Source organism: Metabacillus idriensis, assembly GCF_009674765.1.
Classification (GTDB): domain Bacteria; phylum Bacillota; class Bacilli; order Bacillales; family Bacillaceae; genus Bacillus_P; species Bacillus_P idriensis.
Map to the genome: position 1 here is coordinate 57,672 of NZ_WKKF01000008.1, position 57,671 is coordinate 115,342.

Annotated in this window: 61 protein-coding genes and 1 pseudogene (2 of these 62 cut by a window edge); 10 read left to right on the forward strand and 52 right to left on the reverse strand. The window is 38.5% G+C overall.

Features of this window, described 5'->3' with window-relative positions:
* The 3 genes from GJU41_RS19070 to GJU41_RS19080 all read right to left on the reverse strand — a co-directional run.
* Window positions 1–60: the start of a DUF4288 domain-containing protein gene (locus GJU41_RS19070; RefSeq protein ID WP_154319262.1), read on the reverse strand. The gene continues 891 nt to the left of window position 1, outside the view; only the first 60 of its 951 coding nucleotides appear in the window; the start codon lies at window positions 58–60; the stop codon falls past the left edge of the window.
* A gap of 182 nt (window positions 61–242) precedes the next feature.
* Window positions 243–884, reverse strand: a complete 642-nt coding sequence (locus GJU41_RS19075) for a DUF3885 domain-containing protein (RefSeq protein WP_224771450.1) — start codon at window positions 882–884, stop codon at window positions 243–245.
* Between the two features lie 104 nt (window positions 885–988).
* Window positions 989–1,561 (reverse strand): hypothetical protein, encoded by a 573-nt coding sequence (locus tag GJU41_RS19080; RefSeq protein ID WP_170292841.1) that lies wholly within the window; start codon window positions 1,559–1,561, stop codon window positions 989–991.
* A gap of 223 nt (window positions 1,562–1,784) precedes the next feature.
* Between GJU41_RS19080 and GJU41_RS19085 the strand changes: the two genes are divergently transcribed.
* A complete protein-coding gene (locus tag GJU41_RS19085) occupies window positions 1,785–2,300 on the forward strand; it encodes a hypothetical protein (RefSeq protein ID WP_170292842.1) in 516 nt (171 codons plus the stop codon).
* A gap of 93 nt (window positions 2,301–2,393) precedes the next feature.
* Here GJU41_RS19085 and GJU41_RS19090 read toward each other — a convergent pair whose 3' ends face one another.
* The 11 genes from GJU41_RS19090 to GJU41_RS19140 form a co-directional block, all read right to left on the reverse strand.
* Window positions 2,394–2,687 (reverse strand): hypothetical protein, encoded by a 294-nt coding sequence (locus tag GJU41_RS19090; protein ID WP_133313712.1) that lies wholly within the window; start codon window positions 2,685–2,687, stop codon window positions 2,394–2,396.
* Window positions 2,688–2,784: 97 nt separating this feature from the next.
* The gene (locus GJU41_RS19095; RefSeq protein ID WP_154319283.1) at window positions 2,785–3,345 is read right to left on the reverse strand and encodes a uridine kinase family protein; all 561 of its coding nucleotides are present in this window, start codon (window positions 3,343–3,345) and stop codon (window positions 2,785–2,787) included.
* 228 nt (window positions 3,346–3,573) lie between these two features.
* On the reverse strand, window positions 3,574–3,831 hold the full coding sequence (locus tag GJU41_RS19100; protein WP_154319265.1) for a hypothetical protein: 258 nt from the start codon (window positions 3,829–3,831) through the stop codon (window positions 3,574–3,576).
* 154 nt (window positions 3,832–3,985) lie between these two features.
* Window positions 3,986–4,396, reverse strand: a complete 411-nt coding sequence (locus GJU41_RS19105; RefSeq protein WP_154319266.1) for a tetratricopeptide repeat protein — start codon at window positions 4,394–4,396, stop codon at window positions 3,986–3,988.
* Between the two features lie 106 nt (window positions 4,397–4,502).
* On the reverse strand, window positions 4,503–4,871 hold the full coding sequence (locus tag GJU41_RS19110; protein ID WP_154319267.1) for a hypothetical protein: 369 nt from the start codon (window positions 4,869–4,871) through the stop codon (window positions 4,503–4,505).
* A gap of 105 nt (window positions 4,872–4,976) precedes the next feature.
* Window positions 4,977–5,510, reverse strand: coding sequence for a hypothetical protein (locus GJU41_RS19115; RefSeq protein ID WP_224771449.1), 534 nt, complete (start codon window positions 5,508–5,510; stop codon window positions 4,977–4,979).
* Window positions 5,511–5,535: 25 nt separating this feature from the next.
* The gene (locus GJU41_RS19120) at window positions 5,536–5,958 is read right to left on the reverse strand and encodes a hypothetical protein (RefSeq protein ID WP_154319268.1); all 423 of its coding nucleotides are present in this window, start codon (window positions 5,956–5,958) and stop codon (window positions 5,536–5,538) included.
* A 138-nt stretch (window positions 5,959–6,096) separates the two neighbouring features.
* Complete coding sequence (locus GJU41_RS19125) at window positions 6,097–6,621, reverse strand: SMI1/KNR4 family protein (protein ID WP_154319269.1); 525 nt, start codon at window positions 6,619–6,621, stop codon at window positions 6,097–6,099.
* Window positions 6,622–7,055: 434 nt separating this feature from the next.
* Complete coding sequence (locus GJU41_RS19130) at window positions 7,056–8,132, reverse strand: DNA alkylation repair protein (protein WP_070875647.1); 1,077 nt, start codon at window positions 8,130–8,132, stop codon at window positions 7,056–7,058.
* A 323-nt stretch (window positions 8,133–8,455) separates the two neighbouring features.
* Window positions 8,456–10,174, reverse strand: coding sequence for an assimilatory sulfite reductase (NADPH) hemoprotein subunit (gene cysI, locus GJU41_RS19135; protein ID WP_070875648.1), 1,719 nt, complete (start codon window positions 10,172–10,174; stop codon window positions 8,456–8,458).
* A gap of 26 nt (window positions 10,175–10,200) precedes the next feature.
* A complete protein-coding gene (locus GJU41_RS19140) occupies window positions 10,201–12,015 on the reverse strand; it encodes an assimilatory sulfite reductase (NADPH) flavoprotein subunit (protein WP_070875649.1) in 1,815 nt (604 codons plus the stop codon).
* 258 nt (window positions 12,016–12,273) lie between these two features.
* Here GJU41_RS19140 and GJU41_RS19145 point away from each other — a divergent pair, with 258 nt between their 5' ends.
* Window positions 12,274–13,179, forward strand: a complete 906-nt coding sequence (locus GJU41_RS19145; protein WP_070875650.1) for a LysR family transcriptional regulator — start codon at window positions 12,274–12,276, stop codon at window positions 13,177–13,179.
* Between the two features lie 234 nt (window positions 13,180–13,413).
* On the opposite strand, the gene GJU41_RS19150 is transcribed toward GJU41_RS19145, so the two are convergent.
* From GJU41_RS19150 to GJU41_RS19160, 3 genes are all read right to left on the reverse strand, one after another.
* Window positions 13,414–13,761: a hypothetical protein gene (locus GJU41_RS19150; RefSeq protein ID WP_070875651.1), complete on the reverse strand. Its 348-nt coding sequence runs from the start codon at window positions 13,759–13,761 to the stop codon at window positions 13,414–13,416.
* Between the two features lie 143 nt (window positions 13,762–13,904).
* Window positions 13,905–14,201 (reverse strand): hypothetical protein, encoded by a 297-nt coding sequence (locus tag GJU41_RS19155; protein WP_070875652.1) that lies wholly within the window; start codon window positions 14,199–14,201, stop codon window positions 13,905–13,907.
* A gap of 28 nt (window positions 14,202–14,229) precedes the next feature.
* Window positions 14,230–15,099, reverse strand: a complete 870-nt coding sequence (locus GJU41_RS19160) for a cation diffusion facilitator family transporter (protein WP_070875653.1) — start codon at window positions 15,097–15,099, stop codon at window positions 14,230–14,232.
* A gap of 320 nt (window positions 15,100–15,419) precedes the next feature.
* Here GJU41_RS19160 and GJU41_RS19165 point away from each other — a divergent pair, with 320 nt between their 5' ends.
* Window positions 15,420–16,604, forward strand: coding sequence for a M14 family zinc carboxypeptidase (locus GJU41_RS19165; RefSeq protein WP_070875654.1), 1,185 nt, complete (start codon window positions 15,420–15,422; stop codon window positions 16,602–16,604).
* A gap of 218 nt (window positions 16,605–16,822) precedes the next feature.
* Here the strand turns inward: GJU41_RS19165 and bioB are convergent, their stop codons facing one another.
* Window positions 16,823–17,821, reverse strand: a complete 999-nt coding sequence (gene bioB / locus GJU41_RS19170; protein ID WP_070875655.1) for a biotin synthase BioB — start codon at window positions 17,819–17,821, stop codon at window positions 16,823–16,825.
* A gap of 271 nt (window positions 17,822–18,092) precedes the next feature.
* Between bioB and GJU41_RS19175 the strand changes: the two genes are divergently transcribed.
* Window positions 18,093–18,365 carry a hypothetical protein gene (locus tag GJU41_RS19175; RefSeq protein ID WP_070875656.1) on the forward strand — a complete coding sequence of 91 codons (273 nt, stop codon included), beginning with the start codon at window positions 18,093–18,095 and terminating at the stop codon, window positions 18,363–18,365.
* Between the two features lie 160 nt (window positions 18,366–18,525).
* Here the strand turns inward: GJU41_RS19175 and GJU41_RS19180 are convergent, their stop codons facing one another.
* The 10 genes from GJU41_RS19180 to GJU41_RS19225 all read right to left on the reverse strand — a co-directional run bounded on the left by GJU41_RS19180 (window position 18,526) and on the right by GJU41_RS19225 (window position 24,290).
* Window positions 18,526–19,410 (reverse strand): peptidylprolyl isomerase, encoded by an 885-nt coding sequence (locus tag GJU41_RS19180; protein WP_224771217.1) that lies wholly within the window; start codon window positions 19,408–19,410, stop codon window positions 18,526–18,528.
* A 150-nt stretch (window positions 19,411–19,560) separates the two neighbouring features.
* Entirely contained in the window at window positions 19,561–20,595 is a 1,035-nt protein-coding gene (locus GJU41_RS19185; protein ID WP_083328129.1) for a DnaD domain-containing protein, read from the reverse strand.
* Window positions 20,596–20,830: 235 nt separating this feature from the next.
* Complete coding sequence (locus GJU41_RS19190; RefSeq protein WP_070875658.1) at window positions 20,831–21,151, reverse strand: hypothetical protein; 321 nt, start codon at window positions 21,149–21,151, stop codon at window positions 20,831–20,833.
* A gap of 200 nt (window positions 21,152–21,351) precedes the next feature.
* A complete protein-coding gene (locus tag GJU41_RS19195; protein WP_224771218.1) occupies window positions 21,352–21,672 on the reverse strand; it encodes a hypothetical protein in 321 nt (106 codons plus the stop codon).
* 339 nt (window positions 21,673–22,011) lie between these two features.
* Window positions 22,012–22,548: a DinB family protein gene (locus GJU41_RS19200; RefSeq protein WP_070875147.1), complete on the reverse strand. Its 537-nt coding sequence runs from the start codon at window positions 22,546–22,548 to the stop codon at window positions 22,012–22,014.
* A gap of 146 nt (window positions 22,549–22,694) precedes the next feature.
* A complete protein-coding gene (locus GJU41_RS24750; protein ID WP_083328093.1) occupies window positions 22,695–22,838 on the reverse strand; it encodes an ATP-binding cassette domain-containing protein in 144 nt (47 codons plus the stop codon).
* A gap of 24 nt (window positions 22,839–22,862) precedes the next feature.
* Complete coding sequence (locus GJU41_RS19210; protein WP_070875146.1) at window positions 22,863–23,216, reverse strand: DUF2178 domain-containing protein; 354 nt, start codon at window positions 23,214–23,216, stop codon at window positions 22,863–22,865.
* Window positions 23,206–23,451 (reverse strand): helix-turn-helix transcriptional regulator, encoded by a 246-nt coding sequence (locus GJU41_RS19215; RefSeq protein WP_070875145.1) that lies wholly within the window; start codon window positions 23,449–23,451, stop codon window positions 23,206–23,208. Before GJU41_RS19215 ends, GJU41_RS19210 begins: the two co-directional genes overlap by 11 nt.
* A 175-nt stretch (window positions 23,452–23,626) precedes the next feature.
* Entirely contained in the window at window positions 23,627–23,872 is a 246-nt protein-coding gene (locus GJU41_RS19220) for a DUF4304 domain-containing protein (protein ID WP_070875144.1), read from the reverse strand.
* 34 nt (window positions 23,873–23,906) lie between these two features.
* The gene (locus tag GJU41_RS19225) at window positions 23,907–24,290 is read right to left on the reverse strand and encodes a hypothetical protein (protein ID WP_070875143.1); all 384 of its coding nucleotides are present in this window, start codon (window positions 24,288–24,290) and stop codon (window positions 23,907–23,909) included.
* Between the two features lie 258 nt (window positions 24,291–24,548).
* Here GJU41_RS19225 and GJU41_RS19230 point away from each other — a divergent pair, with 258 nt between their 5' ends.
* From GJU41_RS19230 to GJU41_RS19240, 3 genes are all read left to right on the forward strand, one after another.
* Window positions 24,549–25,925 carry a sigma-54 interaction domain-containing protein gene (locus GJU41_RS19230; protein ID WP_070875142.1) on the forward strand — a complete coding sequence of 459 codons (1,377 nt, stop codon included), beginning with the start codon at window positions 24,549–24,551 and terminating at the stop codon, window positions 25,923–25,925.
* A gap of 85 nt (window positions 25,926–26,010) precedes the next feature.
* Window positions 26,011–27,342: an aspartate aminotransferase family protein gene (locus GJU41_RS19235; protein ID WP_139149049.1), complete on the forward strand. Its 1,332-nt coding sequence runs from the start codon at window positions 26,011–26,013 to the stop codon at window positions 27,340–27,342.
* A gap of 38 nt (window positions 27,343–27,380) precedes the next feature.
* On the forward strand, window positions 27,381–28,796 hold the full coding sequence (locus tag GJU41_RS19240; protein WP_070875140.1) for a sodium:solute symporter family protein: 1,416 nt from the start codon (window positions 27,381–27,383) through the stop codon (window positions 28,794–28,796).
* A 57-nt stretch (window positions 28,797–28,853) separates the two neighbouring features.
* Here the strand turns inward: GJU41_RS19240 and GJU41_RS19245 are convergent, their stop codons facing one another.
* The 10 genes from GJU41_RS19245 to GJU41_RS19290 all read right to left on the reverse strand — a co-directional run bounded on the left by GJU41_RS19245 (window position 28,854) and on the right by GJU41_RS19290 (window position 39,709).
* Window positions 28,854–29,498: an ABC transporter permease gene (locus GJU41_RS19245; protein ID WP_070875139.1), complete on the reverse strand. Its 645-nt coding sequence runs from the start codon at window positions 29,496–29,498 to the stop codon at window positions 28,854–28,856.
* Window positions 29,495–30,409, reverse strand: coding sequence for a glycine betaine ABC transporter substrate-binding protein (locus tag GJU41_RS19250; RefSeq protein WP_154319271.1), 915 nt, complete (start codon window positions 30,407–30,409; stop codon window positions 29,495–29,497). Before GJU41_RS19250 ends, GJU41_RS19245 begins: the two co-directional genes overlap by 4 nt.
* A 27-nt stretch (window positions 30,410–30,436) precedes the next feature.
* A complete protein-coding gene (locus GJU41_RS19255) occupies window positions 30,437–31,084 on the reverse strand; it encodes an ABC transporter permease (protein ID WP_070875137.1) in 648 nt (215 codons plus the stop codon).
* On the reverse strand, window positions 31,085–32,245 hold the full coding sequence (locus tag GJU41_RS19260) for an ABC transporter ATP-binding protein (RefSeq protein WP_070875136.1): 1,161 nt from the start codon (window positions 32,243–32,245) through the stop codon (window positions 31,085–31,087).
* Between the two features lie 387 nt (window positions 32,246–32,632).
* Window positions 32,633–33,952: a branched-chain amino acid transport system II carrier protein gene (gene brnQ, locus GJU41_RS19265; protein WP_070875135.1), complete on the reverse strand. Its 1,320-nt coding sequence runs from the start codon at window positions 33,950–33,952 to the stop codon at window positions 32,633–32,635.
* Between the two features lie 436 nt (window positions 33,953–34,388).
* Window positions 34,389–35,057: a DUF4352 domain-containing protein gene (locus GJU41_RS19270; protein WP_154319272.1), complete on the reverse strand. Its 669-nt coding sequence runs from the start codon at window positions 35,055–35,057 to the stop codon at window positions 34,389–34,391.
* A gap of 92 nt (window positions 35,058–35,149) precedes the next feature.
* Entirely contained in the window at window positions 35,150–36,550 is a 1,401-nt protein-coding gene (locus GJU41_RS19275) for an alkaline phosphatase (protein ID WP_070875133.1), read from the reverse strand.
* 171 nt (window positions 36,551–36,721) lie between these two features.
* Window positions 36,722–37,915: an MFS transporter gene (locus GJU41_RS19280; RefSeq protein WP_070875132.1), complete on the reverse strand. Its 1,194-nt coding sequence runs from the start codon at window positions 37,913–37,915 to the stop codon at window positions 36,722–36,724.
* A 4-nt stretch (window positions 37,916–37,919) separates the two neighbouring features.
* On the reverse strand, window positions 37,920–38,966 hold the full coding sequence (locus GJU41_RS19285; protein ID WP_083328091.1) for an ArsR/SmtB family transcription factor: 1,047 nt from the start codon (window positions 38,964–38,966) through the stop codon (window positions 37,920–37,922).
* 197 nt (window positions 38,967–39,163) lie between these two features.
* Window positions 39,164–39,709 (reverse strand): GNAT family N-acetyltransferase, encoded by a 546-nt coding sequence (locus GJU41_RS19290; protein WP_070875130.1) that lies wholly within the window; start codon window positions 39,707–39,709, stop codon window positions 39,164–39,166.
* Between the two features lie 346 nt (window positions 39,710–40,055).
* On the opposite strand from GJU41_RS19290, the gene GJU41_RS19295 reads away from it, so the two are divergent.
* A complete protein-coding gene (locus GJU41_RS19295; RefSeq protein ID WP_154319273.1) occupies window positions 40,056–40,400 on the forward strand; it encodes a cyclic-phosphate processing receiver domain-containing protein in 345 nt (114 codons plus the stop codon).
* 69 nt (window positions 40,401–40,469) lie between these two features.
* On the opposite strand, the gene GJU41_RS19300 is transcribed toward GJU41_RS19295, so the two are convergent.
* The 14 genes and pseudogenes from GJU41_RS19300 to GJU41_RS19355 all read right to left on the reverse strand — a co-directional run bounded on the left by GJU41_RS19300 (window position 40,470) and on the right by GJU41_RS19355 (window position 54,975).
* Complete coding sequence (locus tag GJU41_RS19300; protein ID WP_070875128.1) at window positions 40,470–41,882, reverse strand: YcdB/YcdC domain-containing protein; 1,413 nt, start codon at window positions 41,880–41,882, stop codon at window positions 40,470–40,472.
* A 170-nt stretch (window positions 41,883–42,052) separates the two neighbouring features.
* A complete protein-coding gene (locus tag GJU41_RS19305; RefSeq protein WP_070875127.1) occupies window positions 42,053–43,021 on the reverse strand; it encodes a cell wall-binding repeat-containing protein in 969 nt (322 codons plus the stop codon).
* 872 nt (window positions 43,022–43,893) lie between these two features.
* A pseudogene (locus GJU41_RS25085) lies at window positions 43,894–44,181 on the reverse strand (IS1595 family transposase); the annotation flags it as partial.
* Entirely contained in the window at window positions 44,133–44,303 is a 171-nt protein-coding gene (locus tag GJU41_RS19310; protein ID WP_154319274.1) for a hypothetical protein, read from the reverse strand. The gene GJU41_RS19310 and the pseudogene GJU41_RS25085, both read right to left, overlap by 49 nt.
* Before the next feature lie 146 nt (window positions 44,304–44,449).
* Window positions 44,450–44,581, reverse strand: coding sequence for a hypothetical protein (locus tag GJU41_RS25285; protein WP_263596929.1), 132 nt, complete (start codon window positions 44,579–44,581; stop codon window positions 44,450–44,452).
* A gap of 199 nt (window positions 44,582–44,780) precedes the next feature.
* Window positions 44,781–45,305 carry a GNAT family N-acetyltransferase gene (locus tag GJU41_RS19315; RefSeq protein ID WP_154319275.1) on the reverse strand — a complete coding sequence of 175 codons (525 nt, stop codon included), beginning with the start codon at window positions 45,303–45,305 and terminating at the stop codon, window positions 44,781–44,783.
* A 7-nt stretch (window positions 45,306–45,312) separates the two neighbouring features.
* The gene (locus GJU41_RS19320) at window positions 45,313–46,389 is read right to left on the reverse strand and encodes a serine hydrolase domain-containing protein (RefSeq protein ID WP_070875124.1); all 1,077 of its coding nucleotides are present in this window, start codon (window positions 46,387–46,389) and stop codon (window positions 45,313–45,315) included.
* A gap of 212 nt (window positions 46,390–46,601) precedes the next feature.
* A complete protein-coding gene (locus GJU41_RS19325; protein WP_154319276.1) occupies window positions 46,602–48,356 on the reverse strand; it encodes a M3 family metallopeptidase in 1,755 nt (584 codons plus the stop codon).
* Window positions 48,357–48,628: 272 nt separating this feature from the next.
* The gene (locus GJU41_RS19330) at window positions 48,629–50,014 is read right to left on the reverse strand and encodes a sensor histidine kinase (protein ID WP_070875122.1); all 1,386 of its coding nucleotides are present in this window, start codon (window positions 50,012–50,014) and stop codon (window positions 48,629–48,631) included.
* Window positions 50,011–50,685, reverse strand: coding sequence for a response regulator transcription factor (locus GJU41_RS19335; protein WP_070875121.1), 675 nt, complete (start codon window positions 50,683–50,685; stop codon window positions 50,011–50,013). Before GJU41_RS19335 ends, GJU41_RS19330 begins: the two co-directional genes overlap by 4 nt.
* A 68-nt stretch (window positions 50,686–50,753) precedes the next feature.
* On the reverse strand, window positions 50,754–51,431 hold the full coding sequence (locus GJU41_RS19340; protein WP_070875120.1) for an ABC transporter ATP-binding protein: 678 nt from the start codon (window positions 51,429–51,431) through the stop codon (window positions 50,754–50,756).
* A gap of 1 nt (window position 51,432) precedes the next feature.
* Entirely contained in the window at window positions 51,433–52,470 is a 1,038-nt protein-coding gene (locus GJU41_RS19345; protein ID WP_070875119.1) for an FtsX-like permease family protein, read from the reverse strand.
* A gap of 1,357 nt (window positions 52,471–53,827) precedes the next feature.
* Window positions 53,828–54,175, reverse strand: coding sequence for a hypothetical protein (locus GJU41_RS19350; protein WP_154319277.1), 348 nt, complete (start codon window positions 54,173–54,175; stop codon window positions 53,828–53,830).
* A gap of 458 nt (window positions 54,176–54,633) precedes the next feature.
* Complete coding sequence (locus tag GJU41_RS19355) at window positions 54,634–54,975, reverse strand: DUF3243 family protein (RefSeq protein ID WP_070874432.1); 342 nt, start codon at window positions 54,973–54,975, stop codon at window positions 54,634–54,636.
* 186 nt (window positions 54,976–55,161) lie between these two features.
* On the opposite strand from GJU41_RS19355, the gene GJU41_RS19360 reads away from it, so the two are divergent.
* Window positions 55,162–56,226 (forward strand): GerAB/ArcD/ProY family transporter, encoded by a 1,065-nt coding sequence (locus tag GJU41_RS19360; protein ID WP_170292843.1) that lies wholly within the window; start codon window positions 55,162–55,164, stop codon window positions 56,224–56,226.
* A gap of 9 nt (window positions 56,227–56,235) precedes the next feature.
* On the forward strand, window positions 56,236–57,671 hold the 5' portion of the coding sequence (locus tag GJU41_RS19365; RefSeq protein ID WP_070874430.1) for a spore germination protein. The gene runs 43 nt beyond the window's last position; only the first 1,436 of its 1,479 coding nucleotides appear in the window; it begins with the start codon at window positions 56,236–56,238; its stop codon lies beyond the right edge, outside the window.

The window sequence follows — 57,671 nt, forward strand, 5'->3', positions numbered from 1 at the left end:
GATTTCTGTTTTCTCGGTTTCTTCAGATTCTAATAGTCTTCTTAGTAAATCTAAATCCATTTCTAATCCCCCTTTTAGATCAAATTTTATAAATGTTATGATTCCATAAAACAGGAGTAATCCCTTCTTGAATCAACGCCTCTAATTATTGTGCTTATTCAAAAATCCTGCCCACTACCTCAATAAGAAAAGGCGTTCCGCTTTGCTGCAATCGCCCCCGATTGCCGAAGATGGATAAAGCGCTATTGAAACACCTTATCTATTTCATCCCTGTCATAATCTAGTATCCAGTCATTGAAATTGTTATAAATATCTCGTATCGTTTTAGGTGAAGCAGCAAGCAAATCACAACCTCTGTCATCATAAATATGAAATATTGTTTTTCTTTTGATATTAAAAAAATAAATGCGATGATAAATATTTGGTTGTATTCCTAAATCTTGATTACACATTGCTTTTAAAAGTGGAATGTATTTTATATCAGATGTTTTACTTTTAAGCGTAAATCTATGTGTTTTATATTTTTCATCTTCGTTGTCTTCTGGGAAAATATAAGGTATCACTGCGTGATTTAACCTATATAAGGTCGTTTTTTCGTATACATAGGGAGAAAAAAGCCTCCTATTATTTTTATAGGATTTTCTATTTCCGAAAACATTTACATCCATTACAACAAAAATTTCCTCATCAGGTTTATGTACTGATTCAAATAAAGTTAGAGCCCTATTATAAACTCCTTTTAAATATCGACTGTTTTTGTCATCATATTCTCTATTCCACTCAACACCCAATTCGAATCGTATTGCAATTTCCCAGTTATAAAATAAAGGTGGTCTAAGAGATAAGTTAGAAAAGTTCTCTTTTTTATAATCATTAATAAACACATCCGCACCTCGTCTGATATATATTATGAATTTCCATTTCACAATACAGCCCAATTCCTCAATAAGAATAGGCGACCCACTTTTTAGCAATCGCCCCCGTTATCTTAAGAAGGATTATGGATTTCTTGTAACAATAATTCTAGATCATATTTCAAGTTACTTCTAGTTTCTATATCAAATTCTCCTTGTACTTCTTGTATAGGATATTTTTGTTTATGGATTATATAATGTTTTAGTTTTAAAAAAGTGGTTAAAGGAAAATCAAAATCATACCACTCTTCTCTGTAACCAATTATTCCGTGTCTTTTTATTAGTGCATCTATTTCTTTTAACACAATCATAATAAAATCATCATAGGGGTATTCCGTTTTTATTAGTGTATTAGTTTTGTCTTTACTAAATTCATCTTCGTAATACACGGCTTTTATGTTCAGTATATTATTTTCTTTTAATTCGAAATACCAAATAACTCCTTCTGGTTCACCCTCCCATTCACACTCAGTTTCTTTTCTTATCTCATCTTTCGGTACACAAAAAGAGTTTAAAAGCAGTAGTGACCTTAGAAAATCATATAAACAATCTGTTAAATAACTTGCTGTAAATTCTAATTTCTGTCCGTTAACTTCAACAATACAAGTAGCCCATCCAATTCCACTAAGATAATATTTAAACTTCACTTCCATCTCACCTGCTTCGATAGTTATCACTACATTTATGTTATCTCTATTTCTTGTTCAACTAAATTGCCGATTTCCTCAATAAGAAAGTGCGATCACTATGCTGCAATTGCCCCCGATTGTTGAATAATGCAATTCAGCATACATATTCGATTTAAGCAAATAATATCCTTAATACTTCAACTAAGAATAGTAAAAGGAAGTGGTTATTATTAGGATCGTCGTGCTAGTCTGCCTTTTATTTATTGGACCTCTAATTAAGTCGGCAAATGCAAGCGATAGTTTTGATAGGACCTCGAGTGATTATTTTCAGATTGGTTACGGATACATCTATGAAGAACTTCAAATCAGTAGTGAGCACTTCGAAAAGAAAATTGTACTACCCAACAGGTTACCGCCAATAACATTTACTCATAGTTTTGGACGGTTTTCTGATTTAGATGGAAACATCAATGACCAGTTTGAAGTTGTTTATGTAAATGAAGATAAACCTAAACATACTTACAGTTTATCAATTAGGCCGGTTAGAAATGGTATTAAGTTCGAAAATAAACACATAACACAAATCGTTAAATTGAGGGACGGCAGCAATGCTATATTTTCAAAAAGGGTAAGAGGTTTTAATCTAATGGTGGTTGAAAAGTTTGGCTTCCAATACATTTTGAGCATTCCAGATGAAGTGAATATAGACACAAAAGAAGTATTAGCTGAAATCGCCAACTCAATAGCTGACCATTAACATCATATGGGGGTGAGAATCTTCGTCTCTCGCCCCCTTTAACGGAATAAATATAATATGGCCTCATTCCTAAAACTTTAACTAACATATCCGTTAATTAAACAATCCTTGCTCTTTCCATTTGTCGAAATACTTTTGATAACCCATTTCCTCCGCTGTCATAGTGCATTGCGTATTTTCTAATTTAAAAGTATGAGATCCTGACAAGGCTTCATAACTTGGATTACCTTCCACATCCCCAAAGAGTGTTTCAAATGTATTCACGTCCACTGAGTGTGTTATTCCATTCTCGTCAGTTTCAAGATGAATAAAATCAGCCTCTCCCTGTTCTGTCTGTCCCTTAAACATCAAACCTGCTTTATTCAAAGACACATATAATTGATTCATACTCAATCTCACTCTCTTTTTTCATTACCTTTTTTTCTTTAACCCTAAATTATAGACGCTTTGTTAAGCAAACGCCCCCGATTGCTTAATAAAAAGTTCACTTAGTCCCACTGAATACAATATCTGCTCTTTGGAATGGTTTTTGCTCTTCCAGATAAATATCTTCTGAAATCATCCAATTATCTTCCCACAATTCACGAGCGTCTTCTCCGTCTCTTTTGATACCTCTTGATAGCCTTATTTCTCTAGGGCAATCAATCCATATCTTTATATCATATTTATTTTCTAGTTCTTGCCGGATGGTATATATCCCTTCAACTACGACAATACCACCTACAGGCACAGTATGGCATTCTGCTAAGGAATCAGTTTCCCAATCGTATCGTTGATATTGTCCTTCTCTCCCTTGACTTATTGGTTCCAGTACCTGTTTTAAAAGACGTTCCCAATCGAAGTCTGCACCGACTGGCTTTTGTGTAGGATGTTTTTTTATAATTTGTGATGAGGGAAAGTAAAAATCATCATTATGTACAATTGTTATATTAGGGAGTACTTCTTTCATTTTATCAGCAAATGTACTTTTCCCTGAGCCGCCGCAACCATCTATCCCAATCACCAAAGTTGATTGCTTTTTAGATATCTCACTGATGGCTTCCATAAACTCTTTAATTGAGTTGAATTTTCCTCTTACCAATTCCATATCACTCATAATTTAAATACCCCACGTTCATTCAGAAATTTGATAATGACATTCAAAGGATTCAACAAAAAAGGCCTTAACCCACCTTGGATTAACACATACAACTAGTTAATTAGAAGGACCAAAGCAAATTACTTTGCTGTAATAGCCCCCTATAATCGAAGAGAGTGGTTCATTTTAGTTCAGTTAGATAAGAGCTTGTTCCAGTACAAAAATTATTAAGCCACAAATTACCGATACTCCCACGAAAGACCCAAAGAAAAATACCAGTGAGACTGTTCTTCCAAACTCTACTTCGTTTGGAAGTTCATTAACTCTCTCCCACGCACTATCTATATCTGGGACATATCTTTTAGTCTTTATATATCCCATTACAAACGTGATTAGAAAATAAATCAAATGAACAATTACAGAACCTATAATTGCTTGCATTATTGTACTCAACCATTTACACCACCATTGTAGAATTATATTTAGTCAAAGCTGACTTCTTATAAAATCATAAACTTATCCTATTCAGTTATTCCATTTAGTTACCCATTGCTTCAAAATAAGGCGATCCGCTTTGCTGCAATCGCCCCCTTTAATTGAATTAAGTTTAATGGTTTTCCTTTTTTTGAAGTGCTGCCAGCTTTTTATAATTCTTATCATAATTCTGGCGTTGTAGCAGATTTTCCAGCCAATATTGTGCCTTTTGCTGTTCTCCATTTTTGATAAACGTCTGGATTATCTTTTTAAAATTAACACTATATTTAAAGTTTTCGTTTTTCACTAATTCCAATGCTTTATTATAACAATCCGATGCCTTTTGATATTCTTTTGAAGAGGAATATAACAGTCCGAGATAAATTAGACCACTTGATATTTCTTCCTTACTAAAATTTTGCTCAGTGGCAAGTCTCATCACTTTTATAGCTTTCCTTTTTAAAAACAAAATTTCATATGTACCAGCTTTATATACATAATCCTCATACTTTTTAAGCGGTTTTATCAGTGAGAAGATTCCCATAACTAATCCTCCAAGGGGGAAGTTTTCTAAAGCTAACCTGCTCAGTTTGTGAAAAAGCGACTGCTCTTGTTGGACAATCGCCCCCGATTGCTTAATAAAATTCTATTTAAAAATGTTCTTTGAAGATCAGTTTGAAATATGGCTTAAAGTCAATTTCTATCATTTGTTGGGAATCCTCATTTAGAACTGTTAACAATACACTTGAGTGTTCTTTTTGGTCTGCTGTAATTTCAAACTTAGATACACGTTTGAGTTCCAATAACGATAAGAATCTTCTTGATTCTCGGTAAGTCACCTGAATTTTTACTTCTCCATACGATGGAGAAATAGTAACAATAAAGTCTTCTTCACCGTTCGAAAACTGGTATTTCGCTGTATTGTAATAAAATTGGATATCATTTGAGTTATTATCAAATAACGTAGGTTCACATTCAAATAAAGAAAGGAACTCGCTCTCATCTGGAAATATAGCCATTTTCTTAAGCACCTTTCAAATTTCTTATTCATCAACCCTATCCAAGTCTTCAATATAAAAATGATCACACTTTGCTGCAATCGCCCTAGATTGTTGAGTATGTGGTTAATCCCAATAATTGAATATAACTTCCCCAATTCTTTCGGGCTTCCAAAAAGCAACTTGTTCTAACTCAGCACTATTTAAATCATTATCATTTTGTAGAATCTTTTCAGAATTCTGCTTTATAACTAAAGGCTTATGTAGTTCGTTGACACTCAAAACTTTATAAAACGAACTAAACTCTCTTGAAAGATCAGGTACATCGATGAATTTTATGTTTTCAAATTCAACAACCGACGCAAATGCTAGATAAGGATAATATTCATTTAGTAAGATATGAAATTGTTTATTATAAACCTTGACGTCTACGTTATAAAAGTTTGTTGGATATTCTGGTTCATAAAAACTCAAAACTTTACCGCCAAAACGAGTTGTGTTAGAAAAACACACCTGTCTAAATTGTTTTCCGTCAACTTTAGGAGGGCGATTGTTTTTTGAACTATAAAAACCAGTTATACCATTAGGGAGTTTCATTTCATCACCGTTTTTTTTTTGACATTTATAAAAATAATCTTGAGTAAACGAACAAACGATCACTTATGCTCCAATCGCCCTAGATGTCTTAATTTTCTATTCGAATAATGCATTTTTCGTAAATATCTATTGCCTCAAGTTGTAGATTATTTAAGTTAATTTTCAACTTCTCCTCAGGCTCTTCATTTTCTTCACCCAACCAACAAATATAAATCTCACAATAATCACCTTGTGGAAGCAAATTTTTTAGTAGGTGGCATAAATAGAGAAAAGTCTTTTTGGATTTTTCGTAGTTATGTGGCGAATGAACCTTTTGATATTCGTTCATTTGCCAAATAGGGTGACCTTTTTCAGCAATTTCATAAATATAGGGCGTAGTAAAATGCTTCTGTTTAACTACATTACGATTTTCTTCTTCTGAGAAAACATAATCAATTTCAACTTCAGCCTCTGTATAGTATTCGTTAAGTATTACGGTAAAATTCAAACCAATATAGGTTGCCATACTCATATCATAAACTCCTTGTGATAGGCTGTGACTCTAATTTAATATCTTATTGTTCTAACCTTCTTCTTCAAGTAGACTGCCCAATTCCTCAATGAAAAAGGTGATTACACTGTGCAGCAATCGCCCCCGTTCGTACAAAATTCACTTTTTCTTTCTCCCGTAACTTGGTTTAAATTTTTCAGGGTCTAAAATAGATCCCCGAGATAGTCTTCTTAAAAAAGCATCAAAATCATTTGCTATTTTTATTTGTTTCCATTTCTCATTATCTGATAAGTAATCCTCATAAAAGTATACTACTGAAGGATTTTCAGTGTTTTCCTCATAGTTTAAAGCAATCCAACTATGATAATCGCCCCATAAAATTATTATAGTTTCAGGTAGACCAACCTCGTTTATCCAATACTTAGAAGCAAGGATACCTACACCATTTTGTTTGCCTTCAAAATCAATTCCGTATATTTCAGGAATTATAAATCTTTCCTTATCGTTCTCCTCAAGAAAAATGTATGGATATTTTAAAATACCACCGTTATGTTCTTTTAGTAATTCTTTATATGATAGAGGAAGTTTAACACCTAATTTTTCCTCAGCAACTCTAATTTTTAAATCCGATATAGGTTTTTCACCTTCATCCCAAAATTCACCTTCACCCTTATAGAACTCCAATTTATCACCTCATTCATATAGATCTTTAACTTATGTGTTATTAAACTATACTGCCATTTAGTTTAAGTACATTTCTTCACAATTTCACACCGATTTCACATAATTATCCTGTTTTGTTTGGAAGTCTTATTCCATTAAACTGCCCGATTGCTGAATAACTGTTATTACCATTTTTATCACAAATACATTGTTGAACAGGTTATTTCACAAGATAAAACACACCAATCATGCTGCTAATTGGCGTGTTAAACACTGTGTTAATTAATATGCTGTTTTAATGTTTTGCACCTATGAACAGAACCCATTACAAAAAGCCAGCCTTTATCAAATCAAAGGCTGGCTCCTATAATCTCTAAAACATTATTAAATTAATTACTTCATTTATTGCCAGAAATCGTTCTTGTTTTTGCAGGCAACGAACTTATTTATCGATATTATCTAACCATAAAATCTTTCTCCGTTTTTACCACACCATTTACGATAATCGACAACGTATGTATTCCTTCATAATGCTTTCTTGTTGTTAAGTCCTTAAAATGATGAGTTTTTGAGATTATGTGGTTTTCTCCCTGCTTCATAATTGTTGATTTCAGCATAAAAACCTTTCTGTTACGCTGCCCTCTGGATTTCACATAATCAATCGCGTATTCTACTCTCACAGGAATCGTGCTTTCTGATGAAAGTTCAAATGTCATTTGAATGCTGTCTCCTATCTGGATTGTATCTGGATGAAGAGTTAGCCGGTCAATTGTTATGGGGCTGTCATCGGCATATCCAAATAAGGCAAGGGCTTGTCTGTTTCCTTTTTTCAGTAATGAGCGGCAGGCATGTTTGATGATCCAATCCGTCTTTTTATCCTTTCCGCTCCATTCTTTCGCAATTCTTAATACAATGTCAGCGTGGGTATAAGATATATCATTTAAATGATTGGCAACACTTTTGCGGACATATAACGAATCATCATTTTTCAGGTTTTCTAAAATCGGCAATGTTTGCTGCGGATTATCTTTTATTGACGGTACCGCTGTTCCCCAGGGAAGTCTTGGTCTGCTCCCTTCGCTCGCAAGTCTTCTTATATGCTCATTTGAATGAGTGGACCACGTCAGCATTTGGGCAAGCATTCGCTTTGGATCTTTTAGCAAAAACGGGCGGACTGCAAATTCTGATGTAGAGAATTCAGTGAAGTACGCTAACGCATGCATGGATTTCTCCCAATTCTGCAAACCATATTGTTCAACGTAATCCGGGAAAATGATTCCTCCAAGGCCGCTAAACTGCGGTGCAATTTTATATAATATCTTGAGAGCTTCCTCATAGTCATCAGGCAGGGAATGTTTCAAACCCCCTGTAATCTTTCTCATCCGCTGCTTTAACGTTAAATCCTCCCAGCCATCTTCAAAAAAAAGGGCCCGGAATTGTTCGGAAACAAATAAAGGGTATTCTTGTTCTATAGCAGAAATTAACCTTTCAATAAAAGCTTCATTATAAATATTTTTAAGTGCTTCAGCCATCGTTTCAACCTTCTTTTATAGGGAGTATTATCTAAACCAACTATACACGAACGTACATTCGTTTTCAATCATTCTTAGTTATTTCTTGTTCCTTACGAAGTGAAAAACATCCGTGTATTGAATGATTTTCTCTCCGGTAAGTATATGGATTTCATTTTTCCCCGGTTTTTGAAGCACCATTCCGACCGTTTGAAGACCTATATTTCAATGAATCCCATTTTATAGGGCATCATTCCGATCGCATGAATACTCGAGTTTAGTTACCCCAGACCGATCAGAGGGTTTTCATTCCCATAATAAAAAGACAGGAAGACCTGTCTTTATCAATCATGAAAATTAGTTCCATCTGTTACAGCTTTTACTACTCCTGCACGAACGACAAAGTCTCCGAAGTGCTCTTTTTCAGTCCGTTCTTTTGCATAGCGTGACAGAAGGACGCGAAGTTCACTTAATATCTCTTCTTCCCCGATGTTTTCACGGTACATCTTGCTCAGGCGGCTGCCGTCAAAAGCAGCCCCTAAATACATATTGTATTTTCCTGGCGCTTTGCCGATAAAACCAATTTCTCCAAGGGCATGGCGCGCACAGCCGTTCGGACAGCCGGTCATGCGAATCGTGATTTCTTCGTTTCTGAGGCCGTTTTCATCGACAATTGCTTCAATTTTATCGATCAGCACCGGCAAATAGCGTTCTGCTTCAGCCATTGCAAGACCGCATGTCGGCAGGGCTACACACGCAAGCGAGCTTCTGCGCAGGGCAGAGTAATGCTTTCCGTCAGTGAGACCATATCGATCAATCAAATCGCTGATCTTTTTCTTTTGATGGCTTGAAACATTGGAGATGATTAAGTTTTGATTGGCCGTCAGGCGAATATCACCTTTATGCACTTTTGCGATCTCACGAAGACCCGTCATCAGCTGGTACCCATCAAAATCTGCTACACGTCCGCCTTCTACAAAAAGAGTAAAGTGCCACTTGCCATCCATACCTTTTTCCCAGCCATATCTGTCACCGTTATTGTCAAAATGATAGCTCTTAGCTTCTTCAAGATTCCATCCCAGGCGGTTTTCAAGTTCTGCTTTCACCGCATCCAGCCCCAGGCGGTCAACTGTATACTTGAAACGGGCATTTTTGCGCACAGAACGATTTCCATAATCACGCTGAATGGTAATGATTTTTTCAGCAACATCGACGATTTGATGAGGAGAGCAGAATCCAATCACTTTTGCAAGCTGCGGATACGTTGCTTTGTCACCGTGGGACATTCCCATTCCCCCGCCGATTGCTACATTGAAACCTGTGAGCTTTCCTTCTTCAACGATCGCAATGAAGCCAAGATCCTGTGAAAAGACATCGATGTCATTTGAAGGCGGAACTGCAATCCCGATTTTAAATTTCCGCGGCAAGTACAGCGCGCCATACATCGGCTCAACTTCTTCTGTGTCAGGGGTTCCTGCTACTTTTTCTTCATCAAGCCAAATTTCGTGATACGCTCTCGTGCGCGGAAGCAGATCATCACTCAATTTTCTTGACCATTCATACACCTCAGAATGGATGTGAGATTGATAAGGAATCGAATTGCACATCACGTTCCGATTTACATCGCCGCAGGCAGCAATGGTATCGAGCATCGAAGCATGAATCTCCTGAATCGTCTGCTTCATATTCCATTTTAATATGCCATGCATCTGAAAGGTCTGGCGTGTAGTCAGCTTTAACGTGCCATTTCCGTATTTTTGGGCAAGATCGTCCATGACAAGCCATTGTTCAGGTTTTGCCACACCGCCCGCCATGCGGACGCGGAGCATGAATTGATAAGCAGGCTCAAGCTTCTGTTTTTGACGCTCATTTCGAAGATCACGGTCATCCTGCAAATAACTGCCGTGATGCTTCATCAGCCGGTTATCGTCATCAGGAATTCCGGCACTGATCCGGTCCTGCATGACCTCCTTCAGTGTACCGCGCAAATAATTGCTTCTTTCCTTAATATCTTCTACATCACTTGGCGGGCCATCCGGCGCTGTTAATAGTTTGTTCACCATGCTGAAATACCCCTTTCCATCTAAACTCAGTATACATCACGCTGATAGCGTTTTTGCTGCTGCATATCTGCAAGATACTCTTCTGCTTTTTCACGGCTCATGCCGCCTTCATTTTCAATAATCTCAAGTAGAGTGTTATGGACATCATGGGCCATGTTTTTTTCATCGCCGCATATATAAACAACCGCTCCCTCTTGGATCCATTTAAACAATTCTTTGCTCTGTTCAAGCATACGGTGCTGCACATAAACTTTTTCATTCGTGTCGCGGGAAAACGCAACATCCATTCTTGTCAGTACTTCGTTTTCAAGCCATTTTTGCCATTCTGTCTGGTAAAGGAAGTCTGTTACGAAATGCTGATCACCGAAGAACAGCCACGATTTTCCTTCTGCCCCTGTTTCTTCTCTTTCCTGAATGAAAGAACGGAAAGGCGCTATCCCGGTTCCAGGTCCAACCATAATGATCGGTGTATCCGGATTTTGAGGGAGCTTAAAATTTTGGTTCCGCTGTATGTAAACCGGAAGGGTATCTCCTGGCTGAAGCCGCTCTGCACATAAAATCGAGCAGACGCCGCTTCGCTTGCGCCCATGCGTTTCATAGCGGACTGCGCCAATTGTCAAATGGACTTCATCAGGATTTGCCGATAAGCTGCTTGCAATCGAATAAAGACGTGCCGGCATTTTTCTTAGAATTGAAACAAATTCTTCTGCAGATACATTCCATGGCCCAAAATCTCTGACTAAATCCAGCAGATCGCGTCCTTCAATGTATTCTTTTAATTTTTCTTTTTGTTCAGGCAATGTCAGCCCCTGTAATTCCGTATTGGAAGAAAACTTGGCTGCCTGCTCAAGCAGAGGTTTTGTTAAAACCGTGATTTCATAATGGGATATAAGTGCTTGTTTAAGCGGAAGGACATCTCCATTTTTATTAACGGTTATCTCTTGATTCGCATCCCAGTTCATCTCCTGAATCAGCAGGTCTGCCAGTGCTGGATCGTTTTCAGGGTATACGCCAAGACTGTCGCCTGGCTCAAACGAGAGCCCGGATTCTTCAAGGGACAGCTCTAGGTGGTGAGTTTCTTTATTTGAACCGCGGCCATTTAAATTAAGATTCTCAAGCACTTCTGCACGAAACGGGTTAGTTCTGGAATAAACGGATTCTGTAACCTGTAAAGATGATGTCTGTACAGATGATTCCTGACTTCCTCCCTGCTCAGTCTTTAAGCTGCCAAGAACTCCCTGAAGCCATTCTGCTGCTTGATCATCATAATCAAGATCACAGTCTGAGCGCGGATGAATCCGCGTGCCTCCAAGATCTTCAAGCTTCTGATCAAAGTCTTTGCCTGTCTGGCAGAAAAACTCATACGAGCTGTCACCAAGAGACAGAACGGAAAAGCTTAGGTCATCAAGCTTCGGCGCGCGTCTGCCATGAAGAAATTCATGAAACGAGAGCGCATTATCCGGCGGTGTGCCTTCTCCATGTGTACTTACTACGATAAGCAGGTTTTTAACCTTCTTTAGTTGATTCGGTTTAAAATCATTCATCGACGATATCGTCACTTTCAAACCATGTTCTGAAAGGGTTTTGCCTGCATTCTCAGCAAGAGCTTGAGCATTGCCTGTTTGGGATCCGTATAAAATGGTCACCTCTTTAGAGACGGCTGACTCACTGCTTTGTGCTGATGATTGAGTCTCGGGTGCTGTCTGAAGTTCCTGAGACTGGACTGCTGTCAAATACCCTGTCAGCCAGATCTTCTGTGTTTCTGACAGCGTTGGCAGAAGACGGTTAAGGAGCTCTGCCTGCTCCTGACTGAACGGACTGTTCGTTACCTGAAGTTGCACCGTTTCCCACCTCACAAAGAAATTTAACACTATTTCTACATCATTTTTAAGTAAACATCCAGTTTTTTTTAGAAAGAATGAATCATTTCGATTATCCCTATATATTAAGTTGGTTTTTAGGGTAAAATGATACATAACGATTTACCTTTTTCTCCAATTAAAAAATACTATTTCTACTTTACCCGAAAACAGAAAATTAGTAAAATACATTTAATTTATTGTTATCATTAAGATTACTAATCATAAGGTGGGCTTCTTTTGTATTATGACGCGTTAAAAACATTTGTTACCCTTGCAGAAATCAAGAATTTTACAAAGACGGCCGAAAATCTCCGCATGTCGCAGCCGAGCGTTAGCTTGCATATTAAAAATCTCGAAAAAGAATTTCAAACAACGTTATTTTTGCGCTCGCCAAAATTCCTGCAGATTACTCCGACAGGCGAGATTCTATATGATCGCGCAAAACGGATGATTACCCTCTACGAACAAACAAGACAGGATATTCTCGAGCATCAGAATTCAATAAAAGGAGAACTGAAAATTGGCGCGAGTTTTACCATCGGCGAGTATATCTTGCCTTCTTTACTCCTTGACCTTCAAACTGAATACCCGGAGCTCGAACTGCAGGTTCTCATTGGAAACACAGAAGAAATCATACAATCTGTCCGGATGCACCAAGTAGATATCGGCCTGATAGAAGGACAGACAAATGAAAAAGAGCTCTCTGTCCATCCGTTTATGCAGGATGAGCTATTTATTGTTTCCTCCAAAAATCATGAGCTCGCTTCAAAAGAAGAGGTAACATTCTCAGATCTTCAAAATCAGCCTTGGGTCACAAGAGAGGTAGGTTCAGGCACACGCGAATTCCTCAACCATGTGATCCGGACTAACGGATTAAAAGTAAAATCGCTTCTCACAATAAGCAGCAATCAAGGAATTAAGGAAACTCTCATCAATGGCATGGGTCTCTCTTTTCTATCCCAAAGTGTCATTGAAAGAGACGTACAAAATCAAAACCTTTCTATTATAAAAATGAAAAACCAGAGCTTCACACGAACATTGTCATATATTTATTCACCTGTTATTGAAGATAAAAAAATTGTTAAAACCTTTATAAGTGCCCTGCAGGAAAAATGGCCAAATGAAAAGCAAAAAAGGAATTAAATATGGGCATGTAGTGCAGTTATTGAAAAAAACTCAGTTCTTCGCGTATTTATGATTGTGTTGGGTGTCTTAATTGGTATAATAACCGCTGGTTTTATTGAAAGGGAGTTTCCACTAAGTTCTCTTTGTCTTGGCTGTTACTTATTTTAGAAAACAAAAGAATAAACAATCCCTTTAAATGAAATATGGCTTCTCTTTTTATTGGCACGTCCAAAAGAGAAGCATGTTTCATTTTTAATTAAGCAGGACAATCTCACTGGCATCTACTGTTCTGCTCTCCTTGCTCTTGCTTATTTTTTTCCGGTCGGCCAAAACAACTTTAATATCCAATCCTGTCGTGAAATGGCGAGCCTTCAGCTTTTTGCCATGATTGTCGGTAAAAACCGTTTGATCTGTCAGCTTAACTGTACATGGGTAGCCTGCTGTTTCCGAGTTCTTTTCATCCTTCAGCACCTCTTTAGAGCAATCCACTTCAAAATACCCCTTTTTAATATCACTGATTCGCCCTTCAAAAGATTTCGTTCCGGAGCAACTAACTAAGAAGATACTGATGGATGTCATAAGAAGAATCATTTTTCTCAATATGAAGCCCCCTTTGTTCAATCTATTTAGTTGTATAGTTCTCGTTTTTACAGGTCATTTCCTCTTGAATTCCATATTATTATCGAATTCATGTAAACAGACACTTCTCCACAATGAAAGAAGTGTCTGTTCTATTTCTATATTTAATTAGTCTCTTTTTTCTTAACAAATAAAGCTGTGATCAAACTCAATACAGAACTGAGCATCAAAGTAAGTGTGATATAAATCGTTAATAAAACAGTTTCTAAGTCCCGATCACTGCCGTTCATCCATTCAAGAATATATGGTGCAAGAAACACAGCAGCAGCAAAGATGGCGAGCGTAACTGGAGGAATCAGCCTTCTTGTGTAAGACATTTTCATTGTCCAGAATATGGATGCTGCGATGACGATAATCGGTACGCCAATACGGATCAAATTTGTAAGCAGTATGGAATCCAAAGGTTCTCCCTCCTTATCATATAAAAATTCAATTCGGTTCAACATGAACATGTACATTGTACACGTCATGCTTGTTCATTAAAATGTTTTCAACTTTTGTTGAAATATCATGTGCATCCCTAATATCCAAATTGGAATTGACAAGGATGACAATGTCTACGACTGTATTGTTTCCATAGTTTCTTGCTTTAATTTCTTTTACGCCTTTTACCCCGTACAGCGAGAGAGTCGTTTCTTTAAACGCCTGAATTTCCTGCTCATCAAATCCGTCCGTTAAATGATGAGAGGCTTCTCTGAAAATATCCCAGGCTGTTTTACAGATCAGAAATCCTACAACTACAGCAGCAAGTGGATCAAGCCAAGGAAGGGAAAATTGCGATCCAATAATGCCGACTGCGATTCCAATACTGACCCATGCGTCTGAAAGGTTATCTTTTGCAGCGGCAATAACTGCCTGACTTTTGATTTTCTCACCGAGTTTTTTATTATAGCGGTATACGAAATACATAATGACTGCACAGAAAACCCCTGTCCAAGCTGAAATGAGATCAGGAGATTCCTGTTTTCCTTCAAAAACAGACATGGCCGCACCATATAGAACTTGAAGCCCTACTGCCATCATAATGAATGAGGCAAGGAGAGAAGCCACTGTTTCCGCTTTCCAATGCCCATATGGATGGTCTTGATCTGCCGGCTTTTGAGATAGTCTTAAACCTATTAATACGGCTATCGAAGCAACGATGTCGGTCGCATTATTTAATCCATCAGCCTTTAAGGCTTCTGAATCGGCTGTATATCCAATCATGAGTTTTAAAGCAGATAAACACAGGTATGCGATGATGCTTATGATGGCGCCGCGCTCTCCCAGTTTTAAATCCGCATATTTTTGTTGTTCCATCCAAAAATCCTCCACTTTTTCATTCCTTGAACATCTTACCAAGTAAGGACTGAGTGGGTCTACAGCAACCTTTTTTCACAATTCAACAATAGTAATGGCAGTGAAAAAAAGTTTACTCAAGCTAAAAATTCTTCCTTCAGAAAACCTTTTATTTCGTGAGGCGAAAGAACTTCTGTTTACTAGGAAAATAGAATGGCAGAGATAACAAACTAAAGAATCATGTAGACCTAATGCGTCATTTTTGTCACATTACAAAGGATTGACAGTTTTTTGCAGAAAATTCTGATTGTAGTACAACTAATAAGAATGAGGTGACTGGATTGAAAAAGAGTGCATTAACGAAGATTTTAGGTACCGCTGTTTTAGCTTCAGTTCTTGTCTTCCCGCAGGCAGGAAACATAGAAGCCGCCAAACCATCTGCAGGCGAAACACTTTCAACACAGGGTTTTATTGATTATGCGGAGCTTAAGCAAAGGCTGACTCAAATTGAGCAGAGCAGCAGCGGAAGAGTTTCAGTAGATGTGGCAGGCCATACAAATCAGGGTCGTGAAATCTACACGGCCAGAGTCGGTGAAGGAGACAAGGTATTGCTCGTTCAAAGTGAAATTCATGGAAATGAAAAGACAGGAACCGTTGCATTATTGAATATTCTCCAAAACATCGGTTCAAGCAATTCGGCTGAAGCTAAGAAAATCCGCGAAGAGCTGACAATCGTCGCCATTCCTATGATGAATGCGGATGCGTCTGAATTAGACAGAAGAGGAAATGATTTAAGCTGGTCAGAGGTAGTGGAAAGATACCCGCAATTAAGTTCAGCCACGCCTTCATGGAACTATTATACAAGACTCCTTCAAGGTGATGACTATGCGTCTAACCCTGGTTTTGATGTTAACCGTGATTTTCACCCTGACTTAAACTACGTGCCAAATGCAGCTGATTTCCCTGGCGCTTCCAACAAACCGGGCTGGTACATAACACCTGAAGCTCAAACAGTTAGAGACGTGTATAAAGATCTGCAGGCAGAGTTCGGTAAAGTTGAAGTATTCATGGATCTTCATCATCAAGGCTTTCCATATGTAGGCGACACAGGAGAAATCGCAACAATGTCTATCTCTGCTCAGTTTGTTCCAGATCCAAGCTCGGCTGAAGGAGCAAAATATGCTCAATTTGCAAATGACTACAACTATGATTTCTCTAGACAGCTGAATGTTGCCGCCTATGATGCCCTTCAGGCCAAGGGAGATTCTGTCTTCACCAATATCTCCCTGTACCAGCAAGGTCTTGATCTGCCAGGAACAGCTTTAGGCTCATTTGCTTTAAATGGAAGCGGAACTGTCCTATTTGAAGTAAAAGGACAAACACAAAACTTTGGGCAAAAACAAAAAGGCATGCTTGTTAAAACAGTGGAAACTGGTTTAATGGGTATTATTGGCGGTTTAAGTGATGAATCTGTTTATACGCTTGATCCTGAAAAGTATGAAGCGATTCCAGAATCAACTTATTAAACTGTTTGATATAGCGAATTCGTGGGGTTTCGGAATTAATTCGTGGGGTTTCGGAATTAATTCGTGGGGTTTCGGAATTAATTCGTGGGGTTTCGGAATTAATTGGAGGGGTTTCAAAATTAATTGGTGCTCTTTCCGTTTTCATTTGAGGCCTTTCAATAATTCACCGTAATTGTGAACAAAAAATGGTCCCTCCACAATTTGGAAGGGACCATTTTTTATACAGTCAGCGCTTCATTTTCTTCAAAATCAAACTCTACTTCAAATCCTAAATCCTTCAGCATTTCATGGTCACTAGTACTTTCCTGGCCTTTAGTCGTTAAATAATCTCCCACGAAAATCGAGTTCGCAGCATAGAGCCCAAGCGGCTGCAGAGATCGAAGGTTCACTTCACGTCCCCCTGAAATGCGGATTTCTTTTGTCGGATTAATAAAACGGAAGAGCGCAAGTACCTTCAGGCAATAACGCGGATCAAGGTCGTCTGTCCCCTCAAGCGGTGTGCCGTCAATCGCATGAAGGAAGTTAACAGGTATCGAGTCTGCATCTAATGCTTTTAAGCTGTATGCCATATTGACGACATCTTTTTTCGTTTCTCTCATGCCGATTATGACACCTGAACATGGTGAGATTCCTGAAGCCTTGACGGCTTCGATCGTATCAACGCGGTTATCATATGTATGAGATGTAGTGATCGATTCATGATGTTCTTTTGATGTATTGATATTGTGATTGTAGCGGTCGACCCCCGCTTCTTTTAACCGTGTGGCCTGATTTGGCTTTAATAGACCCAGGCAAGCACATACTTTAAGTCCATATTGGTCTTTTATGTCTTTTACAGCAGATACAACTGTATCCAGTTCTTTTTCAGATGGTCCCCTTCCGCTTGCTACGATGCAGTAAGTGCCAACCTTCAAATTATAAGCTCTCTCTGCACCTGCAAGAATGCTTTCTCTGTCCATCATGCGATACTTTTCTATCGGCGCCTTTGAAATACTCGACTGTGAACAGTACCCGCAATTTTCCGGACACAGACCTGACTTCGTATTGATGATCATGTTAAGCTTTACTTTTTTCCCGTAATAATGCTTGCGGATCGTAAACGCACCTTGAAGCAAACTTAATAGTTCATCATCATCAGAGTTTAAGATACTCAGTGCTTCTTCTTCAGTTAATTCTTTCCCTTTTACTACTTCGTTTGCAAGTGTTAGCCAGTCCATGGTAATCCCTCCATCATTTCCTTCTCTTTTATGGTAAAGAATGTGGGGGATTTATGTCAACTTATTTTTATTATAGTTAACTTAAACATTGAAAAGGTTTTCTTTTTGTTCAAATCTCTATTCTAATCTGTTCTTATTTATTTGTTAAAATTAGATAATAATAGGATTATTTAGGAGGTTTATGCATGTTTAAACAGCATTTGAATACACCCTTCAAAAAAACTCTGGCCTTTTTTATATTTATCTGGCTTTACTTGGATGGATGATTTTTATGGCGGTTCATTTTACCTCAGTAAAAGATAACAAAGATTCCACTCTTCAATTCACAGAAGAACTGAAAAAATATGAAGAGAAAGAAAAACTTAAAGAAAAGAAGACTCTTCTATTTGAAGTCTCAAATGAAACGGCAATCCTTGCAGTAACAGCTGGTTCTATAGCAGACATTGTCATCGTCTTATTATGGGCTCGAAGGGAAAACTTAAAGAACGAAACAAATGGCATAACCGCTGAAAAATCAAGGTGGAGAGACAAGAAATGGTTTTGAAATATTGTTGCGATGGGAGTTGTGCAGCCCAAAAACAATCGCATGGTTGTAAATTGGAAAAATATGATTTTAATGGTGATTATCATCCATATTCTGGTTATTTTTCTTGTTCGAACAATTAATGCTTAACAAAGAAAAAAGGGGAATGCCCCCTCTTTTCTTAGCTTTCCAGTGTATTTTTGATATCGTATTCCTCTTTTTTCTCCTGAAGCCAGGCTGTATACGCCGTTTGCATCTTTTGATCAAACAATGTTTCTTTTATCTCTTCTTTCTTATCCTCAAACGCTGCATCTGCGGCAGCTTTCTTATCTGCAAATTTGATTATGTGATAGCCAAATTCTGTTTTTACAGGATCGCTGATTTCTCCTTCTTTCATCGCGAATGTAACTTCTTCAAATTCAGCAACCATTTCACCCTTTGCAAAGTAGCCCAAGTCACCGCCGTCTTCACTGTTGGACGTATCTGTTGAATACTCTTTTGCGAGCTCTGTAAAGTCTGCACCGCCATCAAGCTTTTCTTTCACTTCTTTTGCCTTTGCCTCGTCTTCTACTAAAATATGACTTGCTTTTACTTGCTCCGGCTCTGCAAAACTTTCTTTATTTTCATCAAAATAGGTCTTCATTTCGTCCTCTGAAATCTTAATTTCAGACTCAAGAAGCTTTTCAATTTTCAAATTTGTTTCCAGATCTTTTTTTACATCTTCAACTGTACTGCCGCTTGTCTCAAGCTGCTGTATAAAAGCTTCTTCTCCTCCGTAGGACGCTATTACCGTCTTGTATTCTTCTTCTACGGCATCGTTTGAAATCGTAATGTCTTGTTTATCTGACTCCTGCTCAATAATTTTTTCTGTAATTAAGTAATCGACAAGCTGGGTTCCGCCCTGATCGATTAAGAGACTATAAAGCTCGTCCTTGCTGATTTTTTCACCATTCACACTTGCGACTGCCTCCTCAGTGGCATAGGGAATGCCCCATCCGATTCCAACACCTAAAAACCCAGTCATTAGAAAAGCGTAAGTTAGCCTATTCTTCAAAACATTCTTCATGAACAAATCTCCTTTTAACCTGAAATTTCTCTTTTGCTGAACATAAATCCAATGATATCGTCCAAATATGAATAAACTATGAACAAATCAAGAAGAAGCTATTAAATCAGGCTGGTTTTTCACTTTTTTTAGAACAAAGCGGTTTGTCTTCTAAAGAAATAGTTTGTACGGTACATCCTCTTCTTCTCTGTTTATGTATCGTTCAATTCGGTCCCTAAGAGTCTGCACACTCTCTTTTTTGTCATCCTCCGGCTGTTCAATTTTAGGTTGCTGCAGCTGTTCTTTGAGCCAGTCTGGAACAGGTTCTTTCCGGATAATTTTCGGATGATTTCTTGTCGTGCCAGCTCTTTGTTGCTGTCTTACGTCATCGTGTGTTTTTATGTTCTTCAGCTTCCAGTCTGACAAAACTTTCACTGCATATCTCCAGCTGGTCGCATTATAGGCTTTAGCTGTCTTTAACGCCTCGATGATCATGCTGTCATCAAAATCGCTTTGCCACTTCAGCAAACTTTGAGCAATTTCCGGTTTGCATTCTCCAAATCCACTCTGCTCGAAGAATTCAATGATCTTATTCTCTTTTTCTTTTAAAATCTTTAAATTCTCTTTAAAGAAAGAGGTGCTCATTTTGTTTTTTTCTTGTGCTCTTTTTGTCTCGATCAGCTGCTCATTTTGTTCACTGGAGATGCTCATTTTGTCTTCTTGTGATCTTTTTGCTTCGACCAGCTGTTCATTTTGTTCACTGCAGGTGCTCATTTTGTCTTCTTGTGCTCTTTTTTCAGGCACCTGCTCATTTTGATCGCTGGAGCTGCTCGTTTTGTTTTCTTGTCCTCTTTTAGTTTCAATCAGCTGCTCATTTTGTTCCATAATCAATTTGTTCAGTTCTTCATATTGAATGGTATATTGCTTTGCCTTTGCTCCGCACCCATTTCCGCTTACATTCAGCAGCCTAAGATTTTCGAGTTTTTGAAGTGTTCGTCTGATTGTAATCAGCGATAAAAAAGGAAATTCTTTTTGCAGCTCTTCATATGTTTTGGTAATCCAGGCTGTACCATCGATTTTCTCCTCTGATCTGAGCAGCCAAAAATGAAACTGCTGCAGCAGGATACTTTCTTTTAACCCAATTTGACAGGCTAAACTTGGCTGTATCATCATAACCTGATCACTTACTAGTAAAGTTGAACTCATACTGTCACCTCAAATGAAAAATTCTGCCTATTTCTTTATACATCTGAGAACCGTTTAAGTAGCATAAAGCTTTGAAAACAATAAAAGGCTCAGAGTTTGTACTCCGAGCCAAAAATAATAAAAATGGTTACTCCGCAATTTTTCATAGCATTTTTTATTAATTGCCCAAGTTATGTATATTTAAGGAGCAATCCCACTTTGCTGCAACTGATCGTTGAATAAAGAAGGAATTACATCAGAGTGGTCCTCCTCCAGTGAGCAAGCCAATCATTTTATTAATGTGATAAAATCGACTCTTTTTCTTGATGTCTTCAGATAAAGGAATCATTTTATAGTGAAAAATGTTTCCCAACGATTGTTCATGGTAACGGTATTCTCCCATTTGGTTAAAATGCGTTCCAGTGGATAGAACAAAAGATCGATTTTCTTTAATGATAGAAATTTTAGCAGAAGAATAATTGATTGTGTTTCCTATTCCTTCAATTTCCTCGATGACTCCTACTGCATCCCCAGCTTGTAAGGCATTTAACCATTCTAAATAAGGTACTTTCTCCATTTCCCTTTTGCTCCTTGGCATTTTTATTTAATAGAATGACTGCAATAAAAAGTATTAATAATAATACGTTATAAATACCTATTAGTTTCAAATCCATAAAATTTTTTTAACAAAAGGGACGATTAAATGCCCACGTTAATGATAAACAGTGCATTAAATAACGGCCCCAAATTAATCTAGTATTAGTCTTAAGACTCTAGTTAATGTGTCGTTGAATAAGCAGCAAGATAAAAAATCATAAATATACTAAAACTACTTAGAAAGATTAGACTTAAATAAAACACAATTCTCCAAAATCGCCCTAGGAAGTATATATTCACTAAAAAATAATAGATAATAGCACTTCCAAAAATAAATAATAAAAATCCTTTATATTCATTCGAAGGAATTGGATTTGATACGCTTGTTAAAGCTGAACCTCCAAAAATGAATGCACCAATTACATTTAATAACTTTCTCAAACTCATTACTTTTTTGGTTACTATTTCAACATTTCGAGACGTTTGAATTTTAGTTTCCAATAATATCCCCTCACTCCTTAGTTTGTTTAATAAATACCTTTTTCAAGAATCCTGTTCTCTAATTCAATGAGAAGATGCGTCACTTTGTTAAGCAATCGACCCCCAATGTGGGAATTCTGCGTAAAAAAGGTTGAACATTATCGTTTAAACAATACTCAATTCTCTGTCTGAATTTTCGCCGAGTGACCATTTTAAAAGCTTCATTTTCTATAGGATGCTGCCCATAATATTAAAACAATTCAACAAGAAGGAGCGTTAACCCTTCTTCGGTTAACGCCCCTTCTATGGATTAACGGGCGCAATCCAATACTTCAGAATTGCGCCAGCGGAATATACAAATTATTCCCGCTCCTTTGGCCAAGAGCCTTGTTGTTTGCGAATTAATACAATTTGCCCTGTATGATATACGTTGTGCAAAATTTGACGAGCCAGACCCCCAACATGTTCCTCGTCCAGCTGGCGGTCATTAAGTTGCGCCAGTGACTTTCGCAAATTCCCACCAATTAGGCGTGTTTCTGCCATGACAGCCTTCCATTTTTCAGAATCTGCCGGGTCACCGATATCTCCAAATGTATTCACTGCCAAGATCGCCTTCCATTTAGAATCTGCTGGTTCCCCGATATCTCCAAATGAAGTCTTATGATTAGATGCCTTTTTTCTAGGCGTTGTGTCATTGATTTGTCTAACAAGCAGGGCGTTGTAATAATTAAGATGATTCACAGTTTGCCAGATTGTATTCCCTCCTCCAGGGGGCTGCCAGCTTGCATCTGTGGAATTTAAACCCTCAAGAGCAGATTCTAAAGGTAAAAACCAGGTCTCAGTATCCCAACTAAAGTCAAATTCCATGCGAAAAATATCCATCAGTTCCAGGTTCATTTGCTTTCTCCCCTCACCTCAAGTTATTAATATCCAGATATTACGAATAGCTAAACCTTTGTCTTATTACTGAATAGCTTTGGTTCCTCTATCAAGTATCCTGCCTGATGATTGTCTGCAACTGATCCATCATATGTTTGAATGGTCTAGGTTATAATCTTCATCAGGGTACTTTTGCCAGCGCCGTTTCTTCCAATCAGACCAACGATTTCTTCTTGGTTGAAATCTAAAGAGAGATCTTTTAAAACTTCAGAGCCACTATATATCTTAGTAATTGAGTTTACAAGCATTTCACAATCCTCCCGTTAAGTTCTTTAGTTAATAAAATCTTTTTTATATCGGACAGCCAGATAGATTCCTGAAGCAAGGAATGCAAGAGAATATTTGTATAAGAAGAAAATTTGCCACATATATTCTTTCGGGAAAATGATGTCGCACAAAATTAATGCCCATAAAATTATGAGGGCACTTTTTAAAAATATGTGCATTGTTCTTTCGTCAGCTTTACCCATTTTTCTTTGAAATACATAGGTTAGAATCCCTCCGACTAAAAGCAATACAAAACCGCTTCCAATGAGGATATTCCAATTTGCCGGAGAGTGTTCAGCCCAGGACCTTAAAGAATGAAAAATTGAGTCATGGACATCTGAGATAAAATTAATTTTCATTTTGATCATTTCCTTTCACATAAGTAAAAATATCGTTTACATCAACTTTAAAAAATTCCGCAATCCGAAAAGCTAACAGCAGAGTCGGAACATAATTTCCTTTTTCCATTACGAAGATGGTTTGTTTGGAAACCCCGACTTTCTCTGCTAATTCTTGCTGAGACATTCTGGCAAGTACACGATATTCATAAACCTTATTTGATATTGAATCACCAAAATCTTTCTTCACGACCATCACCTCTTGAATCAAATTATAAACTTTTTTTCACAAAAAGCAAAGTAAACTTATATAAAGTTATAAAATAACTTTATTTTCGCTTGGAATAATTTGATTTAACAAGAGCCAGAATGCAGAAAGAACCTGACGAAATTCATGATTCCGTCAGGTTCACATATCGATCTGGTGTAATTTATGGTTTTTGGTGGTGCATTTTATGATATTCAGTGGTGCAAAATCCTTCTTCCTCCCTTGAAGTTGCTCCTAGCCTAAATCTTTTATCCATATTATGAGCGGTAATCTTATTTGATGGTATCTCCTCTCCCCAAGATGAAATAATTCCCTGACTAGGACAAGATGCTAATTCAACAACAAAAGAGCCACCCCACTTATTAAACTGAAATGTAATTAAGTCTATATTTGCTTCATTACATTGCAAATTGAATATTCTCCTCCAATAAGAACCCGTTAACTTAATTTACTCGGGTGAAAAAAAATCGAATGACTTTCCTGATCACCAAAATGAATAAGAATATAGCAAATAGGTTGATCAACAGCCCCAAGATTCCTCCAAAAAAACCTAAATGGCCAAGCATACTTCCCAGAAACAGCCCGGCAATCCCTCCATACAGCAATCCTCTCATGATTCCTCCCCTGGCAGGATTGGTCCTGCGGTTCCTAAAGTTCGAACGGGGAGCATCAGGCTGATTGTAATTGCTGTTAGGATTATAGCGGCGTTTTCCTCCCTTAAAAGATTTTGCGCTAACATAAGATGTATTCTTCTCCATCACGCTGTCTCCAACTGGTGTAAACACAAGAGATATCATTAAAACTAATGCAGTCAGACATTTAACCATTTTCCCGAGTCTCCTTCAATTTTGATCAAGTATATTGTTTCCTTTTAAACTCAATCAATTCGGTTAAGAAAATCCACTATAGAGAGCAGCAAAATATAAATCACAAAATGAAAATCAAACTTAATAGGACTTTTTATTCGTTCATACCTTTTGTCGTATTCAATCCTGCGGAATCCTGCTATAATTATTCAAAAATGAATAAATATTCAGATATGAATAATTTTTCTTATATTCATTCAATGAAAGGATGAATTTCAGATGACGGCTAGGGCAAATTGGAACGAAAATGAACAAATTCTTCACTCTCTAAAGGATGATATTCTTGTAACGAATTTAGATGGAATTATTATAAAAGTTAGTGAGTTTACCGGAAAAATCTACGGGGTTGAGTCTGATAGTTTAATTGGAAAATCCGTCTATGATTTGGAGGCACAAGGGCTGTTCACACCTATTTTGACTCCAATTGTTGTAAAAGAGAAGAAAAAAATTACGTTTGTTCAAACAACGAATAAAGGAAAAAAGCTATTGGTCACAGGCATCCCTGTCTACAATGAAGCAGGCGAACTCTACAGAGTAGTCAGCTATTCACACGATATTACGGAACTTGCAGATTATAAAAATTTTCTTATCACTATGGAAGAAGAAATGGAACGGGTAAAAACCGAGCTTGATCTTTTGCGGAGCAGACAGCTTTATGATGCGGGGATCATTGCAAAAAGTGAAGCGATGCAGAAGGTGATCAGCACGTCCATTCAAGTTTCTGAAGTCGATGTAAATGTACTGATACTTGGAGAATCGGGAGTAGGAAAATCTCTGCTTGCAAAATTTATACATAATAAAAGTGAACGGAAAAATGGACCATTCATTGAGGTCAATTGCGGCGCTGTTCCTGATACCCTGGTAGAAGCAGAGCTGTTTGGCTATGAAGGCGGATCCTTTACGGGGGCTAATCGGAAAGGCAAAATCGGCCTGATTGAACTATCTGATGGAGGAACTCTTTTTTTAGATGAAATTGGCGAGCTGCCTCTTGCGCATCAGGTAAAAGTATTGAAGGTCATTCAGGAAAAGCAGTTTTACCGAGTTGGCGGAACAAAGCCGATTCACGTTGATTTCAGGCTCATTTCCGCTACAAATAAAGATTTACAGAAGGCTATCGAAGAAAAATTATTCAGGGAGGATCTGTACTTTAGATTGAACGTTGTGCCGATCACCATTCCCCCGCTCAGACAGCGGACAGAAGACATTGTGCCGCTCATTCATTTACTTCTAAAACAATTTGAAGAAAAATACAAGAAGGAAAAGACGCTCGATGAAGCTGTCACACATCACCTATTGCACTATGACTGGAAAGGCAATGTCCGTGAATTAATTAATATTCTGGAACGTCTGGTTGTGATTTCTCCCTCTTCCCTAATAACTGTTGACCATCTGCCGGAATACATAAAAGCTGCTGTCCCGCCCTCTCCTTTTCCTATAGATGACCATCAGACCTTATCAGAAATGATGGATGCAGTGGAAAGGCAAATTCTATTAAAAGCCAGGAAAAAATATAAAACCACAGTACGCATGGCAGAGGCTCTTGGCATCAGTCAGCCGTCAATTGTTAGAAAAATGAAAAAACATCAGATTCTTTAACTCTCTTGGCACGGTTCTTGCAAGTGTTTAAGTATAAGCAGATTACTTATTAAACATGATGAAGGATTGATCAAGGAGGATGAAGATGGAGAAGAATTGGAGTCATTTAGTTGCAGAAATGCCGGATTTATTAGCGCCGAGCATGGCGAAGGATCACCCGAATCTGCCAGTTGTAAAGGCAGAAGGCTGCTACTACTATGGGCTGGACGGCAGAAAATATTTGGATTTTACATCCGGAATTGCGACAGCCAACACAGGACACAGACATCCGAAAGTAGTACAAGCCATCAAAGATGCCGCAGACCAGCTGATGCATGGACCATCAGGCGTCATCATGTACGAATCGATTTTAAAGCTCGCAAAGGAATTAAAGCTGGTTCTTCCTGAAAATCTCGATTGTTTTTTCTTCGCCAACAGCGGAACGGAAGCAATTGAAGGCGCGATAAAACTGGCGAAGCATGTCACTAGAAGACCATACGTTGTTTCATTTATCGGCTGCTTTCATGGCCGTTCGCTTGGCGCATTAAGTGTAACAACCTCTAAAAGCAAATACCGTAAATTTCTGCAGCCGAACGGACTTGCATATCAAGTTTCTTATGCCGATATATCTGGCTGTCCAAATGGAGCTGATCCTGAGGTTTATTGTACGGAGAAATTAGAAAAGGATTTTGAAACCCTGTTTAATCATCAAGTAACACCGGAAGAAGTCGCCTGCATGATCGTGGAGCCTGTCCTTGGCGAAGGCGGATATATCGTCCCTCCTAAAAGCTGGCTGAAAAAAATTCGGGAAATCTGCAGCAAACATGGTATCCTCCTTATTTTTGATGAAGTCCAAACAGGCTTCGGAAGAACCGGCGAATGGTTTGCCGCGCAGGCATTTGATGTTGTGCCTGATATCATGGCCATCGCCAAAGGCATCGCTTCAGGTCTTCCATTGAGCGCTACAGTAGCCTCTAAAGAGTTAATGCAGCAATGGCCGCTTGGCAGTCACGGCACGACGTTCGGAGGCAACCCGATTGCATGCGCAGCTGCACTGGCAACCTTAGAAGTACTGAAAGAAGAGAAGCTCATTGAGAACTCCAAAAATATGGGCAAATATGCAGTGGAAAAGCTGAAATTTTTGCAAAGAACCTCCCCTGTAATCGGAAGTGTGCGCGCAATCGGTCTGATGATCGGGATTGAAATTGTGGACCCTGTAACAGGAAAACCGGACGGGGAAGCGCTTATGTCCATTTTAGACCGCTGCCTGGAAAAAGGAGTGCTGTTCTATTTATGCGGAAATCATGGCGAGGTCATACGGATGATCCCTCCGCTCACCATCAGCAAGGAAGAGATTGATCATGGTCTCCATGTATTAGAAGAAGCCGTTTATGAGTACCAAAGCTCGCGTTCAACAAAAGCATTGCTGAATTCTTAACTATTCTTCCAGTTCGATAAAAAAAGGAGGTTTTTCATATGCAGCTGATCGATACGCTCGTGGTTTTAGTGTATTTTGCAGTTTTAATAGGTGTAGGGGTCATCGGTTCCAAAAAGGCAAAAACATCGGAAGATTTTAACCTTGCCGGCCGGAATCTCGGAATGTTCATGTATCTCGGCTGTCTCTCTGCCGTTATTCTTGGAGGCGCTGCAACAATCGGAACAGCTAAACTTGGTTATATTTATGGAATCTCAGGAATCTGGTTTGTGACCATGATTGGCCTTGGCATTATCATTCTCGGAACTATTTTTATTAAAAAAATCGATTCTTTGAAAATCACAACCATCAGTGAGCTGCTTGGAAAAAGATATACATCAGAAACACGTCTGCTAAGTGCAATTGTAGCTGCCATATATACTTTAATGGTTGCTGTCACACAAGTGATTGGAATGGGCGCAATCATCAACGTCCTTCTGGGCTGGAATATTACGACGTCCATGCTTGTTGGCGGCGGAATCGTTCTTTTCTACACCATCCTCGGCGGAATGTGGAGTGTAACGGTTACGGATATCATCCAATTTGTTGTGATGACCATCGGAATCTTTTTCATTATGCTGCCGATGAGCATCTCAAAAGCGGATGGCTGGGGCAACCTCTTGACCCAGCTCCCTCAGACTCACTTCAGCTTTGCATCAATCGGCTATCAGCAAATCTTTCAATACTTCCTGCTTTATGCACTGGGCATGGTCGTATCACAGGATATTTGGCAGCGCGTCTTTACAGCTAAATCAAATAAAATTGCCCGAAGCGGCTCCATCTTTGCAGGATTCTACAGCATCGCCTATGCTCTTGCGGGAAGCATCATCGGGATGTGTGCATTTATCGTCATCCCGTCTATCAGCAATCCGCAAAACACCTTTGCAGAAATGGCGATTGCCATTCTTCCCGCCGGAATTTTAGGACTTGTTCTGGCAAGTGTCTGCTCAGCTCTTATGTCAACAGCGTCTGGAACGCTGCTGGCGTCAGCTACACTTATTACAAATGATATTTTAAAGCAGTATTTCATGAAAAATATGACCGATAAACAGCTTTTGAGAGCATCCAGAATCACGACGCTGATCGTTGGCTTAATCGCCATTACCTTCTCGATTTGGATTCAGGATGTCTTAGTGGCTTTAGATGTTGCTTACGCTATTTTGTCAGGTGCTATCTTTATCCCGCTCGTCATGACCTTCTTCTGGAAAAAAGCGACGCCGAATGCTGGTTTTTATTCGATTTTGGTCAGCACGGTCGTTGTCCTTGCCGGCCTGTTTTTTGAAGGCCTTACATCGACAAACCCGATCATTTACGGAATGTCTTCAGGATTTATCGTATTAGTCGGAATCTCTTACATGACGAACTATAGAAAAAAAACAAGCAATGTGGAGTATTTGAAAGAGACAAAGCAATTATAACGAAACGATTAATCAAAAGAAGATCAGCCCCTCAAAGGAGCTGATCTTCTTTTCTTTTTATTTCGCTGTCCGCACACTCATCCTCTTCTCCATCTTTCCTAAAACGATATCTGCAAGAATCGCCAGAATGGAAGCTGGAATGGCACCGACATAGATTCGAATGTCATTCCTGGAGTTGATTCCTGCGAAAATTTCACGTCCGAGCCCGTCACCGCCTACAAATGGAGCAAGGGTCGCAACCCCGATTGCGATGACTGCAGCAATTCTTAATCCAGCCATGATGAATGGCATGGCAAGCGGCAGCTGCACCTTTGTCAGAAGCTGCATGTAGGTCATGCCAATCCCGTGCCCGGCTTCGGTCAGAGATGAATCGACCTGCTCGAGTCCCACATAGGTATGCCGGATGATCGGCAGCAGGGAATAGAGAAACAATCCAATGACAACTGTATAGAACCCAAGTCCGAAATATTGCATCAGCAGCGCCAGCAGTGCCAGACTTGGAACGATTTGGATTATGTTCGCCACTGATAAAATAACGGGCGCAAGCTTCTTGTACCTGCTGCACACAATGCCAAGGAGCGTTCCTGCGATCAATGCAAGCGATACCCCGATGATGACCATGAGCAGGTGCTGTCCGGTATAAAGAAGCACCAAATCCATATTTTCGCCCATATAAGTAAATAGTTCTTTAAGAAATGTCATTTCGTTCCCTCCGATTCGTTATTCAGGAGGCCTTTTTCCGCCAGGAATTCTCTTGCCACTTCCCGTTCGTTTCGATTATTTATATCAACCTCGTAGTTGAGCTTCGTGATGGTTTCCTCATCAATCTCTCCGACCAGTTCATTCATAATCGGCTTAAGCTCAGGATGTTTCTCCAATACCTCATTTCGTGCAACCATAGAGGCATCATAATGAGGGAAAAATCGTTTGTCATCTTCTAATGTTTTTAAGTCATATTGAATCAGCCTAGGGTCAGTTGAATAAGCAAGAACAACGTCCACCCGGTCATTTGCAACGGCTTCATAGACTAAATTGATATCCATTGAATAAGATTGTTTGAAGTCAAATCCGTAATGCTTGATAAAGGCAGGATAACCATCCTGTTTCCGTTCCATCCAAGAGGAATCGACGCCGAATTTCATCTGTTCCTGATTTTTTTTCAAATCTGATACCTTTTGAAGACCTTTTTCTTTTGCAGTCTGCTCCTGAACAGTGAGAGCATAAGTATTTTCCCAGCCTAGCGGGTCAAACCAAGTAAAATCATAGTGTTTATCAAAGCCTGCCTGCGCCTGCTTCAGAACTTCTTTGCGGTCTGTCGTCTGCTTTACAGGAAAAAAGTTGCTGAAGATGACACCGGAATACATAAGCGCCATATCCAGGTCGTCTCTGCTCATCGATTTTAAAATCATTGGATTTGAGAGCAGATCAGGTGTAATATCTACGGTTAAATCTGTCCGATCTTCAATCAGTTCTTTATAAATCGCAGCCATAATCTTTGTTTCGGTATAGGTTGCTGCGCCGATTTTAATGGTTTCTTTTGAGCTGCACCCTGATAAAATCGAGGCACATGCCATGAAAACTGCCAGTGCAGAAATGATAATTGCTTTCCTCATTAAATGTCTCCTTGTGTTCCCTTATTTCTAAGCTGTAAGCCCGTTTCTTTTTTTACTGAAAAAACCTAAAACGACATCAACAATAACAGCGAGAATGATGGCACTTACCGTTCCAGTAAAGATAAGAAAATTATCGTTGTTTGACATTCCCGCTATAATCAAATCGCCAAGTCCTCCTGCTCCAATCAAAGCAGCAAGGGTTGTCCAGCTGATAATATAAACAGTCGTTAAGCGGATTCCTGATAAAATGTATGGAAATGCAAGCGGCAGCTCTATTTTAAATAGACGCTGAAACGTCCCAAACCCCATTCCTCTTGCTGCTTCTACAATGCTCGCGTCTACTTCTCTGATTCCTGAATAGGTATTGCGGAGAAGCGGAAGCAATGAATATAAAAAGAGAGCAAAGATTGCCGGCTTCATGCCGATGCCCATCAGCGGAATCAGCATTGCAAGCAGCGCAATGGTCGGAACCGTCTGAAATACATTCACAAGACCAAATACGAAGCTGTTTAATGGGCCTTCTTTTACTCTGGTCAGCAAAATACCCGTTGTAATTGCCACAAGGCAGCCAAATAAAACGGCAAGCCCAACAATTGTAAGATGTTCCCCTGACCTTGCCAGAATATCTGGGTACCGTTCCTGCAGAAAGGAAAAATAGTCCTGAATGAGTTTCATTTAAACCACCTCATCTGCATAAGGAAATACTTCAGCCATTAATCGGACCATGCTTCCTCTCGTGATCACCCCGACAAACTTGCCGTTGCCGCCAACAACTGGGACATAAGGCAGGTTATGCTGGCTCATTAAATCAAGAGCGAATGTGAATGGGCTGTCAGATGGAACGGTATGCGCGAAAGGCATCATGACATCTTTCAGCGTCTTAGTTTCATCTCGATATTGGCCTAATAGATTCAGGATTGGCGCATATCCAAGCAAGTTGCGTTCACGGTCAATCACAATCAGGGAATCCACCCGTCTTTGCTCCATAATTTTAAGCGCAGCGGCAAGCCCTCTTTCAGGGTATGCTGTTGCAGGGTTATCAATCATGACTTCATTTACAGTTGGAATGTCTTCAGGATCTATCGAAAAACTTGTTTCATGAAGCTCTTTTAAACGTTTTTTTCCGATGAACTCTTTTACAAAATCGTTTGCCGGATGGCGTAAGATTGAGTCTGGCGATCCAACCTGGATGACCTCTCCATCTTTCATTAAGATGATGTTATCCGCAATTTTAATGGCTTCGTCCATATCATGAGTAACAAACACGATGGTCTTTTTTAACTCTTCCTGTAAATTCACCAGCTCTGCCTGCAGCTGATCACGGCTGATCGGATCAAGTGCACTGAACGGCTCGTCCATCAAAATGACATCCGGCTCTGCTGCCAGTGCCCGAATAACCCCTACTCGCTGCTGCTGTCCCCCGCTCAGTTCACTTGGATAACGGCTGTGATATGTTTCAGGATCCAAATTAACCATCGAAAGCAGCTCTCTCACTTTCCTTGCAGTCCGTTCCTCTTCCCATTTCAATAAACGCGGTACGACTGCGACATTGTCGGCTATGGTCATATGCGGAAAAAGCCCGATGCTTTGAATGACATAACCAATTTTTCTGCGGAGCTCTACAGGATTTATCTTGGAAATATCCTCATTATTTATGTATACCGTGCCTTCAGACGGTGTGATCAAACGGTTAATGAGCTTCATGGTTGTTGATTTACCGCACCCGCTAGGACCGATCACCACATGAATTTTTCCTGCTTCAAGTTCAAGATTGATATCCTTTAATGCTTTAAAACCATCAGGATATTTTTTTGTAATATTTCTAAGCTGAATCATTACATGTCTCCTTCTCTTTTTAGACTAAAATTGTTTTTTTCCCCTTATGTTTATTCCCTTATGAAAAATGCTCAAACATTCATTTTACTTTTTGTCAGTTCCGTTCATTCCATACATTTCCTTCTCTATAATGTTAAAAGACAAAAGTATAAGGGTTTAGATGGATCGCCCTATCAGCTGTTTTTTCGTCCGGAGAAAAATTAGAACATAAAACAGCAGCCCCCTGCTTCCTTCCGGCAATCAGCTGACTAGTGCGCTGATTCCTTTAAAAAACAGGGGGCTGTGATTTAGATTACTATTCCTCTGATAGCACGACGCTTGGCAAAAAAGAGTGTCTCAATGGGAACGTTCTTTTATGAAAACGCCTGAATGGATCTACTATTCCTTTTAAGCCGGAACACTTGAAGTCTTTCTTTTGCCGAGGATGAAGCCAAGTGCAATTCCAATGACTGCAGGAATGAGCCAGCCGATTCCCTCTTGGTAAAGAGGCATTGCGCTTAGAAGCGGACTCCATCCTTCAGCCAAAAATGTTTTATTTATCGTATCAAGGATGCTGAAAAGTCCAACGAGCGCAACAGTTGTAACATAGATATAAGAACTGTTTTCAATATACTGATGGATGAGCGCCAGGAAGATCAGCACAATCGCAATCGGATAAATCATGCCCAGAATTGGTACGGACACATTTAAAATTTGGGTTAAACCCAGATTTGCAACAGCTGTGCTTGTCAGACAAAGAATCAGAACCCATGCTTTATAAGGAACTTTCGGTACTGCACTTGCGAAAAACTGGCTGCATGAAATGACAAGTCCAATAGAGACGCAGAAGCATGCAAGGGTAAAAACAATTCCCAAAATGAGTGTTCCGCTTTGCCCGAACAAATACCCCATTATGTTTGTTAAAATCTGTGCGCCGTTTTCTGATTGTCCTAAAGATGCACTAGTAGCACCCAGATAGCCCAGGATGATATAGATGCCAGTAAGTAAAATTCCTGCGCCTATTCCTGCTGAGATCATATAGCGCGAGAGCTTTTTATCATTTTCAACTCCCTGTGCACGAATTGTATTTGCAATCACAATTCCAAAGGCAAGAGCAGCTAGGGCATCCATTGTTAAGTATCCATCTAAGAAACCTTGGAAAACGGGACTGTTTCCATAATTTCCTGTGGGAAGTTCAAAAGAACCAATAGGAGTGATCAGGCTTTTCGCTAAAATAATCACAATTAGCGCAAGCACAATCGGCGTAAGCAGTTTACCGAACAAATCCACAAGCTTAGATGGTGACATGCTCAGCCAGTATACTAAGCCAAAAAAGAGCAGCGTGTAAATGAATAACGCTGCAGGGCTGCCTGCAAAGCCTTCAGGAAGAAATGGAGCTGCACCCATTTCATAGGCAAGACTTCCTGCTCTGGGTATGGCTAGTCCCGGTCCGATAGAAATATAAATGATAAATGGAAAGATAAGAGCAAATAGCGGGTGTACACGGGAATTCAGTGTATGAAAACTTCCTGCCTTGGCAATCGCCACAACCCCCAGAATCGGCAGTCCTACAGCAGAAACAATAAACCCTGCAAGTGATGGCCACATGTTATCTCCCGCAGCCTGTCCGAGAAAGACCGGAAAAATTAAATTTCCTGCCCCAAAAAACATTGAAAATAGCATTAAACTAATAAAAACAAGCTGTTTCCCAGTAAATTCCTTCTTCATGTTAAAACTCCTTTGATGTAGTAGTTCCTATAAGGAAATAGTCTTAAAAAATAATAGTTCAAAGTATATCAGCTAATAAATTGATTGACTAGTTCATTTTTTCAGTACACTTTTCAGGCTAAACAAAAAACCTTTATATATTAACGTTGTATGCGTTTACTTTCTGCTGATAAAATTTCTTCCATAAGAAAACTTTTTTTCTGGTCAGCGCTGATCAGCGAAACATCCAACGGTGGTATTTTGCGAAACCGAAACTTTTGTTGGCGGAAAATTTCATCTTTTTAGCCATTTTTGAGCATCATCTAGCCATATAGAAGATTTTTTTAGATGACCGTTTTTTTGACTTAGCCAAACATCCTCAAATCAAATTTTTAGCCGAAATCTTCCATTGGCAAATAAAAAAAGACAATACAAACTTCGTATTGTCTTTTAGGGACTATTCAAATTCAATGTTCAATTCCTGAGCTTTAGCTGCTACCTTTTGTTTATCATTCAGAAGATCACTCGTCAAAATCTTAATACTTTTGACCTCTTTGTCTGAATGATCCAGGATAAAACCGACATTCCCCTTCTTAGAGCTGTTTGCGGCAAGCTTGCCATTTAACTCCTCGAGATAAATATCAGATTCCCAGTCTTTGTGCTCGCCAGTATTTGTTTCAAGAACAGCGATTGGAGAAAAATAAACGGGCTGATCCGAAGTATTCTTGATTTCAATATTCGCTTTTACAATGTCAAACGTTTCTTCATGTGTAAACGTGTGAAAGAAATCGATCATGCTGTAATCCGGTGTATGCTCAATGATTTTAACATCGTGGACAATCAGTTCGGCATCCCCGACTTTGTACGTTTTGTTGACATTCTTAATTGCCTTCAGTTCTGCTGCACCTTTGGCGTCTTTATAAGACTGACCGACTTCAAGCAGCTTGCGGTCATCCGTAATTTGAGGATTTGGAACGTAGACATCATTTGAGGTTTGTTTATCTGAAGTGGTTTCAGAAACCTTTTCTTTTTCTTCTTTGGCTGCGTCTTCAGGTGTTGAAGAAGCTTGAGCTGAGCACGCGGAAAGAATAAGGGTTAATGATAAGAGCATCCATAGTTGTTTCATTGGTAATCCCCTTTCTCCTGGAGTGAGTGATTAGGCAGTAACAGATCTGACAAACATTTCTTTGTCAGATCCATACTGTCCCTGAGTAAATCTTATTTCTTTTTGTTTTTCTCTAAAATGTCAAAGATAATTTCTGCATGGTCTGTATTGTCTTTTTGGCCTGCAAACATTTCTGACCCTGGTCCGTATGCAAATACAGGAACATCTTCTCCTGTGTGTCCGCCAGTAGTCCAGCCAGTGTTTGTACGCTTGTTAAAAATAGCTTCAATTGCGTTGTCCACTCGCAAGATGCCTTTATCTTTATCTGCTTTTCCTTCTTCAGCAGCCTTTTTAACAGAATTAATTTCTTCTGCTGTAAGCTCTAAATCGATGTTTTGCTTTAATGTTTTTTCTGCATCTGCACCTTTAGCGACAATTTCATTAGCCATGAAATCAGGTGTGCGCTTAGCTGCTTTAATCGGCTCGCCGAACCAGTTGTAGACACCGTCAGCTCCGATTGAATATCCGCCTGTTGAATGATCAGCTGTAGCTACTACTAGTGTATGCTTGTCCTTTTTAGCAAACTCGATTGCTGCTTTGTATGCTTTTTCGAAGTCCTGCATTTCACTCATAGCTGCAACGATATCATTGTCATGACCTGCCCAGTCTACCTGGCTTCCTTCAACCATAAGGAAGAATCCGTCTTTGTCCTTGTTTAATCTCTTCAATGCAGAGCTCGTCATATCTTGCAATGAAGGTGTTTCATTGTTGCGGTCGATCATTTTCGGCATACCGCCTTCAGCAAACAATCCAAGCACCTGCTCATTTTTATCCTTCAATAAATCTTCCTTATTAGTTACATAGCTGTATCCGTCTTTTTTAAATTCTTCTGTAAGATTTCGGTCACCGCGGATGAAGTTGCTTGAGCCGCCGCCAAGCATGACATCTACTTTGTGCTTGCCGTTTATCATCTCATCATAATAATCATCTGCTAATGAGTTCATGTTTTTGCGGCTCATATCATGTGCCCCAAACGATGCCGGAGTGGCATGTGTGATTTCAGAGGTTGCAACAAGGCCTGTTGCTTTTCCTTTTTCTTTAGCAGATTCTAAAACTGTTTTAAGTTCCGTTCCATCGTTGTCTACTGCAATTGCTGCATTGAACGTTTTGTAGCCCGTTGACATTGCCGTTGCTGCCGACGCTGAGTCTGTTACATTCTCTGCAGGATCTTCCGGATATGTCATTTGATTGCCAACTAAATACTTATCAAATTCCGTCCGTTCAGCCACCGGAGTTTTAGGATTATCCTGTAAATAGCGGTAGGCAGACGTATAAGATACACCCATTCCATCACCGATCAGAAAAATAACATTTTTAATTTCGCCCGGTTTTTTTGAAGCTGCTTCAGCATGATTCGCTTTCGCTTCAGGAAAACTTCCAATCAAACTGCCAGCCACGACTGCAGAAAGAACTGCCACAGGGATTACTTTTTTACCTAGTATTCTATTAAACAATGAAACGACCTCCCGATAGAATGGTTTGTATTAATCTCAATTACAAGTCTAGTGGATTTTCATTAAGGAAGTTTATAGCAAATGTAAAGTCTGGATGTCCGTCATTTACGGAAAATTTACAATAAAGACAAAGAAAACGGCTTCATTTTTAACAAGGAATCTGTTTCCTGCTTACAAACTCCTTTGAACCATGTTTCTTTTCTTCAAGGATGTAAGAATGGCAAGTCCTACGCCTGATACCGTGCATATCAGCAGCCCTACAGATAAAAACAAAGCAGGAATCCCAAATTGCGCAGCGCAAAAAGTACCGTACATGATTCCCAGCGGAGCTGCCGCTTTTGTTAACAAAAACCTGATAGACAGGACTTGTCCCAGGATCGAATCCGGCACCAGCCGCTGATAAAGCGTGGTGCTGTAGATGTTCCAAAAAGGCATGACAGTCCCGGCAATGACTTCTATTAAAATAGCAATCCATAAATCACTGATGACACCTAATGCTAAAAATGTGCACCCGCCAAGAAAAATGGCCGATGTCATGACTAGATATAAAGATTGTTTTGGCTCTCTTATTTTTGCAGCCGCATAGCTCCCTAAAATGTAACCTAATGGGAATGCAGCCGCGAAAAATCCATATTCAAGTGTGGAGCCGCCAATTGTTTCTACTATGTATGGAATATACATCGTCTGCGTGGCAAATACTCCAAAACTGGTAACGGTGATAAAACATCCTAAAACAAGGAGAATTAGATGCTTGCGGTAAATATGTATTCCTTCTCTAAATTGAATAAGCCAGGAATTCTGTTTCACTCTTGCAATCGATGGCTCTTTAATTTTCATAATCATGAGATAAGAAATAAGAAACATCATTGAAATACATAAAAGCGCCTCCTGATTATGGACAGCCGTTAAGATCAAACCTGAAGCGGGAAGAGCAATAAACCTCATCAGCTGTACCCCGCCTGAGAGTTTCGCATTCACCTTAACGAATTCATCATTTTTAACGAGCTTAGGCACCAGTGCTGCAGCAGCCGGGTCATAAACTGTGATGGAAGTTAAGAATGCTGTTAAATAAAGAAACTCTAACTCAAAATGATCAGTAATCAGCGTCAGCCATAAAAGAAAAAAAGCTGAGAACCTTATTGATTCTGAAGCTTTCATCATAGTTGTTCTTAGATAGCGATCAATATATGGACCCGCTAAAAATTGAATCAGCAGCTGGCCGGCTATACTCACCAGCCAAACTCCTCCCATCGCTAACTTCGAGCCTGTTTCAGCGTAGACAATCCATGAAATCCAAAAAGTTCCGAATGTGCTTGCGAATGTTGAGAGCAGTTGATTATAAAAGAGTACGGAAACATTTTTCATCCATTCAGCTCCGTTCAAAAAAAGCGTCAATTTGAGATTCAATACCTTGTAAAGCATTTTCTGGTACTGAATAATAAGCACCGGTTACTTTCACCATACCTGCTGTCCGCAATAGGGATAAATGGTGATGAACGGTAGTTTTGCCCATTCCAAGTAAAGCTGTAAGCTCCTTAAGCGTTCTCTCTTTTTCGGATAGGAGCTTCATGATCATCAGGCGTTTTTCATCGCCAATCGCTTTCAGCCGCTTTACAAGCTGTGCAGGAGGCTCGTAAGGATCTGATGTTTCATTCAAACTCTCATCACTGACTGGATAATAGAAAACCTTTGTTTCTTCTAAATTAGCCTGTATCGTCCAAGGACGATAAATGTACTGCGGTATCAGCAATACTCTTGTAATGCCTGCCTCGGGCTTGTAATCCACCCCTGTCGCATGAAGAACAATCCCTTGAGGACTCTGATTTTTAAACCAATTTTCTTTTTGCTTTTGATCACGTTCAAGAATGCTGCAGATTTCTGATTCTTGTTTTTGTAAAAATTCTCTGTACCAGCCGTTTGTAATTTCTATAAAATGGTTTCTAAGTTCTTTTAAGTCACAGCTGCCGATATAATGAATCATTTGCGGAAAAAAGGCGTGACCTTTACAGGCAAGGATCATCTCATTTTCAGAATCTCCATCTCCTTGGGAAGCCTTGATACGGTTTACTTCTTGGGTTTGATCCAAGTATGGAAGAATCAAATATTTCAGCTGCTGATCAGGGAGATCCACAATAAATCCATAAAACTCTTTTAAAGAAGTAAAATTCTGAGCGTGCAAAAGCTGAAGCAGCATTTTCCACGTATTGTGTTCCTGACAGTATTGGAGCTCCGCGCCAAGATGTTCAGATAGATTCATTCGAATATAATCCAAATCCTGCTTAGACTTATCCAGCTGGTCATGCAGCTTTGGATACGTAATCATGGCGATGCCAAGCACGCATTCAAATAATATCGAATGCTGCAGTTCAACTTCATATGATTTTCTCTCAAAGGATGTATTTAATAGGTTCATCATTATCAGCTCCTTACGTTTATTCTAAATATATTGAACAATGAATTCAATATATTTAGAAAATAATGATTTATCTAATCAGTATTGAATCTCTACTTTACAAATTTAGAACGTAAAAAAAGCTCAGAGCGATTCGTTCTCTGAGCACCAAAATGCATTTGGGTATAATCATTGCTTACAGGTTATGTCCCGTAATTTTTTCAGCCATTAAATCTCCCCATCAAAATCGTATTATAGTAATTTCCATCAGATAACACTTTATCTTTTTTTAAGATGCCTTCCACTTCAAAACCAAAAGCTTCATATATCTTTATTGCTTTTTCATTGGTTTCGAGAACATTTAATGTCATTTTCTTTATATCATTTGAATCTGCCCATTGAATCGATTCTATTAAGAGGTTTTTACCAATCCCATATCCCAAGTATTCTTTTAATACGCATACTCCAAATTCTGCTTTATGAGAAAACCGTTTTAATATATTTCCTTCACATCTAGAAAAACCGACAATTCGATTATCTGCGCAAGCAACTAAAAATAAGTTTCTGCTGCTTTCTGTATCCTCTTTAATGATTTGCTTAAATCCTGATTCATTTATGTAAGCCTCGCCTTTTTCTCTATCTAAATGTTCTGTCTCGCCGTCTATCTGCAATCTTACATCAGATAAATTTTTAGCATCTTCCTCTGTTGCAGACCTTATAGAATAATGTAAATTATTACAGTAAAATTCTTTTTTACTTACTCTCAATCCAATGCCCTCCTAAAGAAAACTAAATCGTTTTTTTCTTCGATTCATAATCTCATTCAACAATCATATCTTGAAAAAGCAGTCCTTAGTTTCATGCAGTTTCCAGATTCCCAGTATACGGCTGATGATGTACCATTTCATGAAAGGAAGAGCCGTTTACCTGTTGCGGAAACCTTAATAAAGTATTTTTTATTTCGTGAGTTTTTTACAACAATTGGCATTGGATAGCCTGTTCTGACAGCTTTTATAAACTTAGTCATCTATTCAGATTATACTGGGTCCCCTGTGATTAGATGGAAAGTATGTTACACTTAAATCAGGTCAAACTTGATCGGAGGAAATCATCATGCAAATTAGTGTCTTCTTAGATGATTACCGAACTTGCCCAAGCGGATATATCTTGGCAGAAACAATAGATCAATGCATTAGCCTTTTGCGAAACAACTGTGTTGACCATCTTTCATTGGATCATGATCTTGTGAGCAAAACAAGAAATGGACTTATGCTCGTCGAGTACATGGTTAAAAATCACCTTTATGCTAACCGCATCACGATTCATTCCGCAAATGCAGTCGGAAGCAAAGCGATGTACAGGCATCTAAAAAAAGCACAAGAAGATTTTGAAATGCCTAAATCTATTAAAGTCATCTTAAAACCAATGCCCCTTCATTCTATTGCTGCCTGCCGCTAACAGGCGACTTGAAAAATATAGCACATTTTTGAGGTATTACTTAAAAACTGATGCCTCTTTTTAATGCCTTTAAAATCCTTTTTCTACAATAAATTCTCCATCCTTTGCATCAATAAAAGAAAGATTTCCTTTAAACAGGGGATAGACGGGCTTATAAACGAGCTGATAATAGCTTTCTGAATGATCCTTATATTCTTTGGTCCATTGCTGTTCAACTTTGAAGACGGATGAAAATAGTTCAATGGCGTTCTCTTTTGATATACCAGGATTCCGATTTACTGATATGAGAAGCTTCGGTTCCACCTCAGGTCCAAGATAGTGTGTAATCTTTCCAGTTGTTCGGTTTACATTGATTCTGGCCGTCCCATATCTAACAGAGATACCATAGTGAATAAGATCAAATTGAAAAAGAGCTCTTTCCTCATCACTTTCTATTTCCTGATCCATCATGAAATAAAGATGAGCATTAGGATAAATGGCATTCAAAAACTGAACTGCTGTTCTTTCACATTCTTTTATGCTCAGTAATTGATTTCCTGAAGTTTCATAAAAAGAAACGAAACCTAATAATTTCCCGGTTTCTTTATCACGCTTTACTTTTATCGTATTTTCATTTCGTTTGTTAAAAAAAGTCATGATGCTATCATCTGCCGCAGCTGGTTCGTCCCCATCTTTTCTATAAACAAGTCCGATCGCATCCCCTAAATCCTGCTCACGAATTTTTGTAAAGTCTGCATCTAAATTTGTTAATACTTCCGGGGAGCCTAAGAATTCAAACTTAGACAAATTTTTATAAGCTGGTTCTGGTTCTGGTTCTTCTTGTTGGTGCTGTTCCCTTAAAACCTTTAGACCTCCATCTGCCGGCACCTCATAAAAACGCAATTCTGGCTCATACACTAAGTGAGGAAGGTTATCTCCATTTTCATAGAGTTCTTCATTAAGGCTGACTATCATCAGATTCATTTGTATGTCTTTCAGAAATTCACCTCTGACTTTTTCTTCAGGCTGCAGGCATTCCGGAAAAACAATGTGTTCAGCTGCCCCATCATAATGGAACTGCATGATTTCACCGTATTCATTAATATCTATGTAAAAACCGGTAAATGGCAAAGGCAAATCCAATTCCATCTGGATATACGAAACTCGAAGCCTTTCTTCTATTTTTTGAACACGCTCTTCCTTAAACTTACTAATGACACCAGGATAATGAATCTCAGTAAATTGTAATGCTTTTTTTATTAAGTCCTCTTGATTTAAGATATCGCGCAGCATTTCTTCAGTTGATTTGTCTTTTGTAAAATCAATCAGCTGCCCGTTTCCATCAAGCTCAATCCAGATTCCCATATCTTCTTCATCGGGATGCTTCCAAGCAAAAACAGCCCTGGCTCCATCCTCAGAATAATCTTCTATCTCAAGCTTATATTCACTTGGAATCACACAAATCTGCCTTGCTTTCTTTTTTAAAATATCCTTCTTATGCATTTCCTTCTCCTTTATAAGAGCGCGAGTCTTTTTACTTTAATTACGAAGGGAAAGCAAGAAAAGTTTCATAGAATGAATAAAAAGATTCCGTCCACAGGCCTATTATTTCAGCAGAGTGCAGAAAAAAGCCCTATCTCTAATTTAGAGCAGGACTTTAAAATTTCATTGTATTATTTGAACAATTTTTCGATCGTGCTGTCAGGAAGAGCTTTTTCTCCGCCGACGATGAAGTATTCTTCTGCTAAATCAGCATAATCCTGGATGGTTGCCTTAGTTGCTTGTGCTGGATTAGATGGATCTGTTAGAACAATTCCATTTCCCCATACTGCAGCCAATGCAGATGCTGAAAGAGCATCTGGGAAGTTTTTGCCCGTAGCAATAAATGGTGCATCCATCGCAAATAATTCAATGTCATAGCCGAAGTCAATAATTTCCCTGTTTGTTTCATATCGATCGGCTCCGCTTAATCGAAGCGGGTCAGGCAGTGAATGTAAGACTTTGTCTGAAACTGCTCCAGTTCCTCCTACAACAATTGCTCCCTCTGCATTTGAGGAATTAACAAAAGAACCGACAGATTGAGGAAGTTCTGTTTTCTTAGTCAGAAGAATCGGCCACTGTGCTTGAGCTGATAGAGGCGCCACTGAAAGAGCATCTGCAAAGTTCTCTCCTGAAGCTACTACCAAGCCATCTGTTATGCCTACTTCTTGAGCAATTTTTACAGATGTTTCATAACGGTCAATGCCGCTGATTCGCGTAACGGTTTGAATACCCATTGCTTTAAGTTCTTTTTCAACATTAGCTGAAATAACAGAAGCTCCGCCAATTAGGAATACTTTACTTACTCCTAAGCCCATCAATTCTTCTTTCACACTTTCTGGTAAAGAATCCTTTTCTGTTAACAGTAATGGCGCTTCATATTTATAAGCAAGCGGTGTAGCACTTAAAGCATCAGGAAAAGCACTTCCAGTTGCAATTACTGCAACTTCTGATTTGTCCCATCCCTCAAAAGAAATATTAGCTGAAGTTTCATAACGATCCAATCCTGAAATACGGTATGTATCCGCAGTTCCTGCTGCACTAGCTTGTCCAAATGGAAGGCTGAGTACTAATAATGCTGATAATGCAAGTGACTTTTTCATAAGATCCCCCTAAGTTATATAATCTACCAAACTCCTAAATTATAATGAATTCTTAGTCATTATGTAATCGCTTTTTTACAAAATAAGGAAACGGCATAAGCTATTTTTTTCGTCAAATATCGACAGAAATAACTAACTGTATTTTATTATAAAAAATTATGTTTTTCACTATAATCAAAACGCTTACAGACTTCTCAATTATAGTGTAAATGTTCTTTAAAAAATAGGCTATGTTAAATTCTAATGTTGATTTTTGACCATAAGAAAACCACCTTTGTGAAAAGGCGGTTAATTGAGTTATCGTACCCGTCGCACAATAATAAGCTATAATTTTGAACCACACCATGGACAAAAATTAATTCCTTACTTGAAGAGCCTCCATCATGAATTATCAATCCGTATTTATTAAACATATATATATCAGTATTTCATTCCTCAAAATAGTATTCGGAACAAATAACTTAGCTTGAACGAAACAAGATTATTCGAGTCATGACAGGCACGATTTACTATTTCTCCAGATAATTCTTCAACCCATCCAAATCCTTGGCACAAATTTTTCGGTATGTGCCTGTCATTAGTTTACTAACCAGTTTTGCAATTCCAGTCATCCCTTTAATTTCACCGCGTAAAGTAACCTCTGTAGCATTCCCTAATTCTTTAATTGAATATGTATAAAAATGTTCCCCTTTACCGCTTGTCCCTTTTGAACCGTCTATATAGAGCTGAATTTTATTAGGCTCCAGACCCGTTACTTTTAATACTTCCGCCCCTGACTTTTTAACTCCTTAATTGGAAAACGTGCCTGTCATACTCCGAAACTTGGTAGTTTGAATACAAAAAGTTTATTAAACAACCCTGCCCGTTAGAGCTTAACAAGAATAAGCAGAAAGCCGAAGTTTGGCGTTCGTGTCAGTAACCGTAAACAGGCATGACTTAACCAACATATTCTTCTTATTCGATGAAGAGTTCTCATATTCCTTGCTGTCTATATAACGAAACCAAGCCAAATAATGTTGAAAATATTTGGTTGAAACACCATTGAAGCGGTCCATCCATTTCTTCAAGCGGCTGTGGTTGCTGTTCACGTTTTGGATGTGGTACACGCCTTTCACCCGTTGTTTTCCATCGGACTTGAATCGGTAATGAGGCAAGCCTTTTCGTCAATTGCTCGAACGGGAGCCGACACACCATTGGTTCGGGATTGCAAAAAGAAGATAAGTTCCTGCTTACCCTTATCGTCTAATGTATCAGCAAGCTTTTTTAGCTCTTTTACATCCATAGACAAATCATCTCCGAATCGAATTATTATCTATATTACAGAACATTCGTTCGTAATTATCAAATATGAACATTAAGGTTTAACATAGCCAAAAAATAAAAGAGACTGCATGCGCAGCCTCTCGAATACTATGCTTCTTTAGATTGTCAGTCGTTCTTCTTCTGCCCGCTTCTCGCACGGTTTCTGTCTAATTCAGCCGCATATTCCTCTTGCGTTTTACCCTGTTTTTGACTTTCGGATTGAATTTTTTTGAATTTGTTATCATTTAAGTCTGGCATGTTTGCACCTCCTTATGACAGGAATATTTTGTGCTGCTGCCATCAAATTTATTCCAGTCCTAAGAAATTCATATAAGCTCTCCACAATCTCCTGAAGCTTTATTCTGCCATGGGGATCATAAAACAAAACTCAATATAATGCCAGCACCAGCAAAAACAAAGATAGAACATAAATCTTACCTTTTCAGTGTTTTCTCATTTATGAACACGTTTTATAATAAACAACAGTCGTATCCAGTTTTCCTTCTGCTGATTCAGCGTAGTAAGGGATTCTGCCACATTCGTTATAACCAAGTGAGGGGTAAAGCTGATTGGACACATCGCCTTCTCTTGTATCAAGAACTAACAAAGATCTCTTTTCCTGTTTAGCACGCTCTTCAGCTTTTTCCATTAATAATCGGGCGATCCCTTTTCTTCGATAGTCCGGATGCGTGATGAGCTTAGCAATTTCTGCCCGATGGCGTCCATTTGGCTTTGTGCATAAATGCAGCTGCACACTGCCTGCAACTTCTTGATTCACTTTCGCGATTAGTAAAATTACACTTGGTTCTAATACAGTTTCCCAATATTCTTTTGCCTGAAAAAGGGTCATAGGCGGAAGAAACCCTATTGATGCGCCTGCCTCTACTGTCTTAATTAATAGATCAGAAAGCTGGTCAATATTCTCATCTACCGTTATTAATTCTGCAATTTTCACTTCGTATGACAGCTTAAACCCCTCCATTCTTCTTTTATTTTATATGATGATTTTGAATATTCAAATTTCCAAAAACCAATTCGTCAATGATTTGTCCCACCAAAGAGTCATTTTGCGGCTTTCCAGGATCAGCATTGATCATGACGGCGATCCCGCTTTGCATCCTCGGATAAGCAATCAGCATACACTGAAACCCGACTCCCCATCCTTTTGAGACAAAATATGGTCCTCTTTCATCCTTGAGGAGAAATACACCCAGGCCGGCAGCCTTCTCACTTCCAAAACCCGTTAACATCAAACAAGCCAAATCTTGTTCCAGGATTGAATTCTTTTCCCCGATCCAAGAATCCGTAACCGCGAGTGCTAATTTCGCCAAGTCAGATGGTGTTGACCATAGACCAGAGCCTGCCGGATACGGATAATATGCCCGCTTTCCTTCAACTGTGTTTCCATTCCTGCTATGTCCAGCAGCTGCATTTACATGAAGTGTTTTTATTTGATCATAATAATTCCAATAATATGTATCCTTAAGACCCAAAGGAGACATAACCAGCTGATGCATCACAGCGTGAAATGATTCTCCAGTCACATCTTCTACAACTTGCTCAATTACACAATAACCTGCATCTGAATAGGAAAACTCACTTTCCGGAACATAAGAAACTTGAAGAGGCTGAGGATGGTACCGGGTTATCCCTTTAAATATATCAAGCATAGTTGGAAGAGGATCCTGCTCCTGATACATGTCAAAGCTGCCTATTGGATCTATAAAGCCTCCTTGATGTGAAAGTAAGTTCCGAAGCGTCACCTTTTTTTGCTTTGTAAATTGATTTTCAGGAATATGCCATGAAGTTAAGTAGTTGTTTACATCTTCTTCTAAATCCAGCATCCCATCCTGTACTAAACGCAGTATACCGATGGCAGTGGTCATTTTGCTGATGGAGCAGGCATGAAAAAGAGTGCTTGAAGTAACCATGTTTGAAGTGCCTGCTTCTCCTACCCCATACCCCTTGCTGAAGGCTATTTTTCCTTCTTTGAAAATTGCCAGCGCCAATCCGGGGATATGATGCTGATCCATTTTTGAATGTATATTCTGCAGGTTTAAACTCATTTTATCATCTCCTTTCTTTTTCACATCTTGTTCCAATTTAAATTTAATTTGGTTATTGCCTTGCGAATTTATAACAGAGAAAATGCCCGAGGAATACAAAAAGTCCTCTGATTTTTAACTCCTAACCTATAATAATTATGTTGGTTATTCCGAAATCGCCCTCAATTGTATTGAATAAGCTTCTGGCTTAATCACTAACATTCAATTGCAAATCATTCACTACCTAAATTTTTATATTGGTTTATATCTTTTATCAAACTCAGGATTGATCTTTGCCAAAATTCAGGCTGGGTGAGATCTAAATTAAAATGTTTTTTTATTAGCTGCTCAAGCGGCAGCATTCCTGTTTCACTTAAAAATTCTTGGAACTTTTTGCAGAAGTCGCCATTGCCTTTAGATATTTCCAATAGACCAATACTTAATAAGAAACCAAAAGAATACGGATAATTATAAAAAGGAACATCAGCTTGATAAAACTGTCCATATTTAATCCACACGTATGGTTCATATTCACTCAACCCATTGCCAAATGCTTTTTCCTGACTTTGCAGCGAAAGGTTTTCCATCTGCTTTACATCTATCTGTCCATTTTTCCTGCACTCATAAAAGGCGTTTTCAAATAAGAAAGCTCTTCTAATAGACATTAGATAATTTAGACCTCGTTCAATCTTCCATCCAAGAATTGCTTTTTTGATTGACTCATCTTGTGTGTCTTCAATGACATAATCAATAAATGCAGTTTCAAAAAAAATAGAAGAGGTTTCCGCCATTGTCATTTCGAACGTTTCTTCTGAAAAACGCAGGGAAGGAGCAGCTTTCATTTGTTGGAAATGCCAAGCATGCCCAAGCTCGTGTGCAAGTCTTCTGGCACTGTCTATGCTATTATCATAGCTTAATGAAATTCTTGACTGACCTTCTGCAAGAAAGGGAGCGCAGAAACCGCCAAATGGTTTTGTTTTACGTTGTTCTGCATCTACCCAACCTTTTGTAATTACCTCTTTTATGTATTCGGAAATATTGCTGTCAATAGTTTGAAGAGACTTAATGATTCCTTCAATAGCCTGTGAGAATGTAAATTTAAGAGACACATCCTCAGGAGTACTCATCAATTCATGCCATGTAAGTTTGTCTTTCTCTGCATCATTGGCTTTTATTTTTAGAAACTCAGAAAGTTCTTTTGATTTGCAATCTACTGCATCCCACATGGCATTGAGAGTTGTGCTGGATATCCCATTCAATTTTAGAGATTCATCAAGGTAATGAACATTTCTTATTCGATTTTCATTAAGCCTTAGTCCAACCATTTGATTATATATAGATGCAAACACGTTTGCCTGTTTTTCCAGAGAATGGTTTAGTTCCTTAAATATAAAGGGTCTCTTTGATGAATCGGAGTGTGACATTGCTAAATGATTGGCCTCTCCAAAAGTCAATTCCTTTTCTCCATCGCCAAGATTCATTCTAACTTCTAAATTATTTCGTATTTGTTCATATACTTCTTGCATACAACTTAATGTTTCTCTCGCAAAACTAGATCTATTTTTTTCCTCTTTACTTACCCTTTTGCCTTTAAATATATCTGTTATTAATTGTTTTTCATTAATACTGTTAGCCCATTCATCAAATTCTTTATCACTCATCTTGTTTAGCGTTTCTTGCAAATGAGACAAAATAGAACGAACTTGAGATTTTAAGGTTGAAATGCTGCCATTAATAGATGTTAAGAGGGAGGGTTCTACATTTTCCGTTGTTAAGCAATAATAAAACGATTCAACTGATTCAATCTGTTTGATTATTTTTGAAAGAGTCAGTAATTCGTTTTCTTTTAAGCTATTTGATCTAGAATATGTCTCTAAATCTGTTAATTTTTCTTTGATACTATTTATGTGGTTACTTAATTTTTCTAGATCGAATCCGTACAATAGGTTATTTAAACTCCAACGAGTCTGAGAATTGATTGTTTCCATTTCCCCTGCCCCCCCATTTAAATTAGCAGCTTCCATCCAATTATTTCAAAACAAACCCTCAACCTCAATCATTATTTTCAAAAAAAGAAGCCTATCTTTTTACAGATAAGCTCACTCATTGTTTTATCTTGCAAACTATTACTGCTTCACTGCTTGTAATAGTTATTTTCTTGTTACTTCAAAGGTTTTATATTCCTCAAAGTAGTCTTTATAGATAACTATTTCATTTTTAAAAAACTTATATTGTACAATTAAACATCTCAATGCTTAAACTAATATCCCCTAGGTAAAGAAATAGTGATGGAAGTCCCTTTTTGCGGTTCACTTTCAATTAAAATACTGCCTTGATGCAAGTGAATAATCTCTTTTACAATGGAAAGGCCAAGCCCTGTCCCTTCTGTTTTTCGGGTTCTTGCTTTATCTGCACGATAGAACCTCTCAAACGCCTGTTTCTTCTCTTCCTCAGACATTCCAATCCCCTCGTCGCAGATCATGATGGTAACCTGATCCTCACGGCTATTTGTTTCGATGTGGATGCTGCCGCCTTGTTCACTATACTTAACGGCATTACTAATAAGATTTTCCCAAACTGTTAGAAGCAAGGCCGCATTTCCTTTTATTTTTTCTGCTTTTAAAGAGTGTGAGAGGCTCATCTCTTTTTCTTCTAATTTCCACCTGTACCGGTTAATCGTGTCCAGCCATTGTTTATTGATTGAAACCATTTCCTGGTCTTGAAGAGCAAGCGATTCATCCAAAACGGTTAATGCCAGCAGCTGTTTGGTTAATTCAGAAAGTCTGGACGTTTCTTGTTGAATGATGTTCTGATAAGCAATTTGTTCTTCTTTTGTCACATCAGGCTTCTTCAATAACGCAAGGTAGCTTTGAATCGTATGCAGCGGTGACTGAATATCGTGCGAAACATTATTGACGAACTCTTTCCTTTTAGTCATCAGCTGTTTAATTTGCAGGCGCATCGCATCAAAACTTTCAGCTAATTGACCAATCTCATCTCTGCGCGAAATGTTAATCGGTTCATCAAACGATTCAGCAGCCATTTTTTTCGTCACATTGGTCAAGTGAGAAATAGGATGGATTAATTTCCTGGCAGCGATAATCATGCCAAAAATGCTTAAGAGCAGAAGGCCAATCGCAAGACCGCCAAATAATAACCGAAGCTCACCAAACAGCATTCCGATGTTCGGCCGAATAAATAGAGCATAGTTTGTTCCATCCGCTTCCACCTGCACACCGACTGAATTTTTCAGCTCATTTGCAAAAAATCCAGTCACAAACGTTTCTCTCGGGTAGTCTCGCATTCCATGATAAACTTCACCATGAATAACAGATGAAATGACTTCCTTTGGCAATGTTTTATCCCGGTACTCTCCCCCGTAGAAAGAACCGCTTCCGCTTTGATCCTCTATATAAAGCTGATAGCCTGCTGAACCGAGCATTTTTAAAGCATCACTCATCTGATCAGAAGTCAAACCCTCTAAGTATGCGGACATCTCAGATGCAATCGCTGCATTTTTCTTGTCATTTTCTTTTTTCAAAAACTGGTGATAATACGTATTCATCACAAAAAAGGATGTGAAACTGCTGATGATCATGGTAATGAGAGTAAACCAAACGAATTTCAAGTAAAGTGAATGGGTCATGTCAGCTCCTCCAGCTTATACCCGACACCGCGGACTGTTGTAATTCGAATATCTGGTGCCTTGCCTGCAAGCCTGCTGCGGATTCTTTTAATATGAACATTGACGGTCTGGTCATCTCCTGAGTAGTCGATCCCCCACACACTTTCAATTATTTGTTCGCGCGTAAACACATGATTTGTGTGTGATGCGAGAAGGCGAAGGACTTCAAATTCTTTAAGCGGAAGCATCAGCGTCCCGCTTTCCGTCTGAACTTCATAGCTTCTGCGGTCAATTTTAATGGAACCAATTCTCAGAATCTCATCCTGGGGTTTCTGATATCTTCTTAAAATAGCTTGTATTCTATATAATAATTCTTTGAATTCAAATGGTTTTACGACATAATCATCTGAACCTGACTGAAATCCTTTTTCTTTATCTTCAATGTGATGTCTTGCTGTTAATAAGATAACCGGCACCTCGCAGAACCTCTTCATTTCTTTTGTTACTTCGAATCCATTCAAACCAGGCATCATAATGTCTATTACAGCTAAGTCGACCGCCGTTTCATTTATTAAGGAAAGAGCTTCTTTCCCTGAATAGGCAGGGATTGCATCATACCCTGCACGGTTTAACTCAATCAGGATATATTTCACCATATCCTGATCATCGTCCACTACTAAAATTCGTTTCATGTTCTCTTCCCCTCATAATTAAAACCTATTGCCTTTAATATCGGCAGCCTTTTTCAAAAGATACCTATCTAATTAAAAACCATCCCGTCCCTCATTGTCACGACGCTGTCTGCATATACTAGCATTTCTTCGTCGTGAGTAACCATCAGGGTTGTAATCTTCATTGTTTTTGTTAATTGTTTAATTAACTTCATGATATCGTTTGATCTTTTAGAATCAAGGCTTGCCGTAGGTTCATCTGCAAATATGATTTTTGGTTTATGAATCAAAGCTCTCGCTACTGCTGCTCTCTGTTTTTCTCCTCCTGATAAAGATTGTGGATAGGCATCCTTACGATGATACAAATCTGTCAGTTTGAGAAACCGTTCTGCTTCGTTTCTCTGTTCCTGTTTCTTAAGCTTTGTTTCAGAGAGGCTCAGCATAAGCATAAGCTGTTCTTGGACCGTAAGAAAGGGGACCAGATGGGAGGATTGAAAGATATAGCCAAACTGATTGGCTCTCAATTTCCTGATTTGGTCCTGACTCATTTCAGTTACATTTTCCCCTTTAAAAAAGATACTGCCCTGTGTCGCACGCTGCAGCCCGGCCGCAATTGTCAAAAGCGTACTCTTCCCTGAACCTGACGCTCCTACTAATGCCGTTATTTCTCCTTCATTAAGTGATAAACTGATCCCTTTTAATACCTGTTCTTCTGCTTCTCCATTCATGAACGCTTTCTTCACATCATTCAGCTGGAATATTGTCATTTTACCCTTCCCCCTGTTGTATGGCTTTTAATGGTTCGACTTTTTTTATTTGAATACCTGATAAAGTAGCCCCTATGAACCCTACTGCAGCGAAAACGAGTGATAGCTGAAGACTGGTTTCTGCCGGCAAATAAAATGGCAGGCCTTCAGGAGCAACGCTTTCTAAAACTTGACTTAAAAGAACGGATATACTTAGAGAAATGAGTGTGATGATGATCATTTGACTCCACATCATGACAAATAATGATCTCGTTTTCATCCCAATGGCTTTTAAGATTCCGTACAATCCAATTTTTTGAACATTCATCATGTAGAAAAAAATAGTGAACAGCATGCCGCTTATCACAATTAAGAACCATGAAATCATATTTAAGGACAGCTGTTCCGCGCTGTAGCTTGGTATTGTGCTGAGAAATTCATCATTTGTAAATGACTGAAGTCCGGAAAAGGATTGTATCTCATCATTCATTGGAAGAAAGATGAATTGCATCTCATTTTGCCTGAAGATTTCTTGATAATCTTCTTGATTAATAAAAGCTGCAGGTGCATGGCTGAATTTTTTATGATCTGCAAACCCCTTTACAATGAGTTCTCCTTCATATTGATTGTTTTTTACCTTATCTCCTATCTTCACTCCTTCTTCTTTTAAGGAACGATCTACAATAACTTCTCCTTTTTGGACCTCGTCAAAAAATGGCGATTGAGCTGCTGCTGTCACAAAGGCCACGCTATGCTGCTTATCTTGATTATCGTTTATAAAACCAATTTGGATGGCAAGAGCAGCTGCATTTTTATTTTCCGCAAGGATCTTTTCCTCGATCTCTTTATCAATCTTAGAAGCGAGATAATTTTCTTCCGCATCTGCATTCATGTAAAAATGACCATCAGGCAAATCTTTTATCAGTGAGGCATTATCTTGGGACAATCCATTTGAAAGCCCAGATATCATAAACGTCAGAAAACTCACTAAAAAAATAATGGATCCTAAGATGAGAAAACGAGCCTTGTTCTTTTTGATTTCCTTCCATGCCAGATTCATTTTCCTTCCTCCAATTCTTCTTGTTAAGAAAAGTATAGGAGACCAAGGTGAACAAAAGATGAACGGGAGATTACAAAAAAAGATTTTTTTCGATCGGGTTCCGTTTTGAGAGGGAACATCAGAAATCACACGGTATTTAACAGCCGGAATAGCATTAGAATTAGTACACTAATTCAAAACCGATTTTAGCGGTGTTTTTCAAATAATAAAGAGACTGGGACGTAACGATAATCTCCTGAATGAAAGCCGAACATTGAATAGTGCGAAAACCATTAAAAGAATGGGCTATTTCCGCATAAATTGTTGTTTTTCATGATAAATAATGTCCGTTCCTTGCAGCGAGAGGAACTTGCTTTCCGCGGGGAGCAGGGGAGCCTCCTCGGCGTTGCCTGTGGGGTCTCCCATTTTGCTCTATTTCCCGCAGGAGTCAAGTTCCTTCCGCTACAATCCACTTAAGGTTTCTAACATTTAGTACTGCAGCAACAATATTTATGAAAAGAGCCAAAGAAAAAAATCCGTACTAATACGAAATTCAAGTTGGAATTTCACATAATAGTTCGGATTTTTCTTTGGCTGAAAACCTTTTGTCCCAGCCTTCAATAAGTTTTTCAGTTATAGCTGCCGATTGTTAAAAGAATACTTTAATAATTATTAATGAACATTATTATTTTTTGCAATGACTAATTAGACTAACTTTTAAGAAAGTTAATTGTTTTATATTTCAAAACTTCTTTTAGGAATATTTGCTAAAATGGAAATATATTAGCAATATTTGAAGGGTGATATAGTTGGTACGATATTCTTATATTTTCAGAAAATGGATAGCTGTTTTCATTACATCATTTTTCTTTACTGGTTATATTTTAACCGGGGGATATGTATTTTTCGAATTAAATATGGACAATTTTTTCTGGTTTATTATTATATTTTTTATCAGTACAATAGTAAGCTTAGCCTATGGATTTCCGATATCGATAACAGCAGAATTACTGACAAAGAAGATAACATCGTATCACTTGCGTGTATTTGTTTCTGGTCTCATTCATTTATCAGGTGGATTGTTGTTTTATGTTATCAGTACGGAATTCTATATCTATGCAATCTATTGTTCAATCATATTTTTTCTGACGGACGAGGGACTTAGATTACTGGATAAAAAGGTTTTTTATCCTTGTTTAAAAGATTGGAACTAAAATATTTCCTATTAACTTTTAAAGAATGGGATCCTCAGTTACTGTAAGGATCCTTTTCTTATTCCATTTAAGCCCCCGATTGTTGAATATTATTTATCTTGTCTTAGGGAAGAAAAGCGCCTGATTGTTGAATAAGCTTAAGCTTATACCTGACACGTAAAAAATCAATATCCCTGAATCTCGACCGGAAGATTGTCTTCAACAGTAATCGTAATGGCAACGTCAATAGGACCACGAAAACTGGAATGTATAAAAAACTCAACTCCCCCAGGGTCATTTGTAAACTCATTTTTGTGAGGTCCAATATTTGTGATCCAGACAGCAGCTTCCTCGAGGATGTAATGAAAGTTCTGTCTTGGTTCGGTTTGTATATTCTGTGTTGTACCAAACTTAACTTCACCTACGGTAACATGTACAACTGATTTAGCTGTTATTACACCGGGCCAATTGAAATTCTGACGCCATTTGCCTTGTGTAATACCACGTCGTACAAAACGTATAGATCTAGCCATATAATACTCCTTCCAAAAAATTATTAAATATTCATCATTAAGCATTATAGTTAGATTTATATTTAAACCATTAGATTTTTATACTACCAAAAGGACCTTATGTAGAAGAACTTCAGTATCCACTTATTCCGTTAACTGCCCTTTAATGGAATATCCAAAATTTATAATAACATCATAAAAATCCCATAAATTTGTGGTGTGTCAACAGTCATTCAGCCATCAAATCGGGAGCCATGTAGCACTATCATTCGTATTCTAATTTTATGAGTGACAACAGCTGTTGTCCTATTGCTATATAGGCAGCTATTGCTGCTAATAAACGGATGTTAACTTTGTAATAACAACAAAAAAAGCAGGTAAAATTCATATGCGAATTAGCCTGCTTGTTTTTGTGCTATTTACAGTTTTTCCTCCACAATCAAAACGCCTTACTTTTTTCAGCTCTAGCTTTTACCGTTTTACTCTTTTCCTACAAGTCTGACAAGCAGATGTGCCAATTGATGGCGCTGCTCCTTCTCGCCTGCTTTCCAAAGCTCCTGAAGCAATTTTTCCTCGCGGTTTCTAGGTTCCTCATTTTCAGCTAGGTAAGCTGCAACTTTTTCTGCTGTTTTGGCTAATTGTTCTTCACTTAATCCAAGTTTTTCACCAAGAGCAACCCGCTTCCCAAGGTATTGTTTGAAACTTTCAAAACTGCTCAGAATATCTTCCATTTTTTCATCCGGAATGGTTGCAATGCGGCTTTCTACCTTTTCTGTTTCGAGACTTTCATTCTTATTAATAATATGATTTTGTTCTGACATTTAAATCCATTCCCTTCTATTATAAAGTCGTTCTATTAGTTTTAATACCCGCTTTTATCTTATCGAAACTCGTCAGCTCTTTTCTCCTTATCTAAGTTAAAAAAACAGGAATCCAACACCAAATTTTCGTATAAAACCCATTTTTTAACTAAATACTAACTTTTATTACTGACAATGGGGGAGAACATGCGAATTCAGCCGGGAATTGCTCCTATTCATATTTATTTCTTGATGATCATGTCTTCCGGATTAGTCAATCACGTTCTTATCATACCGCTTATTCTTTCGGCTGCCGGCCGGGACTCATGGCTTAGTGTTGTTGTTTCAATTGTGCCTTATATCATTTGGATCTTAATAATTGGAGCCGTTATCAAAAAGATCGGAAATCAAAATTTTTTAGAGTATTTGAAAACTCGTCTTGGACGTGTACCCGTATTTTTATTAACTATGATCTTGATTCTCTATTTTTATTTAAATGCAGCTGTAACCTTCAGAGATACCCTTACATGGACAAAAACCAATTATTTAATGAATACCCCGCTGCTTGTTCTATGTATTTTGTTAGGCTTGCTGTGTTTTTTCGGGACATACAAAGGAATTCAGGAATTAAGCATTGTGACTATGATTGCCCTGCCAATGGTAGTTGCCTTCGGCTGTTTCATCGCAATTGGAAATATCCAGCATAAGGATTACTCTATGCTGCTGCCCATTGCCGAACATGGGACACGACCAATAATAAAAGGCACAACCTACGTTTTTTCTGGTCTTACAGAATTAAGCACGCTTTTATTTCTCGTCCATTATACAAATAAACCTTTGAAATGGAAGCATATTTTCCTTGTGGCTTTTATCTTAATGGGTCTCATGATTGGTCCGTTGATGGCAGCTATCGCTGAATTTGGCCCTTATGAGGCAAGCAATCTCCGGTATCCTGCCTTTGAGCAGTGGAAGCTTCTTACCCTCAGCAGAGAAATTACAAGAATGGATTTTCTTTCGATTTTCCAATGGATTTCAGGAGCGTTTATCCGAATCAGTTTATTGATGTATCTAGTAACTCATCTCATTAAAAACACGAAATATAGAATCTGGATTGTAAGTCTTTTATACATAATAGCAATCGGCTATACACTTGCTCCTATATCTAATCTTGTTATTTTCAGGTATCTCTATTATTACTTTTTCCCCTTCCAATTGTACGTTATCATTCCGCTGATCAGCTTCATCTGTCTTTACGTCCTATTTAAGAAATGAGGAAATGGTATGACCATAAATGAGACTGAGGCAAAATCGATCGACCTTAATGAATTTTTATCATCTTTTCAAAACAATATGGATGTGGTTATTAAGCAGCGCTTATTTTCTGACATATCCTCTCATAGTTATACGATTTTGTTTTGCAAAGGGTTAACTGATGTTCAGATTATGGAGGAAACATTTCTTCCTTTCCTGACATCCATTATTCAGAAAGGTGAAGCTTTGGATTGTAAAAGTTTTAGAAACCGTTTTGTTGTAAGTAAGCTTGCGCTGACTAATCAAAACATGCAAATGATTGAACGCAGCCTTTTTTCTGGCAACGTTCTCCTAATAAATGAAAATGAAAACTATGTTTATTCAATTGAACTATCAAACACACCTAAAAGAACCCCTGAAGAATCGAACACAGAAATTTCGATCAGAGGAGCGAGAGATGGATTTATTGAGGATTTAGAAACGAATTTCGCCCTTATTAGAAAACGATTTAAATCTTCTTCCCTGCATAGTAAGTCATACACAATAGGAAGAAGAAGCCAAACTTCTGTTTCTTTACTGTATGTTTACGATATTATCGATCAGGATTTAGTAAAAAGGGTTGATCAACGTCTCTCAAAGTTAGATATTGACGTTTTAGTGAGCAGCAGTGATTTAGAAGAATCCTTATCAGATAGTTATTTTTCGATTTTTCCTTTGCTTGATAATACAGGACGTCCTGATTATGCGATTCAATCCTTAGTTCAGGGTCATTTCATCATCATTGTAGATGGATCCCCGACAGTCCTTATAGGACCAGCGTCACTCAAGATCACTTTAAAATCTCCAGAGGATGCAAATGCAAGTTTTTATATGGTTACTTTTGAGCGTCTTCTGCGTTTCACGGGGTTATTCACAACGATTTCACTTCCTGGTCTATGGGTTGCCCTGACGACCTTTCACCAGGATCAGCTTCCTTACCCGCTGCTTGCAACTCTTACTCTCTCTCGAACCGGACTGCCTTTATCCTTGCCGCTTGAGATGATGATTATGGTTGTATTATTCGAATTGTTCAAAGAAGCTGGTGCAAGGCTGCCGAGGGCCGTCGGTCAGACTGTTGCTGTACTGGGAGGATTAATCGTCGGAGATGCGGCCATTCGGGCAGGACTGACATCACCTACTACACTAGTCGTAGTCGCAATTACTATGATTGCAAGCTATACATTCGTTAATCAGTCCTTAAGCGGGAATTTACTATTTTTACGTGTTTATACTCTCTTGATGTGCGGGATGTTTGGATTGTTCGGCTTTTTTATATCTATGCTTAGTATCTTTTTACTTTTGGGGTCATTGCGTTCATTTGATTATCCTTATTTGTCATCCTTTGCTGCACCAAATATTCCAGATCTTCTAAAATCATTTCTCAAACTGCCTTTTCCGCTCATGAAACAAAGAGATAAATCAATGTT

Coding starts and splice junctions, on each gene's coding strand:
- GJU41_RS19090 (WP_133313712.1), bottom strand. CDS start 2,687: ATGAATCAATTATATGTGTCTTTGAATAAAGCAGGTTTGATGTTTAAG.
- GJU41_RS19095 (WP_154319283.1), bottom strand. CDS start 3,345: ATGGAAGCCATCAGTGAGATATCTAAAAAGCAATCAACTTTGGTGATT.
- GJU41_RS19105 (WP_154319266.1), bottom strand. CDS start 4,396: ATGGGAATCTTCTCACTGATAAAACCGCTTAAAAAGTATGAGGATTAT.
- GJU41_RS19110 (WP_154319267.1), bottom strand. CDS start 4,871: ATGGCTATATTTCCAGATGAGAGCGAGTTCCTTTCTTTATTTGAATGT.
- GJU41_RS19120 (WP_154319268.1), bottom strand. CDS start 5,958: ATGAGTATGGCAACCTATATTGGTTTGAATTTTACCGTAATACTTAAC.
- GJU41_RS19130 (WP_070875647.1), bottom strand. CDS start 8,132: ATGGCTGAAGCACTTAAAAATATTTATAATGAAGCTTTTATTGAAAGG.
- cysI (WP_070875648.1), bottom strand. CDS start 10,174: ATGGTGAACAAACTATTAACAGCGCCGGATGGCCCGCCAAGTGATGTA.
- GJU41_RS19160 (WP_070875653.1), bottom strand. CDS start 15,099: ATGGAACAACAAAAATATGCGGATTTAAAACTGGGAGAGCGCGGCGCC.
- bioB (WP_070875655.1), bottom strand. CDS start 17,821: ATGGACTGGCTAACACTTGCAAACGAAGTAGTAAAAGGGAAAGAATTA.
- GJU41_RS19175 (WP_070875656.1), top strand. CDS start 18,093: ATGGCGGTTCATTTTACCTCAGTAAAAGATAACAAAGATTCCACTCTT.
- GJU41_RS19180 (WP_224771217.1), bottom strand. CDS start 19,410: ATGAAGAATGTTTTGAAGAATAGGCTAACTTACGCTTTTCTAATGACT.
- GJU41_RS19185 (WP_083328129.1), bottom strand. CDS start 20,595: ATGAGTTCAACTTTACTAGTAAGTGATCAGGTTATGATGATACAGCCA.
- GJU41_RS19190 (WP_070875658.1), bottom strand. CDS start 21,151: ATGGAGAAAGTACCTTATTTAGAATGGTTAAATGCCTTACAAGCTGGG.
- GJU41_RS19200 (WP_070875147.1), bottom strand. CDS start 22,548: ATGAACCTGGAACTGATGGATATTTTTCGCATGGAATTTGACTTTAGT.
- GJU41_RS24750 (WP_083328093.1), bottom strand. CDS start 22,838: ATGCTTGTAAACTCAATTACTAAGATATATAGTGGCTCTGAAGTTTTA.
- GJU41_RS19210 (WP_070875146.1), bottom strand. CDS start 23,216: ATGAAAATTAATTTTATCTCAGATGTCCATGACTCAATTTTTCATTCT.
- GJU41_RS19215 (WP_070875145.1), bottom strand. CDS start 23,451: ATGGTCGTGAAGAAAGATTTTGGTGATTCAATATCAAATAAGGTTTAT.
- GJU41_RS19225 (WP_070875143.1), bottom strand. CDS start 24,290: ATGGTTAAATGTCTGACTGCATTAGTTTTAATGATATCTCTTGTGTTT.
- GJU41_RS19230 (WP_070875142.1), top strand. CDS start 24,549: ATGACGGCTAGGGCAAATTGGAACGAAAATGAACAAATTCTTCACTCT.
- GJU41_RS19235 (WP_139149049.1), top strand. CDS start 26,011: ATGGAGAAGAATTGGAGTCATTTAGTTGCAGAAATGCCGGATTTATTA.
- GJU41_RS19240 (WP_070875140.1), top strand. CDS start 27,381: ATGCAGCTGATCGATACGCTCGTGGTTTTAGTGTATTTTGCAGTTTTA.
- GJU41_RS19245 (WP_070875139.1), bottom strand. CDS start 29,498: ATGACATTTCTTAAAGAACTATTTACTTATATGGGCGAAAATATGGAT.
- GJU41_RS19250 (WP_154319271.1), bottom strand. CDS start 30,409: ATGAGGAAAGCAATTATCATTTCTGCACTGGCAGTTTTCATGGCATGT.
- GJU41_RS19255 (WP_070875137.1), bottom strand. CDS start 31,084: ATGAAACTCATTCAGGACTATTTTTCCTTTCTGCAGGAACGGTACCCA.
- GJU41_RS19260 (WP_070875136.1), bottom strand. CDS start 32,245: ATGATTCAGCTTAGAAATATTACAAAAAAATATCCTGATGGTTTTAAA.
- brnQ (WP_070875135.1), bottom strand. CDS start 33,952: ATGAAGAAGGAATTTACTGGGAAACAGCTTGTTTTTATTAGTTTAATG.
- GJU41_RS19270 (WP_154319272.1), bottom strand. CDS start 35,057: ATGAAACAACTATGGATGCTCTTATCATTAACCCTTATTCTTTCCGCG.
- GJU41_RS19280 (WP_070875132.1), bottom strand. CDS start 37,915: ATGAAAAATGTTTCCGTACTCTTTTATAATCAACTGCTCTCAACATTC.
- GJU41_RS19285 (WP_083328091.1), bottom strand. CDS start 38,966: ATGATGAACCTATTAAATACATCCTTTGAGAGAAAATCATATGAAGTT.
- GJU41_RS19295 (WP_154319273.1), top strand. CDS start 40,056: ATGCAAATTAGTGTCTTCTTAGATGATTACCGAACTTGCCCAAGCGGA.
- GJU41_RS19300 (WP_070875128.1), bottom strand. CDS start 41,882: ATGCATAAGAAGGATATTTTAAAAAAGAAAGCAAGGCAGATTTGTGTG.
- GJU41_RS19305 (WP_070875127.1), bottom strand. CDS start 43,021: ATGAAAAAGTCACTTGCATTATCAGCATTATTAGTACTCAGCCTTCCA.
- GJU41_RS19310 (WP_154319274.1), bottom strand. CDS start 44,303: ATGGATGTAAAAGAGCTAAAAAAGCTTGCTGATACATTAGACGATAAG.
- GJU41_RS25285 (WP_263596929.1), bottom strand. CDS start 44,581: ATGCCAGACTTAAATGATAACAAATTCAAAAAAATTCAATCCGAAAGT.
- GJU41_RS19315 (WP_154319275.1), bottom strand. CDS start 45,305: ATGGAGGGGTTTAAGCTGTCATACGAAGTGAAAATTGCAGAATTAATA.
- GJU41_RS19320 (WP_070875124.1), bottom strand. CDS start 46,389: ATGAGTTTAAACCTGCAGAATATACATTCAAAAATGGATCAGCATCAT.
- GJU41_RS19325 (WP_154319276.1), bottom strand. CDS start 48,356: ATGGAAACAATCAATTCTCAGACTCGTTGGAGTTTAAATAACCTATTG.
- GJU41_RS19330 (WP_070875122.1), bottom strand. CDS start 50,014: ATGACCCATTCACTTTACTTGAAATTCGTTTGGTTTACTCTCATTACC.
- GJU41_RS19335 (WP_070875121.1), bottom strand. CDS start 50,685: ATGAAACGAATTTTAGTAGTGGACGATGATCAGGATATGGTGAAATAT.
- GJU41_RS19340 (WP_070875120.1), bottom strand. CDS start 51,431: ATGACAATATTCCAGCTGAATGATGTGAAGAAAGCGTTCATGAATGGA.
- GJU41_RS19345 (WP_070875119.1), bottom strand. CDS start 52,470: ATGAATCTGGCATGGAAGGAAATCAAAAAGAACAAGGCTCGTTTTCTC.
- GJU41_RS19350 (WP_154319277.1), bottom strand. CDS start 54,175: ATGGCTAGATCTATACGTTTTGTACGACGTGGTATTACACAAGGCAAA.
- GJU41_RS19355 (WP_070874432.1), bottom strand. CDS start 54,975: ATGTCAGAACAAAATCATATTATTAATAAGAATGAAAGTCTCGAAACA.
- GJU41_RS19360 (WP_170292843.1), top strand. CDS start 55,162: ATGCGAATTCAGCCGGGAATTGCTCCTATTCATATTTATTTCTTGATG.